At 61.8% G+C, this 57671-nt stretch carries 46 protein-coding genes and 1 tRNA gene (1 of these 47 only partly in view); 24 read left to right on the plus strand and 23 right to left on the minus strand.

Going from position 1 to position 57671, the window contains the following annotated elements; genetic code table 11:
- Positions 1-663: 663 nt before the first annotated feature.
- The 4 genes from U1R88_RS01355 to U1R88_RS01370 all read left to right on the plus strand — a co-directional run bounded on the left by U1R88_RS01355 (position 664) and on the right by U1R88_RS01370 (position 8216).
- Positions 664-1095: a hypothetical protein gene (locus U1R88_RS01355; protein ID WP_322429652.1), complete on the plus strand. Its 432-nt coding sequence runs from the start codon at positions 664-666 to the stop codon at positions 1093-1095.
- A 123-nt stretch (positions 1096-1218) separates the two neighbouring features.
- Positions 1219-5385: a phage tail tape measure protein gene (locus U1R88_RS01360; protein ID WP_322429653.1), complete on the plus strand. Its 4167-nt coding sequence runs from the start codon at positions 1219-1221 to the stop codon at positions 5383-5385.
- A gap of 376 nt (positions 5386-5761) precedes the next feature.
- Positions 5762-6148 (plus strand): addiction module antidote protein, encoded by a 387-nt coding sequence (locus tag U1R88_RS01365; protein ID WP_322429654.1) that lies wholly within the window; start codon positions 5762-5764, stop codon positions 6146-6148.
- Between the two features lie 559 nt (positions 6149-6707).
- Positions 6708-8216 (plus strand): hypothetical protein, encoded by a 1509-nt coding sequence (locus tag U1R88_RS01370; RefSeq protein WP_322429655.1) that lies wholly within the window; start codon positions 6708-6710, stop codon positions 8214-8216.
- Positions 8217-9409: 1193 nt separating this feature from the next.
- Here the strand turns inward: U1R88_RS01370 and U1R88_RS01375 are convergent.
- Together U1R88_RS01375 and U1R88_RS01380 are read right to left on the minus strand one after the other, a co-directional pair.
- Positions 9410-10192: a DUF5677 domain-containing protein gene (locus tag U1R88_RS01375; protein ID WP_322429656.1), complete on the minus strand. Its 783-nt coding sequence runs from the start codon at positions 10190-10192 to the stop codon at positions 9410-9412.
- 91 nt (positions 10193-10283) lie between these two features.
- A complete protein-coding gene (locus tag U1R88_RS01380) occupies positions 10284-10601 on the minus strand; it encodes a hypothetical protein (RefSeq protein WP_322429657.1) in 318 nt (105 codons plus the stop codon).
- A 511-nt stretch (positions 10602-11112) separates the two neighbouring features.
- On the opposite strand from U1R88_RS01380, the gene U1R88_RS01385 reads away from it, so the two are divergent.
- The gene (locus U1R88_RS01385) at positions 11113-11748 is read left to right on the plus strand and encodes a recombinase family protein (RefSeq protein ID WP_322429658.1); all 636 of its coding nucleotides are present in this window, start codon (positions 11113-11115) and stop codon (positions 11746-11748) included.
- Positions 11749-11816: 68 nt separating this feature from the next.
- Entirely contained in the window at positions 11817-11975 is a 159-nt protein-coding gene (locus U1R88_RS01390; RefSeq protein ID WP_322429659.1) for a hypothetical protein, read from the plus strand.
- A gap of 108 nt (positions 11976-12083) precedes the next feature.
- Here U1R88_RS01390 and U1R88_RS01395 read toward each other — a convergent pair whose 3' ends face one another.
- From U1R88_RS01395 to U1R88_RS01430, 8 genes are all read right to left on the minus strand, one after another.
- Positions 12084-15236, minus strand: coding sequence for a type I restriction endonuclease subunit R (locus U1R88_RS01395; RefSeq protein WP_322429660.1), 3153 nt, complete (start codon positions 15234-15236; stop codon positions 12084-12086).
- On the minus strand, positions 15233-15925 hold the full coding sequence (locus U1R88_RS01400) for an abortive infection family protein (protein ID WP_322429661.1): 693 nt from the start codon (positions 15923-15925) through the stop codon (positions 15233-15235). The genes U1R88_RS01395 and U1R88_RS01400 overlap by 4 nt, the downstream gene beginning before the upstream one ends.
- Complete coding sequence (locus U1R88_RS01405; RefSeq protein WP_322429662.1) at positions 15925-17217, minus strand: restriction endonuclease subunit S; 1293 nt, start codon at positions 17215-17217, stop codon at positions 15925-15927. Before U1R88_RS01405 ends, U1R88_RS01400 begins: the two co-directional genes overlap by 1 nt.
- A complete protein-coding gene (locus tag U1R88_RS01410) occupies positions 17207-18811 on the minus strand; it encodes a type I restriction-modification system subunit M (RefSeq protein ID WP_322429663.1) in 1605 nt (534 codons plus the stop codon). The genes U1R88_RS01405 and U1R88_RS01410 overlap by 11 nt, the downstream gene beginning before the upstream one ends.
- 142 nt (positions 18812-18953) lie before the next feature.
- Positions 18954-20675 (minus strand): DUF6538 domain-containing protein, encoded by a 1722-nt coding sequence (locus U1R88_RS01415; protein ID WP_322429664.1) that lies wholly within the window; start codon positions 20673-20675, stop codon positions 18954-18956.
- A gap of 107 nt (positions 20676-20782) precedes the next feature.
- Positions 20783-20868 (minus strand) — tRNA-Leu (locus U1R88_RS01420).
- Positions 20869-20904: 36 nt separating this feature from the next.
- Positions 20905-22077, minus strand: a complete 1173-nt coding sequence (locus U1R88_RS01425) for an FAD-dependent monooxygenase (RefSeq protein ID WP_322429665.1) — start codon at positions 22075-22077, stop codon at positions 20905-20907.
- A gap of 7 nt (positions 22078-22084) precedes the next feature.
- The gene (locus U1R88_RS01430) at positions 22085-22330 is read right to left on the minus strand and encodes a zinc-finger domain-containing protein (RefSeq protein ID WP_068295546.1); all 246 of its coding nucleotides are present in this window, start codon (positions 22328-22330) and stop codon (positions 22085-22087) included.
- 139 nt (positions 22331-22469) lie between these two features.
- Between U1R88_RS01430 and U1R88_RS01435 the strand changes: the two genes are divergently transcribed.
- Positions 22470-23225 carry an alpha/beta fold hydrolase gene (locus tag U1R88_RS01435; protein ID WP_322429666.1) on the plus strand — a complete coding sequence of 252 codons (756 nt, stop codon included), beginning with the start codon at positions 22470-22472 and terminating at the stop codon, positions 23223-23225.
- Positions 23226-23296: 71 nt separating this feature from the next.
- Positions 23297-24151, plus strand: coding sequence for a serine O-acetyltransferase (cysE, locus tag U1R88_RS01440; protein ID WP_322429667.1), 855 nt, complete (start codon positions 23297-23299; stop codon positions 24149-24151).
- A 253-nt stretch (positions 24152-24404) separates the two neighbouring features.
- Here cysE and U1R88_RS01445 read toward each other — a convergent pair whose 3' ends face one another.
- The gene (locus U1R88_RS01445; RefSeq protein WP_322429668.1) at positions 24405-25052 is read right to left on the minus strand and encodes a MarC family protein; all 648 of its coding nucleotides are present in this window, start codon (positions 25050-25052) and stop codon (positions 24405-24407) included.
- Between the two features lie 87 nt (positions 25053-25139).
- Between U1R88_RS01445 and cls the strand changes: the two genes are divergently transcribed.
- From cls to U1R88_RS01460, 3 genes are all read left to right on the plus strand, one after another.
- Positions 25140-26579: a cardiolipin synthase gene (cls, locus tag U1R88_RS01450; RefSeq protein WP_322429669.1), complete on the plus strand. Its 1440-nt coding sequence runs from the start codon at positions 25140-25142 to the stop codon at positions 26577-26579.
- A 342-nt stretch (positions 26580-26921) separates the two neighbouring features.
- Positions 26922-27119 carry a DUF3126 family protein gene (locus tag U1R88_RS01455; protein WP_245196728.1) on the plus strand — a complete coding sequence of 66 codons (198 nt, stop codon included), beginning with the start codon at positions 26922-26924 and terminating at the stop codon, positions 27117-27119.
- 135 nt (positions 27120-27254) lie between these two features.
- On the plus strand, positions 27255-27785 hold the full coding sequence (locus tag U1R88_RS01460; protein ID WP_322429670.1) for a gamma carbonic anhydrase family protein: 531 nt from the start codon (positions 27255-27257) through the stop codon (positions 27783-27785).
- Between the two features lie 107 nt (positions 27786-27892).
- Here U1R88_RS01460 and U1R88_RS01465 read toward each other — a convergent pair whose 3' ends face one another.
- On the minus strand, positions 27893-28516 hold the full coding sequence (locus U1R88_RS01465) for a transglutaminase-like cysteine peptidase (protein ID WP_068295532.1): 624 nt from the start codon (positions 28514-28516) through the stop codon (positions 27893-27895).
- Between the two features lie 321 nt (positions 28517-28837).
- Complete coding sequence (gene panC / locus U1R88_RS01470) at positions 28838-29704, minus strand: pantoate--beta-alanine ligase (protein WP_322429671.1); 867 nt, start codon at positions 29702-29704, stop codon at positions 28838-28840.
- Between the two features lie 219 nt (positions 29705-29923).
- Between panC and U1R88_RS01475 the strand changes: the two genes are divergently transcribed.
- Positions 29924-30622: a DnaJ domain-containing protein gene (locus U1R88_RS01475; protein ID WP_322429672.1), complete on the plus strand. Its 699-nt coding sequence runs from the start codon at positions 29924-29926 to the stop codon at positions 30620-30622.
- 345 nt (positions 30623-30967) lie between these two features.
- Here U1R88_RS01475 and U1R88_RS01480 read toward each other — a convergent pair whose 3' ends face one another.
- The gene (locus U1R88_RS01480; protein WP_322429673.1) at positions 30968-32554 is read right to left on the minus strand and encodes a D-alanyl-D-alanine carboxypeptidase; all 1587 of its coding nucleotides are present in this window, start codon (positions 32552-32554) and stop codon (positions 30968-30970) included.
- A 510-nt stretch (positions 32555-33064) separates the two neighbouring features.
- Between U1R88_RS01480 and clpS the strand changes: the two genes are divergently transcribed.
- Together clpS and clpA are read left to right on the plus strand one after the other, a co-directional pair.
- Positions 33065-33397: an ATP-dependent Clp protease adapter ClpS gene (gene clpS, locus U1R88_RS01485; RefSeq protein WP_082980075.1), complete on the plus strand. Its 333-nt coding sequence runs from the start codon at positions 33065-33067 to the stop codon at positions 33395-33397.
- Between the two features lie 10 nt (positions 33398-33407).
- Positions 33408-35828 carry an ATP-dependent Clp protease ATP-binding subunit ClpA gene (clpA, locus tag U1R88_RS01490; protein ID WP_322429674.1) on the plus strand — a complete coding sequence of 807 codons (2421 nt, stop codon included), beginning with the start codon at positions 33408-33410 and terminating at the stop codon, positions 35826-35828.
- A 91-nt stretch (positions 35829-35919) separates the two neighbouring features.
- On the opposite strand, the gene U1R88_RS01495 is transcribed toward clpA, so the two are convergent.
- From U1R88_RS01495 to U1R88_RS01510, 4 genes are all read right to left on the minus strand, one after another.
- Positions 35920-36372, minus strand: coding sequence for a hypothetical protein (locus U1R88_RS01495; RefSeq protein ID WP_322429675.1), 453 nt, complete (start codon positions 36370-36372; stop codon positions 35920-35922).
- Between the two features lie 83 nt (positions 36373-36455).
- The gene (locus U1R88_RS01500; protein WP_068295521.1) at positions 36456-37049 is read right to left on the minus strand and encodes a hypothetical protein; all 594 of its coding nucleotides are present in this window, start codon (positions 37047-37049) and stop codon (positions 36456-36458) included.
- A gap of 27 nt (positions 37050-37076) precedes the next feature.
- Complete coding sequence (locus U1R88_RS01505; protein WP_322429676.1) at positions 37077-37709, minus strand: hypothetical protein; 633 nt, start codon at positions 37707-37709, stop codon at positions 37077-37079.
- Positions 37706-38455, minus strand: a complete 750-nt coding sequence (locus U1R88_RS01510; protein ID WP_322429677.1) for a MotA/TolQ/ExbB proton channel family protein — start codon at positions 38453-38455, stop codon at positions 37706-37708. Before U1R88_RS01510 ends, U1R88_RS01505 begins: the two co-directional genes overlap by 4 nt.
- Before the next feature lie 238 nt (positions 38456-38693).
- On the opposite strand from U1R88_RS01510, the gene U1R88_RS01515 reads away from it, so the two are divergent.
- Both U1R88_RS01515 and U1R88_RS01520 read left to right on the plus strand, forming a co-directional pair.
- Positions 38694-40103 carry a histidine kinase gene (locus U1R88_RS01515; RefSeq protein ID WP_322429678.1) on the plus strand — a complete coding sequence of 470 codons (1410 nt, stop codon included), beginning with the start codon at positions 38694-38696 and terminating at the stop codon, positions 40101-40103.
- Positions 40100-40732: a response regulator transcription factor gene (locus U1R88_RS01520; RefSeq protein WP_322429679.1), complete on the plus strand. Its 633-nt coding sequence runs from the start codon at positions 40100-40102 to the stop codon at positions 40730-40732. Before U1R88_RS01515 ends, U1R88_RS01520 begins: the two co-directional genes overlap by 4 nt.
- A gap of 174 nt (positions 40733-40906) precedes the next feature.
- Here U1R88_RS01520 and U1R88_RS01525 read toward each other — a convergent pair whose 3' ends face one another.
- Positions 40907-41731, minus strand: coding sequence for a DeoR/GlpR family DNA-binding transcription regulator (locus U1R88_RS01525; RefSeq protein WP_322429680.1), 825 nt, complete (start codon positions 41729-41731; stop codon positions 40907-40909).
- A gap of 458 nt (positions 41732-42189) precedes the next feature.
- Here U1R88_RS01525 and U1R88_RS01530 point away from each other — a divergent pair, with 458 nt between their 5' ends.
- The 7 genes from U1R88_RS01530 to U1R88_RS01560 all read left to right on the plus strand — a co-directional run bounded on the left by U1R88_RS01530 (position 42190) and on the right by U1R88_RS01560 (position 53068).
- A complete protein-coding gene (locus U1R88_RS01530) occupies positions 42190-45684 on the plus strand; it encodes an autotransporter domain-containing protein (RefSeq protein ID WP_322429681.1) in 3495 nt (1164 codons plus the stop codon).
- Positions 45685-45977: 293 nt separating this feature from the next.
- Positions 45978-46676, plus strand: coding sequence for a CerR family C-terminal domain-containing protein (locus U1R88_RS01535; RefSeq protein ID WP_322429682.1), 699 nt, complete (start codon positions 45978-45980; stop codon positions 46674-46676).
- Entirely contained in the window at positions 46673-47698 is a 1026-nt protein-coding gene (gene hlyD / locus U1R88_RS01540; protein WP_322429683.1) for a secretion protein HlyD, read from the plus strand. Before U1R88_RS01535 ends, hlyD begins: the two co-directional genes overlap by 4 nt.
- Before the next feature lie 12 nt (positions 47699-47710).
- A complete protein-coding gene (locus U1R88_RS01545) occupies positions 47711-49438 on the plus strand; it encodes an ATP-binding cassette domain-containing protein (RefSeq protein WP_322429684.1) in 1728 nt (575 codons plus the stop codon).
- Positions 49435-50619: an ABC transporter permease gene (locus U1R88_RS01550; protein ID WP_322429685.1), complete on the plus strand. Its 1185-nt coding sequence runs from the start codon at positions 49435-49437 to the stop codon at positions 50617-50619. Before U1R88_RS01545 ends, U1R88_RS01550 begins: the two co-directional genes overlap by 4 nt.
- Before the next feature lies 1 nt (position 50620).
- Positions 50621-51733 (plus strand): ABC transporter permease, encoded by a 1113-nt coding sequence (locus U1R88_RS01555; RefSeq protein ID WP_322429686.1) that lies wholly within the window; start codon positions 50621-50623, stop codon positions 51731-51733.
- 72 nt (positions 51734-51805) lie between these two features.
- The gene (locus U1R88_RS01560) at positions 51806-53068 is read left to right on the plus strand and encodes a mandelate racemase/muconate lactonizing enzyme family protein (RefSeq protein ID WP_322429687.1); all 1263 of its coding nucleotides are present in this window, start codon (positions 51806-51808) and stop codon (positions 53066-53068) included.
- 12 nt (positions 53069-53080) lie between these two features.
- Here U1R88_RS01560 and U1R88_RS01565 read toward each other — a convergent pair whose 3' ends face one another.
- From U1R88_RS01565 to U1R88_RS01580, 4 genes are read right to left on the minus strand one after another with little or no spacing between them, the layout of a single operon-like run.
- A complete protein-coding gene (locus U1R88_RS01565; RefSeq protein ID WP_322429688.1) occupies positions 53081-54211 on the minus strand; it encodes a DmpA family aminopeptidase in 1131 nt (376 codons plus the stop codon).
- A 5-nt stretch (positions 54212-54216) separates the two neighbouring features.
- Positions 54217-55047 carry an ABC transporter permease gene (locus U1R88_RS01570; protein ID WP_322429689.1) on the minus strand — a complete coding sequence of 277 codons (831 nt, stop codon included), beginning with the start codon at positions 55045-55047 and terminating at the stop codon, positions 54217-54219.
- Complete coding sequence (locus U1R88_RS01575) at positions 55044-55949, minus strand: ABC transporter permease (protein WP_322429690.1); 906 nt, start codon at positions 55947-55949, stop codon at positions 55044-55046. Before U1R88_RS01575 ends, U1R88_RS01570 begins: the two co-directional genes overlap by 4 nt.
- A 1-nt stretch (position 55950) precedes the next feature.
- Positions 55951-57042, minus strand: coding sequence for an ABC transporter ATP-binding protein (locus U1R88_RS01580; RefSeq protein ID WP_322429691.1), 1092 nt, complete (start codon positions 57040-57042; stop codon positions 55951-55953).
- A gap of 168 nt (positions 57043-57210) precedes the next feature.
- Here U1R88_RS01580 and U1R88_RS01585 point away from each other — a divergent pair, with 168 nt between their 5' ends.
- Positions 57211-57671 carry the 5' portion of a polyamine ABC transporter substrate-binding protein gene (locus tag U1R88_RS01585; RefSeq protein WP_322429692.1) on the plus strand. It continues 616 nt past the right edge of the window, so 461 of the gene's 1077 nt are visible here — the first part of the coding sequence; its start codon is at positions 57211-57213; the stop codon falls past the right edge of the window.

Here is a 57671-nt window from a genome sequence, read left to right on the forward strand (position 1 = left end):
TGATTTCAAATGCTTATCCGCCGCCATTCCTTATCGTGCGTAGCGCCATTGTGTAGCACGCGGGACCATCGCGGAATCCCTTCCTAGTGTCAATTCGCTCCCTTCAAGACCTTATCCTGATCTCTGCTCAGCTTCGTCAAAATCGTGAGCAATCTCGTGCCGAGACAAAGCGCCTGGACGTTCTGATTGTTAAGCATATATTTGACAAACACAATGATATCATAAGTAACAAAAATGTTTGTAAAGTAATAATTGAAATTATTTGCCATTTATGTTCGATTTGTATATATTACTTATATACGAAGGTTGGATAAAAACTAAGGAGAGTGGTGGTGACAAGGCGAGTTATCATGATCTCGTTGTCGGAAGATTTTGTGAGGCGTCTCGATAACCACATTGCCATGCTCAACAAGCAAGCTTCACGCCCGGCGCCAATATCGCGTGGCGCGTTTGTGCGAGCCGCAGTGGATGACGCCATGATCCGGGGTGCATTCCTTCGTCGGACCTTGTCTTTGCAACCCGTTGCAACGGCGGCTCCTGGTCACGCCTCCGGCTTCGGCATCAATCGAGATTGACACATCGAAGTCGCGCTCGCGCGTTGTCTGACGCAGCCGGCACACTCTTCATCAACTTCAATATCAGCATCTTACATAGGGGCAGATCATGATCTACGAGACCGAACAGCGCGACGCCAACGAATGCCTCGCCGCTATTGTCAACGCCACAGGCGGTTGCGACGATTTCTCCAGCCTACGCCCACAGGACGTTCTGGCTATTCCTGGCGTCGCGAATTTCTTGGCTCCGATGATTGTCGAGCGCCTCGGCGGTCTGGTCGACATGGACATTTCTCTCGACGATGCGGAGACGGACCTAGAGTTGAGGCTGGACCAAGTTCGGATGAGTTCTGATCACTTGGCTGATCTCATCACCTCTCGGACCCGTGTTGTGGCGCCCGTAGCGGGGCTGCTCGACACAGTTCTTGGCAACGACAAGTCGCTCCTAGAAGCGTTTCAGCAATTCGCATTCGACATCGCGTCGGTCGGCATTGCTGCCATCAATCTCGAACGTGCGCTGGCTCCCCAAGTCCTCCAGTAGGCCTTTATGTGGATGCTCGGTCTTTTCGCCGGCCGAGTATCCAACCAGCTATCGGAAATTTCGGTGCAACCCGTTGCAATTTTTCCGTCAGTACCCGCGTCCCCGATGAAGAGGAATACCACCATGACCCCCACCAATCGCGAAATCCTCTTCATTCTCAACATGCGCAACATGGCTCGCGCCGCCATTGCCCAGTTTGGCCAGGGCATGAAGGCTGCTGCTGTGGCAGCCAATCAAGCTGCTCAGTCTACCGATAAGGTGACCAAGAGCGCGAGCCAGGCCGCCACGGCGATGGGCCAGATGGCTCAGCAGGCCAAGACGGCAGGGCAGGCAGCCCAGCAGGCATTCCGGGGCGGTGGCGGCAGCGCCAACGGCATCAAATCTCAGGCCGACAGTGCGCGCGGTGCGCTGCAGACGCTCGTTGCCGCAGCGATCTCCTTCGCCGGCCTCGATGTCATGGGTCGCTTCCAGCAGCAGATGGCCAACTTCAAAGCCGTCACGAACTCCTCGGCCGAGGATATGGGCAAGGTGGAAGCGGCTGCGCGCCAGATGGGCTCTACCACACAGTACACCGCCAACCAGGTTGCCGAAGCGCTGACGATCTTCGCCAAGGCCGGCTTCGATGCGTCCACCGCGATCGCTGCCTCGCAGGCCACACTGAACCTCGCCACCGTCGGACAGATGGAACTGAGCGACGCCGCCCAGACCACCATGAACGTGATGAACCAGTTCAGCCTGAGTGCGGACAAAGTCACCACCATCGTCGACATCTTGGCCAAAACGGACAACATGGCGGCGCTGTCCGTCGGCGACCTGGCTTCGTCCTTCTCCTATGCCGGCACGATCGCCGCGCAGGCTGGCGTGAGCGTTAATACTCTGTCGGCCGCCTTCGGTGTGCTCGGCGACGCTGGCACGCGCGGTTCGCGCGCTGGTACCGAAATGCAGCAGGTCATCTCGCGCATGCTGGCGCCCACGCCCATGGCGGTGACCCAGCTCAAGGCGCTCGGCCTGACCCTCAACGACCTCGACTCCACCAATTTGGTAGCCACCTTCAAGAAGCTCCACAACGCCGGCATGACCACGGGCCAGGCAATCAAGATCTTCGGCGAAGAAGGTGGTCGCGCCGCCGTGCTGCTGACCAACGCAGGTGCCAAGTTCACCGAGTTCGAGGAGAGCACCAAGAAAGCAGGCGGCACCGCCCAGCGCGCGGCCGATATTACGGGCGATACCTTCGTCGGTTCGATCAAGAAGCTCGGGTCTGCCCTCACCGAAATGGCGATCTCGCTCGGAGAGGCCGGTATCCTGCCTGGTCTGACGGCAGCCGCTGGCTTGGCCCTGGCGGCAACCACCGAATTCAATGGTCTCTTGCACACGATCAGCGCCATTCCCGGTGCCGTGGCCGGGCTGTCGGCCGCTGTCGCTGGACTGGTGACGGGGCTCGGTGCGCTCTTCCTTTCAATCAAGGCGGCCGAGGTCGCCATGGCTGCCCTCAACCTGGTGATGCGGGCCAACCCCTTCGTGCTCATCCTCACTGCTGTCATCGCGCTCGCCGCCGCGATCTACTCGTTGCGCGATGTGACGTTCCAGTGGGGCGACGCCACGGTATCGATCGGCTCGACCGTCCAGGCCGTGTTCGAGGCGATCTGGGGTTACGTCAAAGCCGGCGCTGCTGTCGTGATGTCTTTCCTCTCGTCTTTGACCTCTGGCCTGTCTGCCTACATCTCGGCGCACAGTGAAAGTATTCAGAGCGTTGTCGGCGCGGTCACGACCGCCATCAAATTCATGGTCAACCTCTGGATCGGTTACGGCTTTGCGGTGAAAGACGTGTTTGCCGGCCTTGCTAAATCCGTCATCGCGATCTTCGGCACCATGCTGCGTGGTCTAGGGGGCCAGATCGCTGGGGTGGGTGATGCCCTGAGCAAGGTCATGCGTGGCGATATCAGCGGAGCTAAGGATGCCTTAAACGATGCCTTGAGCAAGGACGTGCTGGGCGACATGGGCGCTGAGGCCGCCATTCAGTTCGGCAAGGTGAAGGATGCTATCCGGCAGGACCTCACCACTGACTATGTGCAGCAATTCGTCGACGGCTCGCTCCAGTTCTTCCGGGAACTCGAGAATGGTTCGATCAAGAGCATCGAGGACATCCGCAAGCGCGCCCAGGAACTGGAGAAGCTGAAAACCCTGATGATCGGTCAACAGGGTGGCGACACGTCGCTGCCTAACGCCAAGCAGCCTGGCGCCAAGATTGACCCCGATGCTGAGCAGTCCTCTCGCCGGCAGGAACAGTCTCTCCAGCGCTTCAACAAGCAGCTTCTCGACAATATCCAGCGTCTGCGGGACGAAGCGAATGTGCTCGGTATGACCACGGATGAGCGTGAGCGCTACACCGCGCAGATGGCTGCCGAGCGTGCCGCGCGCGACGCCGGTATCGCCGACGTGAAGGCGGCGACCACCGCGTATGTGCAGCAGTACGACGCTATCCAGAAAATCAAGGAAGCCTACCAGGCCAACCCGCTGTTCGGCCTCCAGGCCGGCTTCCAGCAGTTCGCGGACGAGGGGGCAAAGCTCGCTGACAATGTCGCCGATGCATGGAAGAGCGCGCTGGGCAGCATCTCCGACAACATCGTCAACCTAGTGACTGGCGCCAAGGCGAGCTGGGGCGACATGCTGAAGAACTTCGGTGCCCAGATGCTGAAAGCCGGCCTCAACAATGCGCTGTCCAACCTCTTCAAATCCGCCGGCCTCGACAAGTTCATGGGTACGGCGACCGGTAAGGGTCTGCCGAGCGTCAGCACGATCACGGCGCCCACCGCAACCGTCAACGCTGGCACCGTCAATGTGAATGGCGCTGGCCTGGCGCCCCTGAATGGCATCGGACCCACGGCCACGATCACCTCTTCGCCTCTTCCCGACGTCGCTTCGATTGCGCCGCAGTCGATCAATGCCGGCTCGGTCGCGTCGACCATGGCGACCTTCTTCAAGGCGGCCGGCATGACCAATCCGCTCGGCCTGGCAGCCATCATGGGCAATGCCATGGCAGAGTCAGGCATGAATCCGTTTGCCAAGGGTGACGGGGGCAATGCGCTTGGCCTGTTCCAGTGGAACGACCGTCGCGAGAAGATGCTGGGCGCGATCGGTGGCAGGGGCAACTTGGGCGACATCATGGGCCAGATGAAGTTCGCCCACAGCGAGATGACCGGTGGCGGTATCAATGGCGTTTGGGACAAGCTCTTGAAAGCTAGGTCCTTGACCGAAGCCAACGACGCAATGCTCCAGTTCGAGCGCCCACAGGGCTGGCAGATGGGCGTGTCTGGTACCGGGCACAATTGGAAGGGCCGCTATGCTTACGCTCAGGACGCCTTGAACACGTATGGGGGTGTCGACGTTGCCCAGGCGAAGAGGGCCAGCCAGCAGGTCACTCAAATTCAGCAGCAGGGCTACCAGGCCCAAATCCAGCAGGCTCAGCAGGCCAGCCAGCAAGTGGCCCAGGCCCAGCAGAGTGGACAATTGCAACAAGTTGCAACGGCGCAGCAGTCCGCGCAGCAGACGTCGTCGGACTACCAGGCCCTCGCCGGCTCGGTCTCCCAGGCGGGCCAGGCCGCGCAGACGGCTGCCCCTGCCATCGCTTCGACCGGCCAGAACGTCCAGACGGTTGGCGCTGCCGCTCCGCAGGCCAGCTCGGGCGTCGGCATGTTCGGACAGGGCATCTCGGCCATCCTCGGCCCGCTGTCCCAGGCCATCCCCGGCCTCGGCCAGTTCTCCGGCATGATCATGCAGGTGCTCAACGCCGTCCTGTCAGGCGGCAGCGGTGGCGGTGGTGGCATCCTGGGCGGCTTGTTCGGTGGTCTCTTTGGCTCGGGCCACACCGGCGCAACTATCGGCTCGTCTTCGGCAGCCATCCGCAATGTTGCGCCTTCGGTCTTCGCCAACGCCCAGCGCTACCATGGCGGTGGCAAGCTCGGACCAGGCGAAGTGCCGTTCATCGGCCTGGAAGGCGAGCGCGTGCTCAATCCTCGTGAGACGAAGGAATACGAGGCCGGCCGCATCGCCAGCCCAGGCAGCCCGTCAGGCGGCGGCATCGCTCGGAACGGTGGCGGCACCACGCACATCCAGATGGGTGACATCAAGGTCAATGTAGAGAGTAAGGGCTCCTCTGGCGACAGGCAGAAGGACCAGCAGAACAACCAGGACATGGGTAAGCAGGTGGCCAAGGCCGTCGACCAGCACATGACCGAGTGGGTGACGAACCAGCATAGGCCCGGCGGCTTCTTCGCCAGTGGCAGCAAGTGAGGACATCATGACCGCTCCGGCGCCGCTGCGTTGATTGTCGCGTAGCGCGTGCCTGAGGAAACCTCGGAAAGCCCAACCGTAGTCAATGAGAGTTGGGGTAAAATCCAAAAAGGTCGTCCGGTGATTCAGGAGAGAAGGGAAGGGGCGTTCAATGACGATGCCTCCCAACGATCTAAATCCCGTGTGCCGACTTAAAAAATTGACTATTCATGCTCGTGACATTGGTTAGCGACCGTGAGGCTAATGACGAGCGGGGGCGGCATACAGCCTTGATACCATACAATCGCATACCAAGAAGCGTGAACGGGCAAGGCGCCCCGCCGGGTAGTCCTGCTCCGCCGCCCCTTGGATGAAACCAGACCTGGATGATCCGATTATGAAGAAGCCCCCAAAAGCCACCGAGGTCCGTCAGGAACATACCCCCTCCGTCGAGGAGCTGCTCGCGCGTTTCCCAGAACTCAAACCCTATGATATCGGCGACTACCTAGAAACCGATGAGGATATAGAGGCAGCCATCGCTGTTGGCCTCGAGGCCGTCGCCGAGGACAGGGACCAGTCGTTCCTCAACAATGTTCTCGGCGCTGTTCTCAAGAGGCAGAACATAGACAAGCTCTCTAAGGAGACTGGTTTAAGCCGAGAGACGCTGTACACACTCTCGACCAAGTCGAGCGACCCCCGCCTGTCTACGCTCTCCACCGTCCTTGGCGCGCTTGGATATACGATCACGATCAAAAAGCGCGATAGCAAACTCGAGCCCGCCTGATTTGCAAAGGGCTTCACTAAAATGCAGGGCGCTGGCTAGCAACAGGCAATGAGATGTCACGTATTAGTCACCACCGTAGGGAGAACTCTTACGGACGGTGCAATGACGCGCCGTAAGCAAGCTACTTAGCTCGGCCACCGACATGGTCGGGCTATTTTTCTTGTTAGCCGTCGACTTGTGCAGGCGGCCTTCCACAAGACGTTGTCGAGTGCGACCTGTCGTCAAAGTGGTGGAGTGAATTTTGCAACCCGTTGCAATATTTCCGGTCAGGCGGTGGGAGCGGTGGGGCTTTATTTCAATCCGGTCGCGCGAGGCCCCTTTCATTGAATGCGCTATATGTGCGTTGAAAAATAAAGTTGAGATGCGTCACTCGCAAAGTGTTTGTCAAGATAAGGCGGCGATATGAGTTCTAAGTAGCGTTTTGTTTGAATATTTGTTCCTGTGTGCTACAGTGTATTTGCGTCGGATTAGCTCACCGGCGTATTGAGAGCGCGGGCCGTCAGGTTCCCCAAGTGCCCAGATCGGCTCGCGCCTCGCCTCTGCACTTGGGATCTTTAAGATGAGTATGAAGTCTGCGAGCGCTGCGCGCTCGACCTCCGCCGACAACGTCGTGTTGCTTTCGGAAGTGCGCAAGCAGCCCGGCCGCGCGGAGGCTAAACGACGAGATAATGCTCAGATTTGGCGCAATTTGATGAAACGAGAGTGGCATGGGCACCTCGATACCGGTGAGCGCGACCTACTGTCATTCCTCTTGGATTGCACCGTCGAGTGGGGCAAGAAGTCATTAGACTTTACCTGGCCTCAACTCAGGGACGGTGAGTCCGGTACAGAGGGGCACGCCTGGAGCAGGTCGCCTATCAATATTTCACGGGCGACCTTCTATCGGCGGCTTCGCCGGTTGGAACAGCTCGGCCTCGTACATCGCGAGGAAAAACGGTCGAGGGCGGGGTGCTACACCGTTGTTTCGCTTAATCTTGATGGAAAGCCATCCAACGATGTGCCCTCGTACAACGAGAAAGTCCTTCATCTGGCGGAAAAGCGCGCCGAGCGAGTGCTTCTGGAGGAGAGGCGGGGGGCTGTTCGGCGCCCTGTAAGGGAGGATTCGCAGTCTCAAATTGAGACTACCCTAGTCTCAAAAAGAGATCCCTTTATAACAACACAGTCTAACAACACTCCCATAAAAAGAACCCCTATCGCCCCTTTGAAGGGTAGTGCTCGGACTGCGTCCGAACCCGGTGGTCAGTCTGAGATAGATTTCACAGAACAGGCAGGGGAAGACCTGGGCCCTGTTCAGACCGTCGAGCCTACTTTCGATCCGGTCGAGGCCGTCAGCCAGGTTGTCGCCAAGGTCCAGTCCCGTCCTGCCCAGCAGGCCAAGCTTCCCCGCCGCGACGACAAGGCAACCTCCTACGCCGCTACCTGGGCCGCTGCGTGGCGCGAAACCTACGAAGGCATCTCCGTCTCGCCGATCGGTATCCGCGAAAGCGGCATGCTATCAGCCTCGCTGCGCCGGTTCATGCCCGGTGACGTCGACGGCCGGCACGAGTTCGTCGACTTCTGCGTTCGCAACTGGCGCCAGATCGTCGCCGAGCGCTTCGGTTGGATGCGCAAGAGCCACCCGCCCCAATATCCCCAGGTCGGCTTCCTGGTGGCGACCAAGATGCAGGACCTGTTTTTCGCCGCCTACGCCGACCGGCAGAAGATGGCCAGGACCTACACCCTGCCCGCCGAGCAGGCGGAACTGGAGCGCCTGGTGCACGCGGGCATGACTCGTGAGAACGCCCTGCTCAAGATCGGCGAGCGCCGCGCTTCGTCCGCCCATGCCGAAGAGCAGCGGCAGGTACGGCGCGACAATGCCCAGTCCACCCGCAATGCCCAGGCGGCCTTTGATGCGGAGCGCCAGCGGCTTCGGGAGGAGCGTCGGCGTCTCCGGGAGGAACAGGAAGCCAAAACCAGCCAGCGGCCTCACCAGGCCAGCGCAGAGCTTGTCGAGAACGAGTTCCCCGAGTTGGGCGAGTTCAAGGAACTAGAGCCTCTGCCCCCTATCGATTATTCTCACTGGAACTAAATCATATTCTTTCGGAGATCAGCGAAAGTCCTTCGCCATGGAATACTTGCTAACTTCCTAGACTCGGAACATACCTGGGATGGGATGAGGGACAGGTAATGCGAAACACTATCGCACTCTTTTTTGTACTCGTGAGCGTTGTGCCTGCTGGAGCGAAGACGCTTATCCAGTGTCGCCATTCAGGCAGTGAGAACGTCGTAATTAGCTTGAACGACAGGAAGCAATTTGGTCGGGTGTTAAGCTGCATTCTCCGGTCAGATTTTGTGGCCGATATGTCGCCATGTGCCCCAAATGGAGGTTATGGGCTATCGCGGCCAACTGGGCTTGCCGATCTGACGGCAGTGGTCGACCGTTGGCAAGATTACAGCAATCATCTGGGGGGAGTTGCTAGCTTTGGAGAGAATGCTGAGGGCATAACGTTCTCTGGCGGGTTCAATGGGCCATCCGGTTATACCAACGAGTGGGTCTTCCAGGTTGACCGCCTCTCTGGTCGGGCCACGCTCAAAAGGCCAAAACAACCCGACGAGGTCTACAGCTGCAAGGCGGCGAAGGCTAAATTCTAGCTTCAATACAATTGTGAGGCTTCCGCATGTCTATGGGTTTGAAGTGTCTATCGACGGCTCTTGCTGTATTGGTCTTCACAAGCGCAGCAGGCGCCGGGCAGATTAAGTCGCCTAAGCTGTCTGGTGTTATGCTGATTAGAGGTAACTGCCGAAATCTCGTGGCTGCTGATATGCAAATTTCTAATCTATGTGATGGAAAGTTAATTAACAGCATATATGGCAAGGGAGCCGCGACGGAGTTCTTGTTCATGTTGACCGATGGCTCTTCAATCGTCTTTCATGGTCAGGGTGGCCAAGCTCACGCGGATGCTGACACGGCAATTCAGACACTGACTGGGGTTGCTCGTGTGGCTAGAGGTAAGCGCGACAACGTGCCGGCAACTGGTCTCTGTCGCTTTACGAACCCTTTCAAAGGGGTCGCGACTGTTGACTGCGAGGCGAATTCCCGCATGGGTAGATTTAGCGGAAGCTTTGTTACGGACGGCGTTGCACCGAAGGTCATTCAGTGAAGAGCGGGAATTGTGCGTCAGTCTGTCATTGCGATGGCGTGAAATTGCAACCCGTTGCAACGAGACGACATTACGTTGCTACCGGAAAGAGGCAGATCACCATTTCACTTCGTCGATATCTTTACAGCCAGCCGTTTTGCTCAAATTCAGTGAAAATCTCAGCGAGACTTTCTGCCTCGGAGGTGCAGCCAACTATTTCATTCACCCCTACGACCACGCTCAAAAGTCCTCGGCAGGCCCCTTGAACGGTGGTGAGGATGTCAGAGGGCCCTACGTTGGGCGTTACGCTCAAACATAGCTCGGTTTTTCCTGACGTACTTTCACTCGATAGATGGTGACCTAGGGCAGTGATGGAGCAATGCACGGCCTCCAAGGAAAGCCTGGAATACTCAACGTAGGCAAGCCGCAGAACGCCAGCCTCAGCGGTCTTCTTGGCTTCTATTTTTTTCTTACCAGGGAAGCGTTTTGTGATTTCATTCACAGAGTTGCGAAGTACTACCGCGTTAGTGTCATTGACGTCACCACCGTGCTTGGCCGTCATATACAATGTCAATTTAGCGAGCGCTTCGCGGTTAAACGCTTCGTCGTTGAGCATGTCTTTAACAAATTCCGCGCCACGTTGCCGTAGAGCGTCGATCCAAATCAGATTCTCGTAGATGAGGCGGACCAAGGCGCGGGCTTCTATGATGCTTTCCTGCTGAGCGAGCAGCAAAGCGCCACGAAAATTGCATATCGTACGGCACAAAATCGAAAGGGCGACAACTTTAGGGTTTCGCGCGTAGCTCTCGTTCAGCTCAATTTTGGAGGAGCCAACTACTCTGATCGCTGCTTCAGAAAGCCTCTGGGCATATTCGATTGCTTGGTTGATTTCATCGTGCGTATTCTCGGGCGCGGACTGCATCATCTGATTGTTCCTTGTCGATCCAACCTTCGCTCGACATCGTTTCACTCCGACAGGCTGGCGCGAATTGCAACCCGTTGCACCGCTCAGCCTCTTACAGGGTTGGCTCGATGCGAACCGTGCTGGCCGTCGTCGTCCTTGCAGGTGTTGGTGGCGAACCGTGAGTTGGTGCCGATGACCCGCGTTGAGCGACGAGCGTTCGGAGATGCTTCTCTATCAGGGAGAGAATAGCGATGGTGCCGCAGGCAAGGGTGGCAGTCACGATGCCCGCCACAAGCCCAATCGCCAGGCCGAGGCCATGTGCATCACCAAAGCTGGGCCAGGTCCAGCCGATCAGCCCGAAGGCAAGCACGAGTAGCAGCGCGATAAGGCCATTCAGCAACGATAGTGCGCTCGCTAGCATTCGGTTCATTTCTGGATCTCCGCTCGCCCCGTTCTGTGTCAGGGCTCGTTCATTCGCTCTTCTCTATGCAGCCAAACGTAATCTTGCCCTTAACTATGGCGTCGAGAACACTCTTACCCATCTCGCACTGAAGCTTGGTTTTGGCTTCTGTCCCCTGACCAACCTGGTCGACTAGCTCCTGTACAGTCCGGTCGTTTGGGCTGGTCCCTAGGTAGGTGCCCGCAGGGACGTTCACGGACAGGACGACTAGCATGTAGGTCGCGGCAGTAGCAGACATAATTCACCCTCAGGGTCGGATGTCAGTCGTTGTACCTTGGTGGCTTCTAATAATAGCGGCTGCACTTCTTGAGAAGGCCTCTTTGCTCGATATTCGGTGATCTGAAAAAGGTATACCGAGAATGAACCGGGTGAATATGGCATTTTTACTGGTCTGTTAAGCCTTATTGACTATTTAAAACAGATCGTGTATAAATAGACTATTCAAAATGAACTTTGGCATTATCTGAGGATGCAGCCGACCATGTTCACCCGTGCCTATCTCCGCGCCTCTACCGATGAACAAGACGCAACCCGCGCCAAAACCCAGCTTGAGGATTTTGCCCAGGCGCACGGCCTGACCATCGCGACCTTCTACATAGAAAACGAGAGCGGAGCCTCGCTTAAGCGCCCCCAGCTGTTCCGCCTCCTGGCCGATGCTAGACCGGGCGACATTCTCCTGATCGAACAGGTCGACCGTTTGTCGCGTCTCAACGCCGACGATTGGCAGCGCTTGAAAGAGGAACTCACGGCGCGCCGCGTACGCGTTGTCGCGTTGGATCTGCCGACATCCTGGATGATGGCAACGACCAAGGCCGACGATTTCACTTCGCGCATGTTCGAGGCGATCAACGGCATGATGTTGGACATGCTTGCTGCTGTTGCCCGCAAGGACTACGAGGACCGCCGCCGCCGTCAAAGCCAGGGTATCGCCAAAGCCGTGGCCGAAGGAAAGTACCGTGGGCGGCCTGAGGACGAAGAACGCAATGCCGCGCTGACCGACATGCTCAGAAAAGGTCAGTCGTGGGCCACGATCATCAAAGCCACCAAGGCGTCTCGCGCGACCCTGGCTAAGCTCTCGAAGCGGCTGCAGATGGAAGTGGCGAACAAGGTTGCATGACCTCCATACAAACCGCATGAAATTGCAACCCGTTGCAACGCCATCGCGGCGACGGGAGGAGAACGACGATGACCAAGGCAATCGAAATCGGCACCCAAGTCCAGATCAACGGTCGCAAGGCCACCATCATCAGTTTCACTGGCGCCAAGCGCTGGGACCTCAAGATGCGCGATGACGTGCGCGGCGGCGAGTTCATCGCTTCGAGCAAGCAACTCGGCATGAAGTAGGAAATTGCGACGGGTAGCAACCGAGCGTGTGGCCGTCGTGCTAGCCTACTACCGAACGCGATTTAGGACAGATATCCAACCTCAGGTGTCGATATACCCCTCGTAGTCTTAGCCCCAGGTGGAAGCTAAAGCCTCCGCTTGACGCACCACGAGGTCAACCGCAGCCTTCTGAAGGTCCGGAGGGTAGCCGTAACGAGCGAGTAATTTACGGACCTCGATCCGCATCTTGGCTCGAACGCTCTCCTTGCGCGTCCAATCGATCGTAGCAGAACTCCGGATCGTTTGAACGAGGACCTGGGCCAGAATACGCAGCTGCTCATGGGCCATCAGCGCTTTGGCTGATCCATTCTCGGCCAAAGCGTCGTAGAACGCCACTTCCTCGACATTGAGACCCAACTCCACACTTCTGGCGTTCGCCGTGCTGATGTCCTTGGCGAGGGCAATCAACTCCTCGATTACCTGTACGCTGTCGACGGCACGGTTATGGTAGCGCCGGAGAGTATCATCCAGGCGCTCACTGAGCTTGGTGGCCTCGACGATGTTTGATTTCGACCGCGTCTTGATTTCATCGGCCAGCAGCCGTCGAAGTGTTTCGACAGCGAGGTGCTTCTCCTTGATCTGTCCGACCTCGACAAGGAAGTCATCGGAGAATATCGAAAGGTCCGGCTGGTCGAGGCCGGCCGATTTAAACACGTCGAAAATGCCGTCCGCCATCACGGCCCGAGAGAGAAGTTGTCGGATGTCACGCTCGATACTCTCACGTCCACGACTTGCCCCTGTCGTATACTTGGCGAGGTTGGCGCGGATTGCCGCGATCAAGGCAATTTCGTCTCGGCGCGCTGTCACACGTTCATCGCCTGCACTCAGAGCGTAGGCAATCTCCAGCTTCATGGCAGCCTCGACGAAATCATCACGACGTCCCTTGGCGAGGACGTGTTCGAGACACTGCTTAAGGACCGTCAGGCGCCCCGACGGGCCAGCAGGGAAGAACTCGCGCCACGGGGCACCGTCGAGAAGTCCCTGCGCGCTTTCAAGACGCATCAGTGTCTGACGAACGGCCTCATCAGGGTCGAGGCGAACCTGATCGCGATCTCGCGCGGTGTATTGTGCCAGAGCCGCTCGCAGCTCTGCACCAATCCCCAGATAGTCAACAATCAACCCGCCGGGCTTGTCACCCCACACGCGGTTCACCCGGGCAATAGCCTGCATGAGCCCGTGCCCACGCATCGGCTTGTCGATGTAGAGCGTGTGCAGGGACGGTGCGTCGAAGCCGGTTAGCCACATGTCGCGCACGATGACCAAGTCGAAGCCCGAGTCTGGCTTCTTGAACCGTTCGGCTAGCGCTTCGCGACGGTTCTTGCTGCGCAGATGGGGTTGCAGCGGCTCAGGATCAGCGTTGCCATTGCCGGTAATTACGACTTTGAGCATGCCGGAGGCGTCATCGCGCGGATCTGCCGAGACCCAGTCCCGCCGCAGCGCTGCGATCTGATCATATAGCTCGACAGCGACCCGCCGGCTAATTGTGACGATCATGCCTTTGCCGCCAGCCATAGCCTCACGACGGCGCTCGAAGTGCTCTACGATATCTGCCGCGATCTGGGCGACACGATCCGGCGCCCCCACCACCTCTTCGAACCGGGTAAGATTGCTCTTGTTGCGCTCGATCGCGGCTTCGTCGCCCTCCGTCAGTTCCTCGGCGAGCGCGTCCAGCTCAGCTCGTTCTTCGTCCGTCAGGTTGAGGCGGAGCTTGGCCAGCCTAGCGGTATAGTGAATTGGCACCGTCGCTTTGTCCGCGACAGCCTGGGTCATATCGTATGTGTCAATCACCTCACCAAAAACGCCTACCGTCGACCGGTCCTTGTTGTCGATCGGCGTACCGGTGAAGCCTACGAAAGTTGCGTTAGGTAACGCCTGTCGTAGATACTCGGCGAAGCCGACTTGTTCGCGCACACCGCCGTCTGCGATGACGAAGCGCTTCTTGAACCCGTACTGCGTCCGGTGCGCCTCATCGGCGATTACCACGACGTTGCTGCGGGGCGTTAGCAGCGGATGCTCCCCCTCGTCGCCTCGAAACTTCTGGATGGAGGTGAACACGAGACCGCCGATGTCGACTTTAAGCAAGCGACGCATCTCGTCGGCGCTGTCGGCCTGAGCAGGCGTAGTGCGAAGCGCGGAGCCGTGCGCCTTGAAGGTACCCGCGAGCTGATCGTCGAGGTCGTTGCGATCTGTGACGACCACTATCGTTGGGTTCTTGAGCATTTTGGCAAGCTGGAGCTGGCGCACGAAGAACAACATGGTGAGCGACTTGCCCGAGCCCTGTGTGTGCCAAACCACGCCGCCCCGATGTTGACCGCCGACGTCAGCCGCCTCGACGGTGGAGGCAAGCGCTTTGCGAACGGCGTGGAACTGGTGGTAGCCGGCGAGCTTCTTCGATTTCACCACGCCGTCAACCACCTCGAAGGCAACATAGTCGACGATGAGGTCGAGGAAGCGCTCGGGCGCAAACACACCACGAATTAGCACCTCCAGTTCCGATCGACCGTTATCGTCGAGCGCGGAGCCATCGATTGTGCGCCAAGGGGCGAACCGGTCAAGACCGGCTGTCAACGAACCGATGCGCGCCTGGATGCCGTCGCTGAGAACCAGCACTTGGTTGAAGCGCAACAGTTCTGGCACCTTGTACCGATAGTTCCGGAGTTGCGTGTGCGCACTTTCCAAAGTCGCCTGTGCGTCCGATGGGCTCTTGAGCTCCAGAAGAGCTAGGGGAAGTCCATTGACAAACACTACCACGTCAGCGCGGATCACATCGCGCTCGTTTGCTCCCTGGACGATGAACTGGTTTGCAACAAGTAGACGGTTAGCGCTGGGATCGGTGCGGTCGAGCAGTCGCAGCCCGATAGTGCGCGCCTCGCCATCTTGGTTGATCTCAATCGGGACGCCGGAAGCGAGAAATGGATGAAAGGCTCGGTTGTTCTCGATCACGTCTTGGCTGGGCGTCGCCAGAACGGTACGCACTGCCGCGTCGATCATGCTTGGCGTGGCATCCGGATTCAGCGTTGCGAGGCCACTGCGCAGTTCGGGCTCCAGCACCGCCTGCTTGTAGCTCGTTCGCGCGCCCATTGGCCCATCTGGGGCAAGATAGTCGCCCGAAACAGTCTTCCAGCCGATCAGCTCGAACCAGGACAACGCGGCGAGCTCAACGGCTTCTTCGCGCAAGCCGGACGCATTTGGCGATGACGAAATAGAATAGAGATCGGTCATGCAGCAGCCCCTTGGTCTGCTTCGATCACAGGCTGATCGGCCTCCCATTCAAGCCTCGCTGCCTCATATTGCGTATTGTCGAGGAGATAGAGGACCTTACTTGGTTGGAACATGGAGCCGGCGATCTCGATGTCCCCGTAGTCGTCGTCGAGGGAAGCATTGAACGCCGGGAAGTCCTCGTATCGCGGGAGTGCTGGCGTGGTCGCCTGCGCCATCGGCCGTCGCCACGCGACGTCGAACAGGAAGCTTACCAAAGTGTCGCAGAGGCCACCAAGCATCAGGGCGTGCTGGCGTTCCAACGTCCCCCAATCGAGCGAGCCGCCGTGCCGCAGGTTCGGGATGTTGCTCAACTTGGCGAGAGCAACAGCCATGTCCTCTATCGCTTGCGTTAGCTCCTTGACGTGTGTGTTGATCTTCTCCGCTTCGGGATGGTTAGCCACGGAGAAGTCAAGCACCGCGATGACGCCTTTCATGCGCCCAGGAAAGCCGTCGTTCTTGGCAAAATTCACTCCGAGCTGGGGTGCGATCGTCGCATGCGCGGCCTCGAAGAGGGTCCGCACGTTCTGGAGGCAGAACGCAGGCTGGCTTTCAATGCTCAGCTCCAACGCCTCGACATGCCGTCTGAGCGGCTCCGCCCGATCGGGATGGGCGTCCATCAAGGCGCGCAGGGATTGGAGCCGGTAAGGCATCACGCAGCCGATACCTGTGCTTCGGCGTCCGCGATGCGCAGTTCGCCGGAGATAAGTTTTGGCAGGAGGGTATCACGGAGAACAACGAGCGTTCTCGACTGCTGAAGCTGAGCCTTGATCCGACCCATCAGAGGAGTCACCGCTCTGTCAAAGGCTACGATAGCTTTTTTATCCGGAATAGTTGAGTGTACACTAGCAAAGGTCTGCCGAGTGATCGTACTAAAAACCGAACCGTGTGATCTCGCCTTCAATTCTTCAAGGGTATGTCTCAGCAGATAATATACGAAGTAATTTGAATATCCCTCCTTTGCGATTGCAGCGTAGCAGGACTGGTTCATCGCCATTGGCACCCCGACAATTGCCAACCTGCCAACGGTGCCTCTGGCACTGACGATTGTCGCCCCAGTCGGAAGAAGTGCTGAGGCGCAGTTATCCAGGCCCAGTTGAGTGATATTTCGCTCAGTTGCAAGGACGAATGGAGCGCTCTCAGCGGGCGCATCTACCACAGAGAACCAGGGCACCGAGCCATGCCAGTACTCCGGCACAGAAGTCTTTGGAGTACCTCCTCCCACTAAGTCGAACGCATCGGAAATTGGGATGCGCTGCCACCCGGAGGGCAGATGACTGCCGTCAAAGCGGTCCGGAAACAGAGCCGCGAGTTCGTCAGGTAAGCTTGTCGCGCGGTTCTCGGCTTTGGCATAGACCGGATCGAAGTCGACGAACCAGCTCCTAAACAGTGCGTGTGCCATCGCCTCCAGCGTTGATGCCATACGCTGATTCAATTCAATTTTATCTCGAACAGCATCCAGAAGACCAATTATGCGATCCTGTTCAATCAGTGGCGGAAGCATGAAGCGTAAGGTTCTTGCTGAGCCCACATTGAAGTGTTGCTGGACCGCACCAACGGTATGCGAATCGATATGATGGCGAGCTGTCGAATTGACCACGTAAGAGAGGAACGACGGCCTGACTTGCTCGCCTAGCCTAACGATCACGAGGTCCGAGCAGTTTGCTTCAGTTAGCCAATCAGGCACTACCGAGCATGCCCCCGGCTTTCCGGTACGGACAATGACAACATCGCCCGGCTTAAGAGCTGACTTGCCAAGCCTGGAGTGGAAGTTACGAGTGATGTACTTGAGATCATCGGTCTTGATCGAGAAGGGCTCAACGTTCAACGATCGCAGGAACGGGACCCCATCAGTAACGTATTGATCGGCCATCAGCCCGACATGTCCAACCGTGATGTCAGCACTGACGTCTGCGAGCGTCACCTCTCGCCACTCACCAACCATGACCGACACCGGCTAGCGCTTTGCGGATGCGATCATCAAGGCGCGTCGTTTCGGCCATCTGATCCCGCAACGTCGCCCTCAGCCGCTTCATGCGTTCCTCGAATGGCTCATCCTCTTTGTCGGCTGCTGCCGCGCCAACAAAGCGACCGGGTGTGAGGACATAGCCCTGCTCTGCAATCTGGGTCGTGGTGGCTGACTTGGCGAAGCCCGGCTCGTCCGAATAACGGCCGCCGGTCTCTCGCCAGGCGTGGTACGTGTCCGCCACCTTGGAGATGTCTGCTTCCGTCAGCACCTTGAGGGTGCGAGTCTGCATTGTGCCGAGACCGCGCGCATCAATGAATAGGGTCTGGCGTCGCCGGTCACGTAGCTTCATGTCGCGCACGAGCCCGTTGGACTTGTCGCGGGTAATGAACCACAGGGAGACAGGTATCTGTGTCGTGAAGAAAAGTTGCCCTGGCAGGCTGACGATGCAGTCGACAAGGTCGGCGTCGATGATGGCGCGCCTAATCTCGCCCTCGCCGGACTGCTGGCTCGACAAGGAGCCGTTCGCCAGCACGAAGCCGGCATAGCCGTGCGGGGCAAGGTGGTGGATGAAATGCTGCACCCAGGCAAAGTTGGCGTTGCCGACCGGTGGAACGCCGTATTGCCAACGATCGCCAGAGCGCAGCCGATCCCCGCCCCAATCGCTATCGTTGAAGGGCGGGTTGGCAAGGACAAAGTCGGCCTTGAGACCGGGGTGCAGGTCCTCATGGAAGCTGTCGGCCCACTTCGATCCCAGGTTCGCGTCGATCCCCCGGATGGCAAGATTCATCTTGGCGAGTCGCCAGGTGGTTGGGTTCGACTCCTGGCCGTAAATTGAAATCTCGTGCCGCCGCCGGGCGAGGTCGACGTGCTGGGTCGCATGCGCCTCGACGAACCGCTCCGATTGCACGAACATCCCACCCGAACCACAGCAAGGGTCATAGACTTGCCCCTTGAATGGCTGGATCATCTCCACAAGCAACTGGACCACGCAGCCTGCCGTGTAAAACTGGCCGCCGCGCTTGCCCTCGGCGATGGCGAATTGACCCAGGAAGTACTCGTAGACACGGCCGAGCATGTCTTGGCCGTGGTGCTCGTCCTGAAAGGTCAGATCGGAAAAGAGCTTGATAACCTCGCCGAGCTTGGTCTGGTCCAGCTCCGGGCGGGCGTAGTTCTTGGTCAGCACGCCCTTGAGGCTTGGATTCTCGGCTTCAAGGTCGAGCATGGCTTGATCGATCAGCGCGCCGATAGTTGGGGCGGTGCTTGTGGCATTTGCCTTCAAATAATCCCAACGGGCGTTCTCGGGGACCCAGAAGACAGTATCGCCGACATAGAGGTCGCGTTCATCAACGAGATCAACCTCTTCAGGGTCAGCGAGCGCCTTCGCCCTGCGTTCCTCAAAGCGGTCGGAGATGTATTTCAGAAAGATTAAGCCGAGCGCGACATGCTTGTATTCCGCAGCGTCCATGTTGCCGCGCAGCTTATCCGCCGCTGCCCAAAGAGTGGTCTCGAAGCCGTTCGCAGCTTTGGACGGCTGAGCGTCTCCCTTATTTGATGGCCGTCCCCGTGGCACCCGACTCTCCCTTGCAAGCTGGTGACACTTTAGCGGAGAGGTGGGCAGGTTCAATCGCTTTTGCTTAACAGCAGTTGAGCGTTGATACAGCGCTGGGAAGGCAGACGGTAAACAGCCGAGTGGCAACGGTTTGCATCATTTTTCACCCATAGTGGGGGAACACCAGACCGTCGTAGCTGATATTGGCCATCCACTTGGCTAATGTAGACGCCCGTGTACCTTGCCCATAGCGCTCCTCTAGCCCACCTGAACGTGCCCAACCACCTAGAGCGCGTGTGACGTCAATGGGTGAGCCAGCCTCGCGGAGCGCATCTCGGAAATTGTGCCGGAATGAGTGGAACGACACGCCGCCGAACCCGTCCAGCTTCGAGAGGAAGTAGGAAAAGCTCTTTTGGAACACGTCTACGGTCTGGCGCTGATTGTCGCGCGCGAGGTCCGCGAAGAGCCTGTTGCCACCGGCTTTCCTGACTCCCTCGACATGCTTAAGCAAACCCAGGCGAACAAGTTCTGGATGGATTGGTACAGTTCTGGTTGCGCCCGGTGTCTTGAGGCGACGCTCGTCCGTTTCAACCAGGACAAAGCAGGTTGCCCCGTCCACCGTTTTGACGTCTTCCGTCGCCAGCGTGGCGATCTCGCCTAACCGCATGCCGGAGAACAAGGCGATGAGCGGGAGCCAGTGCCGGCCTGGCCGCCCCTCTGTCCACTGTGGGAGCGCTGCGAACATTGAACTGAGCTGCGTGAGGGAGAACGGCTTGCGCGTTGACGCGGCTTTCCTGGAGCCGTCTGTCATGCGCGTCGCAGGGTTGGCTGAGATCAAGCCCTTCCTGATGGCCCAGTTGAAGAAGCTGGAGATGTGGTGCGCGTGGTTGCGCACGGTCGTAGTGGAGATGCGCTCGTCCTTGGTCTCTTTCGCTAACGCCACGATCTCCTTCAGCGTGAGCTTGTCATATCTGGCCTTCTTCTTGATGTTCGCAGGGATGGCGGCGAGCAGTTCAAACGCTTCGACACAGTCGGGCCGCTCGATGCCAACAAGGGGCCGGTCGTCGCCCACGACCTCACGCAGGGCGCGGAAGGGCAGCACATACTTCATTGCGGCTGCCTCGGATAAATCGGCGCGCGTCGGGTCGGTCTCAAACCGAGTGATGGCTTCACCGAGCGTGGCGCTGGCGCGCGCCTTCGAAGGGGGAGGGGTCAGTGTCGAGACATCCGCGAACAGAGGGTCGTGAGGTTTGTCGCCGCCGTCGCCCTCCAGGCGATCGAGGCGTCGCTTCACGTGCTCGATCTCTGCCCGACGCACCAACTCGACCAGCCGGACGAGTTCGGTTGCCACAGGACGCGTCGGACCGACGACGTCTGCGGCGCTGTCGTTGCAACGCGTTGCAATTTCTGCCTGAGGGGGGAAGACGGGCTCAGGCGGCAGCGGCACGGGCAAACCATGTTCGGAAACCAGGCGCGTGGCAGTGCCTAGCAACTGAGGCGCCATTTCGCCGCCCGTCAGGAGGTCGCCCAGTTCTACATCGAGTTCGTCCCGCTCTTCGACCTCGGCGTGCCCGATCGTCGCGACCTCAAGCCGGTGGAGATGAGCTTTCGCGACCCGTTGGAGCGATGCGTCGGATACCGTCATTTCGGGGCCAGCAGTCCCGACCGTAGCTCTGGCGGCCAGCCGCGTCCGCGCTGCCCTGAATTGCTTGTCCACGTCAACGGCTGCTGCTCGCGCCGCCTCGCTAGCTTGCCGCATGCTTTCGGCTTTGAGGGTGATCCATACTTCTTGCTTGTCCTGGAACAGAGGCCGAAGGTGGAGGGGCACAGCGCGGCGGTAATAGTAGGCCCCACCCTTGACCACCAGCCCTTGAGTCCTGGCCATCAGCGCCCCCACTTTGCCAAAATCTGGGAAGAATTATGGGAAGATTTTCCCTCGTATGCCCCTGTGTTGCCTACTTTTTTAGGAAAATCAATGCCCTAGAGATGGGGTGGTGCGGACGGCGGGACTCGAACCCGCACCCGGTTTCCCGAAGCAGATTTTAAGTCTGCTGCGTCTACCATTTCGCCACGTCCGCAGCGCCGGCCTTGCTTAGGGCCGGAATCGTGTGGGCTCAAGCCGTTTCTGTCGGCTTCCAGCCATAGAGCCAGTCATAGCGCTCTAGGAGACGCTGGCCGCCGAGGGCCGACAGCCCGAGGTCGCGGGCGCTCGCGAGAGGCCAGCGCCAGTGATAGCGCTCGCCATTGCTGTGCGCCTCGGCCTGGATCCGGCGAACGCGCGGCAGGCGCAGGCGGGACCATTCCTGCATGCGGGCGGGAACATCATGGTCGTCGGCGCCACTGAGTTGGGCAGCCAGTTCGGCCGCATCCTCGATGGCCGCCGCGCCGCCCTGGGCGATGAAGGGCAGCATGGGATGGGCAGCGTCGCCGATCAGGGCGATGCGGCCGGTCGCGATCCGGTTGTCGGCGCGGCCCTCGAACAGGGGCCAGGTTCGCCATTGCGGCACCGTGGCGAGCAAGGCCCGCAAGCGTCCGTCCCAGCCGGCATAATGCGGCAGCAGCGCCGCCAAAGGCTGGGGCGCGGACCAGCCGGGGCCTGCATCCTCGTCATGCGTCACCGCCACGAGATTGAGCGCCTGCCCCGATCGCACGGGGTAATGCACGAAATGGGCGTTGCCGCCGAGCCAGAGCCCGGTCTTCAGGCCCTGGAACAGGGCCGGGGCATCCTGCATCGGGATCACCGCCCGCCAGGCCCGCCGCCCGGCGAAACGGGGCGGCGCGAGCCCGAGCTGGAGCCGCAGCTTCGACCAGAGGCCGTCGGCGCCGATCAACATGCGAGCGGAAACATCGGGATCTGTGCCCGCAAAGGACAGGGTCACCTGCTGCCCATCCTGCCGGGCTGCACGGATCTCTCGCCCCAGCTTCAGCGGGATGCCGTGCCGGTGCACCGCTTCCACCAGCACGGCCTGCAGGTCGGCGCGATGGATCACGCCATAGGGGGCGCCCCAGCGCGCCGGGCAGGCATCAAGCGGCAATTCCTGGATCAGGCCGCCAGTGGCGCCCTTGCGGATACGCACCGCATCCATCACCACCATATGCGCCTCGAGCGCGGGAGCGAGGCCGAGGCCGAACAGGACGTTGAGCGCATTGGGCGTGAGCTGGATGCCGGCCCCAGCTTCCTCGAGCGTCGCGGCGCGCTCGTAGATCTCGACGGCAAAGCCGCGCCGGGCCAGGCCCAAGGCAGCCGTCAGCCCGCCGATGCCGGCGCCGGCGATCGCGATATCCATGGTCGGTTCAGGCGGCCTGGGCGTTCACCGTGCAGGCCGCCGGCTCCGACATGCCCTCAGGCAGCTTGGGATCATATTTGAAGAGCGTGGAGCAGTAGGAGCACACCGCCTCGTCATCCGAACCGAGGTCGATGAAGATGTGGGGATGGTCGAAAGGCACGCTCGCGCCCTGGCACATGAATTCCTTCGAGCCGACGCGAATGACCTTCAAGCCGAGGTCATTTTGGAAATGGGGAATGGAATGGCCTGCCATTGATCTTCAGTCCGCGATGGGGACTTGCGGTCCACGATGTGGACTTAGGGTCCGTAATTTTCTCTCGCGCGGACCATAGCGGTGCCGCACGGGATGCGATAGGGGCTATTGGAAGCAAGAGCAAAGGAAAACCGCGCCGATGCAGCGTTTTGATCATGACGGCGTCGAAATCGCCTATATCGACGAAGGAGAGGGCGAGCCCATCCTTCTCATCCACGGCTTCGGTTCGAATCATCAGGTCAACTGGGTCGGCACCGGCTGGGTCGACCTGCTCACCAGGCAGGGAAGGCGTGTGATCGCCTTCGACAATCGCGGCCATGGCGAGTCCGCCAAGCTCTACGATCCCGCCGCCTATCACCCCGCCGTGATGGCAGGCGACGCCGTCGCGCTGCTCGATCATCTGCGCATCGGCTCGGCGACGGTGATGGGCTATTCCATGGGCGCCCGCATCACGGCCTTCCTGGCGCTTGAGCATTCCCAGCGCGTGGATGCAGTTGTATTCGGCGGCCTGGGCGTGCGCCTCGTGCAGGGCGAGGCCTTGCCGCCCACCATCGCGGCAGCCATGGAGGCGCCTTCGCTCGACGACGTGCCGGATCCGATCGGGCGGATGTTCCGCTCCTTTGCCGACAAGAGCGGCGCGGACCGGCGGGCCCTGGCCGCTTGCATCCGCGGCTCGCGGGTCCAGCTCAATCCGGCCGAGGTCGCCAGGATCCTGCAGCCGACCCTGATCGCCGTAGGTACGCGCGACTCGATTGCGGGCTCGGCGCAGGAACTGGCCGTGATGATGCCCAATGCCGCCGTGCTCGACATTCCCAATCGCGATCACAACCCGGCCGTCGGCGACAAGGTCTACAAGCAAGGCGTTTTGGCATTCCTCGCAGAGCAGGGCGTCTAAATGAACATTGGCACTGCCGGCATCACTGCGCTAAAAAGGAAGGAGATACCTTCCATTCAGCGGATAGGCAGATGAATCAGTCGAAGCGCCTGGTTTCCCATGGGCTTGAAATCGTCGACCCGGTCTGGAGCCGCGTGCGGTCCGAGGCTGAAGCGGTCACCCATGCCGAGCCGCAGCTTTCCAGCTTCATCTTCGCCAATATCCTGCAACTCAATTCGCTGGAAAGCGCCGTGGTGCAGCGCATCGCTTCGCGCCTGGATCATTCGGATATGCCGGCGACCCTGATCGCCCAGGCCTATGGCAAGGCGCTCGAGGCCGACCCGAGCATTGCTTCGGCCATCCGCGCCGACATTGCGGCAGTGATCGATCGCGACCCGGCGGCCAATCGCTATATCGAGCCGATCCTCTATTTCAAGGGATTCCACGCGCTGCAGACCCATCGCCTGGCCCATTGGCTCTGGAAGTCGGGGCGCAGGGATTTCGCGCTCTATCTGCAGAGCCGTTCCTCGGCCGTATTCCAGTGCGACATCAATCCGAACGTACCGATCGGGCGCGGCGTCTTCCTCGACCATGCCACCGGCCTGGTGGTCGGCGAGACGGCGGTGATCGGCGATGACGTCTCCATCCTGCAGGACGTGACGCTGGGCGGCACCGGCAAGGAGACCGGCGACCGCCATCCCAAGATCGCCCGCGGCGTGATGATAGGGGCGGGTGCCAAGATCCTCGGCAATATCGAGATCGGCCAATGCGCCCGCGTCGCGGCTGGCTCCGTGGTGCTCAAGGCGGTGCCGCGCAACACCACGGTGGCAGGCGTGCCGGCCCGCGTGGTCGGGGAGGCGGGCTGTGCCGAACCGTCGCGAAGCATGGACCAGATCCTGCACGGTCCGCTGCCGGACGACATCTTCTGGCACGACGTCGGGCTCTAGAGCAAAGCGCGTTTAGACGGAAACGCTGTTTTGCCCTAACTCTTTGGTTCGACGCGTCTTTGCGATTCTTGGCGATTCCGCCAAATCGCAAAACGCTATAGCGCGCGTCATCTACGACAACAGGTAAGGACAGGCGATCCCGCTCCATTCTCGATGGAGGTGGGGATGACGGTCCTCTCTGCTTCGCGCCCTTCGGTTCGTAAAACCGACCCCTCACTTCGTCGTCGCCGAGATCCGCAGGATTCCGCGCCTCTCAAGCCAGGCCCGGCAACATCACCTTGGCTCCCTCGATGACCATTTCGACCGCGATCGCAGCAAGTATCATGCCCATGATCCGCGTCATGATGACCCTCACCTTGGCGGAGAGGAGTTCGCCGATGTCGGCGGCGAAGAACAGGACGATGAATAGTGCGAGCAGGACGCTCGCAAGCACGAGGGCAAACGATACATATTGCGCGGCACTATGGGTTTGCGCCGCATAGACGATCAGCGTGGCCATGGTGCCCGGCCCCACGACCATCGGAAATGTCATCGGATAGAACGCCAGATCACCGTCCGTATCGCTTCCCGCCGTCCTGTCGGCCTGTTTTTCCTGCTCGTCCCTTTCGTGTGAGGTGACAGGCTTGCCGTTCAGCATGGACAAGGCGATGCCAAGGAGCACCAGGCCGCCGGCGACGCGGAAGGAGGCAATGGTGACTCCAAAAAAAGCGATGATGTACCCGCCAAACAATGAAATGACGATGCACATCGCTGCCGTATAAAGCAGTATCGTCACCGCCATGCCGCGTTGTTGAGCGACAGGTTTGGTGCTCACCATGCTGAGAAAGATCGGCAGGTTGATAAAGGGATTCATGATGGCGAACAGCGCGCCCAGGAACTTCGCAGCGAAAGTGACGTCCATCTGACCGCAATCCTTTTCAGGGCTTCAGGCGCACCTCATTGAGTCCATATCGCCTTCACGCGGGTGCTTTCCGGGACAGGATATATCATGTGGCATCACCTCATAGTCCTGGCGCTCGTCCTTGTCGTACATGTGGCGGTACTCTGCCGGGTACTGCTCAACGACGACATGAATTCGGAGGCACGCGCGGCGTGGTTCTTCGTGCTCATCGGCTTCCCGATCATCGGAATTGCGGTTTATCTTTTTCTGGGTGAGCCCTGGATGGCCCGCAGGTTCCGCCAACGGGCCTCCGCCGTGTGGGAGCGGCCTGTATCGAACGCGTCCACCATGTCGGGCGGTATTTCCTCCGGCGTCATTCCCGATCGCTACAGGCCGGTGTTCGAGACCTGCGCCTCCTTGAACGGATGCGGGGCCGCGATCGGAAACGTGGCGAGCCTGGCGGCCGATTCCAACGCCGCGATCCGCGACATGGCCCGCGATTTCGATCTTGCGCGGGAGACGATCCACGTTTCGTTCTATATTTGGCTGACGGACAATAATGGCAGGCTCGTCGTCGAGGCCTTGCAACGGGCGGCGGCGCGTGGCGTCACCTGCCGCGTGGTGGTGGATGCGTTCGGATCGCGCGATCTCATCCGCTCCGCCCATTGGGCTGCAATGGAGCAATCGGGCGTCAAGCTCTGCGTTTCGCTGGTATCCTCGCTCGGTGTTTCGCTGGCGTCGATCAGCCGTCCGGATCTGCGCAACCATCGAAAGATCGTCGTCGTCGACAACAGCATCACCTATTGCGGCAGCCAGAACTGCGCGGACCCGGAGTTCCGCATCAAGCCGAGGTTCGCTCCCTGGGTCGACATCATGCTTCGATTTGAAGGTCCGGTGGCTCGCCAGAACCAGCTCGTCTTCGCGAATGATTGGGCGATCGAATATGGCGAAGACCTGTCGAATCTGCTCAGCGAGCCCTTCCGGGGGGAATTGAAGGGGAGCTGCGCGGCGGCAGCTTTCGGGACGGGGCCGATGTCTCCGAAGGGATCGATGTCCGACGTGTTCGTCTCCTTGCTCCAGAGCGCCCAGCAGGAGGTGGTGATCTCGACGCCCTATTTTGTCCCTGATTCACAGCTTCTCGCCAGCCTGATGGCGTCGGCGCGCCGTAAGGTGACAACCATCCTTGTTCTTCCGGCCAGGAATGACTCACATGTCGTGAGTGCAATCAGCAGGGCTTACTATGCACAGCTTCTCGCAGCGGGCGTGAGGATCTACGAATATCATGGCGGCCTCCTCCACGCGAAAACCGTGGTGGTGGATGGTCAACTCACGTTGGTGGGCTCGGCCAACATGGACTTTCGCAGCCTCTATCTCAATTTCGAAAACAACATCCTTTTCTATTCGGACAGGGACTCTTCCGATGTTCGTGCCCGACAGGACACCTATATTTCATCATCGACGCCGGTCGATGAACGAGACGTCAGGAAACGCCCGAGGCTTCGTCGAATATACGACAATCTGCTCACCATCGTCGGGCCGGTATTCTAGTGGGGGGGTAACCACGGCAGGGGAAGCCGTTCCGGAAACGGATCCGATGCAGCAGGATTTCATTGCCGCATCGTTTCAGCCGAAAATGGGTACACTTTCTTCTGCACGATGATCGCGTCCCATCCCATCATCTTTCGCCGTTGCAGCAGCTTTCGATCGATCCGACGATCCCGGCAGATTCGGCCATTCCCGTCCTCGCCGGGCCTTAACTTGCTCGATTGCACAGACCCTCGGCCCGCATTCTCTTGCGAAGCAGGCCTCGGCATGGCAAAGCCCGGGGATGGCGGGGCGGCAAGGTCGCCCGGCGCATTCAACCGAGGAAGTCTAGTGGACAAGAAAGACATGCAGCGCGTCGAAGCCTATCTTCGTCGCACCTTCGGCAATGCCACCATTCGCGTCGTGCCTCGTGCCCGCAAGACCGACAGCGCGGAAGTCTATATCGGCGAGGAGTCGATCGGCGTGGTCTCCGAGGACAAGGAAGACGGAGAAACCTCCTACGATTTCCACATGGCGATCCTCGACATCGACCTCGAGGACTGATCGGCTATTTCCGGGATTGCAGGCGTCCTCGCCTGCATCTTCCCATCCAGCCGCCGCAGCATGTCCAAGGGCAGGCAATCGCGACACGGGAACATGTCGCTGAAACGCCTGCGATCCCAGGAACGGAGCTCTGCCATGCCCCTTTACGCGCTCGATGATATCGCGCCGTCGGTGCCGGCTGACGGTCGCTATTGGCTCGCACCCGATGCGCAGGTGGTCGGCCGCGTGATTTTGGCAGAGGACGCCAATATCTGGTTCGGCGCAGTGTTGCGCGGCGACAACGAGCCGATGACCATCGGCGCGCGCTCCAATATCCAGGACGGCGCCGTGCTGCATTCCGATCCGGGCTTCCCCCTCACCGTCGGGGAGGATTGCACGATCGGCCATTCTGCCATCCTGCATGGCTGCACCATCGGTGCCGGCAGCCTGATCGGCATGGGGGCCACCATCCTGAACGGCGCGCGCATCGGCAAGGGCTGCCTGGTCGGCGCCAATGCGCTGATCACCGAAGGCAAGGAATTTCCGGATCATTCGCTGATCGTCGGCTCGCCGGCACGAGTGCTCCGTCCCCTCGACGAGGAAACCGTCGCCAAGCTCAGGCAATCGTCGGCGCACTATGTCGCCAACGCCAAGCGCTTCGCCAAGGGATTGAAGAGGGTGGATTAGGTCGCGGGGAGCGTATTTCCGGGTGCACGGACGTCTCGTCCGTTCTTGGAAACATGACACGCGTCGTGGGGAAGAGGCGGACGAGACGTCCGCGCACCCGGAAAAACTCAGTTGCCCTTCGCCGACACGATGGCCGTGGTCTGCGTGTCGCCGAGCGAGACCCAGGCATTCTGGTCGGACTGCGACTGGCGCTTGACGTAGCGATAGCCGGTGGCGCGCCAGGACAGGATCTTGGCCTCCTGGTTGTCGAGCACGAACTCGCCGCGATCGGTCTTCACCATCAGGACGGCGTGCCCTTCGTTCTTCTTGTCACGCACCACGGTGATCAGCAGGGCCGAGCGCGGCCACCCTGCGTCGATCAGCAATTTACGCTTGAGCAGGACATAGTCCTCGCAGTCGCCCTTGCCATTGGTAGGGTAGGCCCACCATTCGACCTTGCCGTAATTGTCGAGGTCGGTAACCGGCTTGACCGATTTGTTGACCTGGTCGTTCAGGGCGATGAGATCCTTCCAGGCCTGGCGCGAGAGCACGATATCGCGTGCTTCCTGCGAGCCCGATTTGCAATCCGCCGGATTGTCCTTGCAGAACTGCAGGTAGCCGGAGGGCGGGGTGGTGACATCACCAACGGGAGCATAGATCGGCATGGCGCTGTGGCCAGCGGCGGCAGCCTGCGAATGCGGCAGCAAAACCGTTGCGAGCGCTACGGCGGCCAAGGCGGCTTTAGGGGCCATTCGGCTCAAATTCGACCTGATCCTGATCCCGAAGCGCATCACAATCTTCAGACCCGTTTTGCCCGCCACCGGATGTTTACCCAGAGAGCAGGGCCAATTACCCGTTCCCGAAGCCAACTTCGCACAAGGGCAGGGGGCGCACAACGCTCTTGCCGCAGAAAAAACAAGATCCGCACGGGGTATGAAGTATCGTAACTCTTTGAAAAGATTCATGTTAACGGTGGATTAACCACGATTTCCCGTTTTCCCTCGACCGTGGGCAACAAGGGGAGGCGTGGCACGATTGCCACGCTTTCGTCACCTTTTCCGGCGGCGATTTGGTTAATTTCGAGCGGCTTCAACGCCGATATTGTCGATGAGGCGGGTTGCACCCAGCCGGGCTGCCACCAGCAATCGCACCGGCCCCTCCGCAAGCCCGGTGATCGGGGCGAGGCTCGCCGCCTGCCGTGCTTCCAGATAGTCGAGCTCGAAGCCTCCGGCCGTGATGGCGCTGCGGCCGGATGCCAGGGCGGCCTCGATGTCGGCGCCCTTGATCAGGGCGTCGGCGACCTGCCGGAGGGTGCGATGCAGGAGAGGGGCCTTGGCCCGCTGTTCCGGCGCGAGATAGCGGTTGCGCGACGACATCGCCAATCCGTCGGCTTCGCGCACGGTCGGGATGCCGACGACCGTGATCGGCAAATCGAGGTCGCGCGCCATCTGGGTCACGACGCAAAGCTGCTGATAGTCCTTCTCGCCGAACAGGGCGAAGTCCGCGCCGCTTTGGCAGAACAGCTTGGCCACCACTGTCGCCACACCGGCGAAATGGCCGGGACGGAAGCGATCCTCCAGGCCGGCCTGCGCCGGCCCGGCAACCGAGACCGTGGTGGCGAAGCCATGCGGATAGATCTGGCTGGCGTCAGGAGCGAACAGGAGGTCGCAGCCGACATCCCTGAGACGGGCAAGATCCGCCGCTTCCGTTCGCGGATATTTGGCGAGATCTTCGGTTGGCGCAAACTGGGTCGGATTGACGAAGATCGTGGCCACCACCCGGCTTGCCCGTTGGCGGGCCTGGCGTACCAAGGTGATATGGCCGTCATGCAGGGCGCCCATGGTTGGCACCAGGGCGACAGTCTCCTGCACCTCGCGAAAACGCTTCACGGCCTGGCGCAACTCCGCCACGGTTCGAACGACCAGGGTTTGGCGCGCCATTCCTTACTCCGCAGGTGCATAGTGTCGCATTTGCCTGACCAGCGTTCCAAAGCGTTTTGCGATTTGGCGGTCACACCGAGAATTGCAAAGACGCGCCGAACCAAAGAGTTTGAGCAAAGCCGCGTTTGCGTTTAAACGCGCTTTGCCCGGGGAACGCTGAACTGGCAAGACTCGGATTCCAAGATTTGAATCAATGGCTGTTTCGCAGATCGGATAGAAGTGGGCCAGCTTATTTTCGCATGCGTGGTGCTGTTCTGCCTGTGGCCGTTCCTCAAGCCGGGCATGCTGTCGAAGACGCCGGTCCTGGACAGCCTGCTGCGGCGCGGCGGCAGTTTCCTCGCCTTTGCTTTCGGCCTCTATCTGCTGACGCGCGGCGCCTGGGGCATGGGGTTGCCATTGCTGCTTCTGGCGGCAGGCATGCGCGGCTGGCTGCCGCAATTGCCGGATGGCGTCATTCCGGGCTCGACGACGAGGCCGAGTTCGGTGCGCACCGCGGATCTGGTGATCATGCTCGATGCCAACAGGCAACCGATGGACGGGCAGGTCATTCGCGGGCGGTTTTCGGGCCGGCGCCTTTCAGCCATGCCGGCGGCGGAGCTGATGCAACTGCGTGCGGAGATCGCCGCCGACTTCGTCGGCCGTTCAATCCTTGAAGCTTATCTGGACCGCAGGCTTGCCGGATGGCGTGAACACTTCAAGGACGATGCGCACGCGCGGGGCTTCGGAGCGGCGGCGTCCGACGCGATGACGAAGCAGGAAGCTTACCAGATCCTTGGGGTGCAACCGGGGGCGAGCGCCGAGGAAATTCGTCGAGCGCACCGGGCGCTCATGAAGAAAATCCATCCCGACAAGGGGGGCACGACGCAGATGGCTGCTCGTGTCAACCGGGCCAGGGACATGCTTCTTGAAGGCCATTGACGCAACTCCACCGAACTTGCTCGGTTCCGACGATGCTTGAGCGTCGCAGAACATGGTTACGCAACGATTAAGCTTGCGACGTTTTCCCGGAGCAAAGTGCGTTCGGGTCAAAGCCGCCTCTATCCTGGGGCAAGCGGCGTCCATGACTGAATGCTTGCTTGCTCCCACGCATTGGCTCGACATGCCTTTGCGTTTGCCCGCGATGCCGTGAAACCGCGGGGCGCCTTGTTTATCGCTCCCTTGCTTTGCGCCTTCTGTGTGAAAGCGCAATTCCCGCAAAACAAAGGCGCGGCCTATCCGAGGAAGGCCGCGCCCGAATGGGGAGAAAGTGTTCTTGCCGAGGGATCAGAGCTTCACGGCGACGCAGGCGAAGGAAGCCGCCTTGAGGGCGCTGCAGGCCGACTGGGCCTGGTTCTGATCGCTGAAGCCGGCGAAGCGTGCCCGCCACAGTGTCGAACCGTTGCGGCTGACCGTCTCGGTGAAGGGGCGGGCGGAGGAGAGCGCCTTGTTGCCGGCTGCCTTGGCGCTGGACAGCAGTTGCCGGGCGGCTCCTTCGCTGTCGGTCGCGCCGATCTGGATGATCCAGCCGCTGCGCTGCGGTGCGGCGAGGGCGACCGAATCCCGGGTGACGGCAACGGTGCGGACGTTCTGCACCGTGGCGGTGGTGTCGGGGCTGGCCTCGTTGCTCTGGCCGGCGCGAACGGGCGGCGTGGCCGGCGCGGTCGTGACCGGCTGGAGGCCCTGTACCCAACGCATGCTCGGGGTGCTGGGTGCCGCAAAGGCCATGACCGGCTTGGCGGGAACGGGCTGGGGCCGGGCCTGCGGCGCAGAGACGGGCACCGCGTCCCCGACGATTTCGGGCGGCATCGGCGCCGCCACCGGCGCGGCCTGGCGGGCCTTCGCCGCTTCAGCGACGACGGCCGGCCGGACAACCGGCGGACGGGGCGGCGCTGCCATGGGCTCGGCATCGTTTGGGAGTTCGGCCCGGGCAACCTGCGTGGCGGAACGGTCGACGGCGTTGCCGGCATAGGCGACGGGCAGATAGGCATCGATCAGGCGGCGCATCACGACGTCGCGCGAAGCGGCGCTGCGGCCGCCCATCACCACGGCGACCAATTGCCTGTCGTTGCGCTTGACCGAGGTCAGGAGGTTGAAGCCGCTGGCATTGGTGTAGCCGGTCTTGATGCCGTCGACGCCTTCCACCGAACCCAGCAGGCGGTTGTGGCCCGGGATCGGGCGTCCGCGATAGACGAAGCTGCGGGTCGAGAACAGGCGATAATAGTTCGGGAAGCGCTTCTGGATGGCCATGCCGAGGATGGCGAGATCGTGTGCGCTGGTGATCTGCCGGTTGTCGGGCAGGCCGGAGGCATTGACGAAGGTGGTGCGCGACATGCCGAGGGCACGGGCCTTGCGCGTCATGTAGTTGGCGAAATTGCCTTCCGAGCCGCCGAGGGCTTCGGCCACCACCACAGCGGCGTCATTGGCCGAGCGCGTCACCATGCCTTTGATAGCATCGTCGACGCGAATGGTCTGGCCGGCGCGCAGGCCGAGCTTGGTGGGGGATTGGGAGGCGGCATGGGCGGAGACGGGAAGTTCGGTCGCCATCGAAAGGCGGCCGGCCTGCAACTGTTCGAACAGGAGATAGAGCGTCATCACCTTGGTGATGGAGGCCGGATGCCTCAAGGCTTCGGGGGAGGCTTCGTAAAGCGTGCGGCCAGTCTTCACGTCGACCACGATGGCGGCATAGCGCGGATTGTTGCGCATGTCGGCGGGAATGGCCGAGGCGGCCGATTCCGTGCGGACGCGCTTGCTGCGCGCATGCTTCATCGTTTTCTGCGCCGGGGCGGCATGATGGCCGCGACGGCGCGCATCCGCTTCGTCCGGATGGAAGGCCAGGGTTGTCGTGAACACTACCAAGCCGGCTGCAACCATTGTGGTGGTCCGGGCCAGTCCGCCCCCGATCCAACGCGATAGCATGCAAAGTCCCCAATACTCACCGGCGCGACAGCACCGTCCATTACATGTCCCTGCGAGACCGGTGGTCTCATTCGCCCTTCGTCCGGGGCTCACCTCGCCCCTTTGCCGGAGGGAGGCTGTCTCACCGTGCCGCTGCAGGGACGACACAGTCAATGAACCTAGGCGGACGCGGTTACGGATCGGTTAAGTGCCCAGCCAGCGCGGCATTTTGGTCGCATGATTGTCTGATTGGTTGAGAATGAATGAAAAAGAGGCACTTCACCCGCTGTTCAGAACGTGGAACCCATTATTGCGCGTTGTCGCACTAGCGGAAAGTCGGGGGCGATCATAAATTCAGTTCGTGGAAGCCTTTTTCCTCGTCGAGATCATGTTAGGCTGCAGGCGATTGCAGTTGTCGAAATGGAAGATTCAACGATTCTGGATATTGCATTGAGCGCCGCGCACAAGCCGTTTCCCCTGATCGGCATGGCCCGCGAGCCCCGCGCTCCAGGTGGCGGTGAGGGCACTAACGCGGCCGTGATTACCAAGACGCGGCCGGCGACCAAACGCCCCAAACTCTACCGGGTCCTGTTGCTGAATGACGATTATACCCCGATGGAATTCGTCATCGAGGTGCTGGAGCGCTTCTTCAACAAGGACCGCGACGGTGCCACCCACATCATGCTGCATGTTCACCACAATGGCGTGGGAGAATGCGGCATCTACACCTACGAGGTCGCGGAGACCAAGGTGACTCAAGTCATGGATTTTGCCCGTAAGCATCAGCATCCGCTGCAATGCGTCATGGAAGAAAAGTGAGGAACTGATCGTGCCATCCTTTTCAAGACACCTCGAACAGTCCCTCCATCGCGCTCTGGCCGCCGCCAATCAGCGCCATCACGAATATGCGACTCTCGAACATCTGCTGCTCTCCCTGATCGAGGACCAGGACGCGGCGGCTGTGATGCGGGCCTGCAATGTCGATCTCGACATCCTCAGGCGCAACCTGGTCGAATATATCGACACCGAACTGGAGAACCTGGTCTCCGACGGCCGCGACGACGCCAAGCCGACGGCAGGGTTCCAGCGCGTCATCCAGCGCGCCGTCATCCACGTGCAGTCATCGGGCCGCGAGGAAGTCACCGGCGCCAATGTACTGGTGGCGATCTTCGCCGAACGCGAGAGCCACGCCGCCTATTTCCTGCAGGAGCAGGACATGACGCGCTATGACGCCGTGAACTACATCTCGCACGGCATCGCCAAGCGCCCCGGCCTGTCGGAAGCCAAGGCTCCGCGCGGCGTCGACGAGACCGATGGCGACAGCCCGAAGACCACGGCCAATGGCGAGGATGCGTCCAAGAAGAAGCAGGACGCCATCGATGCCTATTGCGTCAACCTCAACAAGAAGGCGAGGGACGGCAAGATCGACCCGCTGATCGGGCGCGACAGCGAGATCACGCGCACCATCCAGGTGCTCTGCCGCCGCCAGAAGAACAATCCGCTTTTCGTCGGCGATCCCGGCGTCGGCAAGACCGCGATCGCCGAGGGCCTTGCGCGCCGCATCATCGAGGGCGACGTGCCGGAAGTGCTGCGCGGCGCCACCGTGTTTGCGCTCGACATGGGCACGCTGCTCGCCGGCACGCGCTATCGCGGTGATTTCGAGGAGCGCCTGAAGCAGGTGGTGAAGGAGATCGAGGCCTATCCGGGCGCGATCCTGTTCATCGACGAGATCCATACGGTGATCGGCGCCGGCGCCACCTCGGGCGGCGCCATGGATGCCTCCAACCTGCTGAAGCCGGCCCTGGCCGCCGGCCTGCTGCGCTGCATCGGCTCGACCACCTACAAGGAATACCGCCAGTATTTCGAGAAGGACCGCGCCTTGGTGCGCCGGTTCCAGAAGATCGACGTGGCGGAACCCTCCATCCCCGACACGATCGAGATCCTCAAGGGCCTCAAGCCCTATTACGAGGAATATCACAAGCTGCGCTACACCAACGACGCCATCAAGGCGGCGGTGGAGCTGTCGGCCAAATACATCAATGACCGCAAGCTGCCGGACAAGGCGATCGACGTCATCGATGAAACCGGCGCTTCGCAGATGCTGGTGACCGAAAGCCGGCGCAAGAAGACGATCGGCGTCAAGGAGATCGAGGCGACCATCGCCACCATGGCCCGCATCCCGCCCAAGACCGTGTCGAAGGACGATACGGAGACGCTGCGGAATCTGGAGACGAACCTCAAGAGGGTGGTCTACGGGCAGGACAAGGCGATCAAGCAGCTCTCGGCCGCCATCAAGCTGGCCCGTGCCGGCCTGCGCGACCCGGAGAAGCCGATCGGCAACTATCTGTTCTCGGGGCCGACCGGTGTCGGCAAGACCGAAGTCGCCCGCCAGCTCGCCTCCGTGCTCGGCATCAACCTCCTGCGCTTCGACATGTCGGAATATATGGAGCGCCATACGGTGTCGCGCCTGATCGGTGCGCCTCCCGGCTATGTCGGCTTCGACCAAGGCGGCCTGCTCACCGACGGCATCGACCAGAACCCGCATTGCGTACTGCTGCTGGACGAGATCGAGAAGGCCCATCCGGACCTGTTCAACATCCTGTTGCAGGTGATGGATCACGGCAAGCTCACCGATCACAACGGCAAGAGCGTCGACTTCCGCAACGTGATCCTGATCATGACCACCAATGCCGGTGCGGCTGACCTGGCCAAGGCGGCCTTCGGCTTCACCAAGAACAAGCGCGAGGGCGACGATACCGAGGCGATCAACCGCCTGTTCACGCCGGAGTTCCGCAACCGCCTGGATGCGACCATCGGCTTCGACCACCTGTCTCAGGAGATCGTCAGCCAGGTTGTCGACAAGTTCATCGCGCAACTCGAAGTGCAGCTTGCCGATCGTCATGTCGCGGTGGAACTTTCCAACGACGCGCGTACCTGGCTGGTGGCGAATGGCTATGACGAGTTCATGGGCGCCCGGCCGATGGCTCGCCTGATCCAGCAGGCCATAAAGACGCCGCTGGCCGACGAGGTGCTGTTCGGTCGGCTGAAATCGGGCGGCGCCGTGCGGGTGACGGTCGTCACCAACGAAGAGGGCAAGCAGGAACTGGGCTTCGAATATCCTGCAGGCCCGGCCAAGCCCAAGCCCGAACAGGTGGTGGCCGACAACAGCCAGGCGTCGGCCAAGAAGCCCAAGGCCAAGCCGAAGGGCCCGCCGCAGCGCGAGCCCGACGCACCGGCCGGCGCGGAATAGGGCTGCCTCGCAAGGACGGCTACCGAACATCCGAGGGGGTGGAACGCACCGGCGTTTCACCCCCTCGTCGTTTAGCCGGTTGAAAGAGCGATCAGCGTATGAAGGTCGATCGCAAGGCCAGGACGGCTCCACGCCCGAAGCCATAGCTGGTGATCAAGAAGCTCAACAGATTGAGGCCGATGAAAATCGTGCGGGCAAATCCCGTGACGGGCGACGGGCCGGTCGGGTCCAGGGCAGGAAAGATGGCCATCAGCAGGAAGAGCATCGAATTTGTGAACGCACCGATGACCATGGCCCAGCGGACATGCCATGGCAGCGCAATCCTGGTGCCGTAGAAGCCCAAAAGCAGAGCGCTCATCAAGAGAAAGTCGATATGCGCCTGCAGGACACGTTGATATTTTCCGGGGAAGACCGCACCGAATCCCGGGAGTTGCAAGGCCAGTCCCACCAGGCACCAGGCAAGGACAAGGGCAACGATGAGCCAAAGGGCTCCGCCCCTTAGAAGAAGTTTGCCCTGGACATTGTCTTCCTTCGTGTCCGGCATGTCTTGTTTCCAATTCTATTGAAGACCGCATGGTTCAGAACATGGAAGGCAGCGTCGCTGCCGCGATGAACGGCAAGGCAGGGTCAGGGCATGTCCTTCGGCGGCAACGCCGGTTTCGGTAGCGGCACGAGATCGACGTTGCGCGATTGCCCGCCGAGAAAAGCCGGGTCGAACAGGCCGCCGCCGGAGGGATCCCCTCCGGGTGGTGCTCCGGTTTGCAGCGGGCCGGTGGGGACGCTTTGCGATGCTCCCGTTCCGAAAAATTCCGCGCGTCCCCCCTGCAGATTGCCCTTCTCGATCTCCTTTTGCGCCTTGGCCACCCGGCCGGCGAGGTTCGTCGTATAAGGCAGGCGATAGGCCCGCGGCTCGCCGGTCGGCAGGTTGGCCGCATCCAGCTCCTCGAGCCAGAGATGGATGGCACCGGTTTCGCCTTGGACGACATTGGGTTCGACGATCCTCGTCCACAGCACCTGAAAGCGGGCCGGCACGCCGACCGGGGCCGACCAGCCCAGCAAGCCTTGCATCGAGAAGAACACGACGACATAGAACAGGCTCGCCACGACGATCGCGCCGATCTTGACCAGACGCGGCAATGCCAGCCCGATCAGCACGGTGAGCATCAGGAGGCTGAGGAAGACATAGGCGAGCACCAGGCAGAGCAGGTTGGTCTCAAGCATGATCGCCGCCCACCGTCATTGCCGCGGTCATAGGTTCTTGCTCCAGGCATTGTGCATGCCGCGCAAGATCGACTTGGCCTCCCGGCTGGTGCCGGTGACCTCGCCCTGCGCGTCCATGGTGAAGCGTATGGCGGTCTGCTCGCTTCCCCCGTCAGCCGTTTCAATCGTCTCCCGGGCGACGATCTTGGCGACCGGATTGAGCTTTTGCACCGTTACCGTCACCGGCACCGGCTGCTTGGTCAGGGCGGTGAAGTGATAGACGTTCACGGTATATTCGCCGGCGACGAAACCGCGAATGCTGACGAGCTCCTCGCGCACCTTGGTCTGTTGCTTGCGCCCGTTGACCATGACGAAATCGTTGAGGCCGCCGCGATCGTCGCGGTCGAGCACCAGGAAACCCGCTTCGCGCCGGCGGTACCAGGCGATGTTGCCGAGCGGATCCTGGACGAAGATGTCCATGTCGTCGGGATGATTGTCGGGCCAATCCATGGTGATGATGAACTCGGCCTTGCTGTCGATCTTGCCCTCATTGGCCTTGGGGGAAATGATGATGAACACCACGAAGAACAGGAAGGCGATGACCTGCAGGGCCTTGAACAGCACCACGCTGAACGGGTCGAAGGCTTCTTCCCGTCCGTGGAGATCGAAGTCATCGATCATCCCGGCGCCCTTTGCGCTTCCAGCGCCGAAATCACATGGACTTCGGTGAGGTCGACCGCGAAGGAGAAGATGCGCGAGGTGGCGCCGTCGAGGAAATGATATTGCACCTTGATCATGATCGAACCGATGAGGCCTACCAGAGTGGTGTACATGGCAACCGCCATGCCCCCGCTCATCAGCGACATCGAACTGCGCACGGCTTCCTTGCTGTCGGTGTCGAGCCCGGCGATCGGAGCCAGCATCATGATGAAGCCGACGATGGTGCCGAGCAGCCCGAGCTTCATCAACGTATCGCTGGCAAAGGCACCATAGCGGTTGGAACCCCGCAGCCGGTCGGCGAGGACGCGCAACAGCAAGGTTTGGTCGAGGCGGGCCGCGCCTTGCAGGTCGGCCTTGGTGACGAGGTCGCGTATATGGCCGGCGACCAGGCCTTGCCCAAGCTTTCCGTCGGGCACCGAACCCATGGTCGCCAGGGCGGACTTGCCGCCTCGAATGACCCATTGGGCCGTGCGGCGGGCAGCCTCCCCCTCGCGCCCGATGAAAAGGATGCGCCACAGGCAATGTAGACTGCTTGCGACATAGAGGAGGACGATGACAACGGAGATATAGGTCCTGTCCTCGTCGATCATCTTGGCGATGAAGCCAAAATACCAGAGTACGAGGAAGGCGAAGATGCTGACGCCGGTAAAGATGAGCCAGGGCAGCAGGGGATCTGCACCGGAAAGGCGCGGTTGACGCTCGCTCATGGGACGGTCGGACTCATTGGACGTTTGGACTCAGGGGACTTGCTGACAGTTGCTATGGATCGATGGATCATGTTCCAGGCTAGCAACGGCGAAAGCCGGCAGCCTGGGTAGAGGTCCCGATCTCATTTGGGCATTTTGCCCGACATTGGCTTCCGGGCGTCGTCTCGCAGCCTTTGTGCTTGCCAGCCCTGTAGGCCATGCTCACTATTCGAGGGGGTCGATCCAGCAAGAGTGGGCCATGAACCTCTTCGGTCATCTGGTTTTGCGGCTCGCAGCCGCCATCGTTCTCTGCCTCGCCTGCGCCATCGGCTGGGTCTTGCACGATACGCGCCATGCCACCGAAACGGAGACACGCGCCTCGGCCGAGCGGGTCTCCAAAGCGCTGGAAGCTCTCTATTGGCGCGAGCTGCTCTGGCGCGGCGGACTTTCGCGCAACCTCATCCTGCCCTTGCCCGATTGGAACACCATCGTGACGATGAAGGTGATTTCGCCGGGCATATGCATAACCGTCACGCTCGGCCAGGAAGCGCCCCGGCGCCTGTGCAGCCAGCTCGAGACGATCGGCCGTCCCGCGCCGGCTTGGTTCGAAACGTCCTATGACTGGCTGTTCGGGCCCAACCAGGCCGTCGAGCATCCCCTCAGCGATCGCCAGCGTCAGGCCGGTACGATCGTGGCCGTGCCCGACCACGGTGCCGCCGTGCGGCTGGCCTGGGACCGGATCACCATCGTGCTCAGCGTGGCGGGCCTGCTGGCGGTTGCCATCGGCGTGCTCGCCGGGCTTTTTATCGGCCAGTCCCTTCTGCCGGCGCGTGCCATCGTCGCCGGCCTGCGCCGCCTTGAACGCGGGGATTACGGCTATCGTCTGCCGGGCTACCGGACGGCGGAATTCGATCGCATCGCCGGCGCCTTGAACGATCTCACTTGCCGTTTGGCCGAGACCACGGCCCAGCGCGTCGCCCTCACCAACCGCCTGTTCCAGGTGCAGGAAGAGGAACGACGTACGCTGGCGCGCGATCTCCATGACGAATTCGGCCAGTGTCTGGCGGCCGTCAATGCCCTTGCCGGCGCCATCGAATTGGAGGCCGAGGACCGGCCGGAGATTGCCAAGGACGCTCGATCCATCGCCGAAGTGACCCGGCGGATGAATGCGACCTTGCGCGGCACCCTGCAACGGTTGCGTTCGCAGGAACTCGAGGAACTGGGCCTGGAGGCCAGCCTGGCCCAACTCGTGGCCGGCTGGAATGTCGGCAACACCACGCGCGCCCGATTCCACCTCGATATCGCCGGCAATCTCACCGGCCTTCCGCACGCCATCGCCCTCAGCATCTATCGCATTGCACAGGAATGCCTGACCAATGCCGCGCGCCACGGCAAGCCGCGCGATATCCGCCTGTTCGTCAAGCGAACCGGACTGCAGGAGGGGGGCGCTGTCGAGCTCAGCGTCGAGGATGACGGTGGCGGCAATCCGCTACGGCTGACCATGGAGGCCGGGCATGGAATTCTCGGCATGCGGGAACGGGTAACGGCACTGGGCGGAAGCCTTTCCATTGGCCAGGCGCGACACGGCGTTCGCATCGCTGCAATCATTCCGTTGCTTGCGGATCGCGCCAATCGGATGCGCGGCCCGGCCCAGCCTGTCCCGGCATGAGCGATCTCAGCATCCTGCTGGTGGATGACCATCCCGTCGTCAGGGAGGGGTATCGGCGGCTGCTCGAAAAGGTGCCCGGCTATCGCGTGGTGGCCGAAGCCAGCGATGCCGTTTCGGCCTACGAGGCCTACCGGAAAGCCAAGCCTGACGTGGTGGTGATGGATCTTTCCCTGCCGGGCCTCAGCGGCATCGAAGCCTTGCGCCATATCCGCCAATGGGATCATGCTGCCCGGATTCTCATCTTTACCATGCACAGCGGGGCCGCTTTCGCCCTCAAGGCGTTCGAGGCGGGGGCCGCCGGCTATGTTACCAAGGGCAGCGATGCCGCCGAGCTCGTCAATTCCGTTGCCCTGGTGGCCAAGGGGGAACGGGCGATGAGCAATGACGTGGCGCGCGAGATCGCGGCCGAACGTCTTACCCATGCCTCATCGCCGCTGGCCGAGCTCAGCCCGCGCGAGACCGAGATTCTGCGCCTGGTCGCATCGGGCTGGTCGGCCGAGGCGATCAGCACGTCCATGCATCTCAGCCTCAAGACGGTTCGCAATTACCATTACCAGATCAAGGCCAAGCTCGGTGCCCGCAACGATGCCCATCTCGTGTGGCTGGCCATCGATGCCAAGCTGGTCTGATTGAAGTCCCGGACCAAAACAGCCAGGATTGGCGGTGCTCATGCGCTCGGCACGGCAGCTTGGCATCGCCGAGACGGGTGATGCCTCTTCCGGCGCCACCGTGTCGATGTTCAAAGCCACGGCATCAACGCCGCCGTCACGTCGCGGTCATGGGCTGCGAGGCGACGCTGACCGCTACAATTCGAGAGGGGCTTCCTGCGCGTCCGCGACGGCGACACGGGTTTCCACACCGCTTCGGTGCACCCTGTCGCGAAAGGCGGCGGGAATGTCGTCGCTGACCAGGATGTCGATATCCTCGAGAGAGCCAAGCCTGACCAGCGCACGCTTGCCGAATTTCGTGCTGTCCACGGCCAGGATGGTGCGCTCGGTCTGTGCCAGGGCGGCGGTGACGGCCGAGACCTCCGCAAGGTCGTCGTCGCAGATGTCTCCAGCCTGGTCGATGCCACTGACCGAAATCACGGCAAAGTCGAACTTGAATCGGCGGATGTAGTCGGCTGTATCCTCGCGGAAGACACCACCATCCACTGGTCGCACGAAGCCGCCGGGGATCGCCAGGGCGAAATTTGAATTCTCGCTGAAGATGGTGGCCACCCGCAGGCTGTAGGTGACGATCCGCAGGTCTCGCCGCTGCAGCAGCGCGTAGGCGATCGCTTCACAGGTCGTTCCGGTGTCCATGAAGACAGCCGCCCCGTCCGGAATGACCTGGGCAACGAGAGCGGCCACCCGGGCCTTCTGCGAGGCGTTTTCGATGCGACGCTGGCGGCGGGTGATGGCATCCACCGGTGTGGCGATCGTGGCGCCGCCGTGCAGGCGACGCACTTGGCCAGTGGCTTCCAGTGCGACGATATCCCGGCGGGCGGTCTGCGTCGTCACGGCAAAACGTTCGGCAATTTCCTCGATCGAGAGGTAGTGGCTGCGCTCGAGCAGCCGCAGCAATTCGGCCTGCCGATTCGATTTCTTGGTGCCGTCGCCGAGCCCATAGTCGTCGAGTTGCGTCATCTCGCCTGCTTCGTTTCGCCCCGGGTGGCCAATGTCCATCCCCGCGGAAATGTTTCAAGGAAAATGTCGCCCGGTATGCCGTGGCCTCCAACTCGTGCAATGCGATGTCGTGGAGCCGCGTTACCATCATCGCCGACGATCGGTCGGATCAGAATGTAATTAAAACAACATTTTGTTGCCCTCGTATTTTAGACCTGCATTCAGCGAAAGCCCAGCCGAACATAGAATTTTCGTGCCTATTTTCCAATTTTCAACCATTCATGGGGCTCTTGCTCCGGGGCGATGGCTGCCAAGAGGGCACCGGCGTGCCGTGTGTCTGATAAATTGTAATAAAGGTGACATTTGCCTGTGCGACCACGGACAATGTGGGTGGCAAAATGTTACTTTGATCGGGCTGGATGCTCTCGGCGGATCCTGGTCATGGCCACCCCCTGATCGATTTAATTGGGGGTAGTCCAATGGCTATTGGGGATGGTCGTCGCGAATGGCGGTTCAGGCTTTTCGGCATCGGTGCGCATTTGTTGTCCGGGGTGGCGCTGTGCGCCTTGGCGTCGACGCCGAGCCTAGCGCAGGATGACGGCACATTGCGGATCATGACTTTGAACATCTGGAATCAGTTCAAGCAAAATCCTGAAATCGTAGCCGACTTCATGACAAGGATGAATTTCGACATCCTTGGCATGCAGGAAGTCAACGGCAGCAAATATGTTTCCGATATTCCGAGTTTTCTCGAAAAGGCGGGATTGGGCACCTATGGGAAGGTCCAGATCGGGGATGTCGGCATTATATCCCGGCTGCCGGGAAGCTTTGGCACCTACGTCTTGCCTGGCATTTCCACGCAGGGGCGCAATATCAGCTACACCATAGCGGACCAGCAGGGCGGGCGGCCGGAGACGGTGGTCGGTACCGTCCATCTCGACTATGCCGACGGCTCGCAGGGACGCGTCAAGGAGGCCCAGGCTCTCAACGAGTGGGCGAAGACGTCTTCGCGTCCTGTCATCCTCCTGGGCGATTTCAATGCAGGCGACGTCGCCGAACGCGGCCTGATGAGCGCTGCGCAGCAGTCCTATTTCTATGCAGGCTATGTCGTCGGTTCCTACGGCGACAATGCACTCTATAAGAAGCTGAGGGATGAATATCTGGGCGCGGACCAACTCGCCGAGGCTCAGGCTTATTTCGACGACATGCGCTCCGGCGGCAAAGGCAAGGAAAAATATCGCAGCGTCATCCAGGCCTATTTCGACGCCAACCGGAGCAAATATCCCGGCATCACCAACATCGGCCAGATGAGCTGGCGGCAATGGGAAGAGATCATCGCGCTCGATGCCCAGGCCAAGGGCATCACCTTCAAGGATGAAACCAATCCGGTCGCCGACAACCAGCCGGTGACGATGAACGTCCTCAAGAAGCAATATATGCTGCTGCAGACGGAAGCCGAGCGGGAGCCTTTCAAGCCGCATGACCTCAACGACGGTAGCTCGACTTGGCCCTCGGCTGGGGAGGACGACACCAACACATGGCCGAGCTGGGATCGCACCAAGATCGATCACTTCCTGGCCTCACGCCCATTCGGCAAATGGTATGTGCTCGCCGATGACCCGAATGATCCCCATTCCGGTGTCATCAAGGATGTGTATGTGACCAAGCCCGACGGCACGAAAGCGCCGATATCGGATCACGAACCGGTCGCGCATGAGATCAAGTGGATCGGCCCGGCGCTTCAGACCTATACTGAGACCGCCGGTGGCGCACAGTCCGACAGGACTCGCCTGGTCTGGGGCGAGGAGGCGAATACCTTCGACAAGGATGGCAAGGCGTTCTTCCTCACCCGTAACAACATGCGCAGGGACGTCTATCTCGGCCAGATCTCCGATGCGAACGGCAATCCGATTCTCGCCGGCCTGACGGAGGAGGAGAAGAAGACCCTGCTCGATTGCGCGAGCAAGGATCCGCGCTTCCAGCAGGAGATCCGCGATTATTGCATCGACGACCACTCCTTCATCGGGGAGACCCTGGTCAAGGACAAGGGCGTGCTGATCGTCGAGGAGGATGCGGCGCTCGGCACTTCGCAGGCCAAGTTGCGCCTGGCCGACGGTACGCTGCGCATTATCGGCAACGACATGCACGGCCTCGATCGCGCCCTGGTGCTGGAGGGTGCCGGCGGCTCGCTCGACGTTGCCAGCGCCGGTAATGCCGTGACGCTCGGCCAGACGATCACCGGCGAGGGCGGGCTCACCAAGCTCGGGGCAGGGGGGCTGCGCCTCACCGGAACGGGCACCTATGCAGGGGGCTCCCTGGTGAAGCAGGGCACGCTGCTGGTCGATGGTTCGCTGACCTCGGCCGTGACGGTCGACCAGGGCGCGGCGCTCGGCGGCAGCGGCGTGATCGGCGGCCTGAATGCCAAGTCGGGCAGTCTGGTTACCCCGACCGGTGCCGGCGTACTGACGGTGAAGGGTGATGCCCGTTTCAGCAAGGGCAGCTACTATCAGGTGGATGTCGGCGCGGGCGACCGGGCCGACAAGATTGCGGTGACCGGCAAGGCGGCGCTGGATGGCGGTACCGTGCTGATCGGCGCCCAGGGCGGCAATGGCCTTCTTAGCAAGGAGCAGTTGCTGGGGCTCTATGGCAAGCAATACACCATCCTGACCGCCGAAGGCGGCATCAGCGGGCGCTTCGAGGGCGCTCTGCCCGACTATACCTTCCTCGGGGCGCAGTTCGGCTACGATCCCACTGAGGTGACGATGACCATCGGCCGCAACGGCCGCAGTTTCGCGAGTGTCGGGCAGACGGCCAATCAGCGGGCCGCGGCGACGGGTCTGGAATCGCTCGGACGAGGAAATGCCCTTTTCGATGATTTCCTGGTGGCCACTGCCGGCGCCGATCTCGCCGGACACCTGGCTTCACTGTCGGGCGAGGTCAATGTTTCGGCACGGACGGCCCTGATCGAGGGGGGCAGCCAGCTGAGCGCCATGGCGAGCGATCGCCTGCGTTCGGCTTTCGAGACGACGGCGGCTGCCGGCCTACCGACGACGGGGAGCGGAGCGGCTTCCGCCATGCCCATGCAGTTCGCCTCGCTCGGTGGCTCGAATGGGTCTGCGGTTTCGGCTTCGACGGCAACGCTTCCTGAGGCGGATGGACTTTCCGTCTGGGGGCAGGGTTTCGGTTCCTGGGGGCGTTCGGGCAGCACCGGCAATGCCGCCGGCATGACGCGTAACAGCGGCGGTTTCCTGGTAGGCGCCGATGCGCCCGTGGCGCTCGGCGAGACCGATGTGCGGCTCGGTGCGCTTGCCGGCTATAGCCGAACCAGCTTCAGCACTCGGGGACTGGGCAGCGGCGACAGCGACAATTACCATCTCGGCCTCTATGCCGGCACGATGGTGGGTCAGTTCGCCCTGCGGGCCGGCGCCTTCTACACCTGGCACGACATTTCCACCAGCCGCGTCGCGGGAGGGCAGGGCATCAGCGCCGACTACCAGGCCGGTACGGCCCAGGTCTTCGGCGAGGCCGGCTACAATCTGCGCTTCGGCGCCTTCGGTTTCGAGCCCTTCGCCAACCTCGCTTTCCTCGACCTGCGGAATGATGGATTCCATGAGCGCGGCGGCAACGCGGCGCTTGCGGCTTCGTCCTCCACCACGGACGTGACCTTCGGCACGGTGGGGCTACGGGCTTCCACCGACTTCGAACTCGCCAGCCTGACGGCGCGCCTCAACGCCACGCTCGGCTGGCGCCACGCCTTCGGCGATACCACGCCGGTCGGAAAATTCGCTTTCGATGGTGGAACGCCGTTCGGCGTCGAAGGCGTTCCGATCGCCGAGGACGCTCTGGTTGCAAAGGCAGGACTCGATCTCGCCCTCACCCAGTCCGCGACACTGAGCGTGGCCTATGGCGGCCAGTTCGCCCGCAGGGGTAGCTTCGACCAGAACGTATCGGGCAAGTTCAACTGGCGGTTCTGATCGGCAAGACTCATGCGGCGTCATTGCCACAAGCGGCATTTTTGGTGGACGGGTCCGCAAACCGGTCTGAAAGCGCATTGCTTGCAGGCGGGTCTGAGGACTCGTCCCACCGCAGATAGCGTCGAAGTCGATAGGTCAATCTTTTCACGACTGGTTATGAGACATTCGCCGCCGGATATCGTGCATCGATATCCGGCGGTTTCATTGTGTCATTTCGGAAGGTTGGTGCCCGTATTTGGATCATATAATTCAATCGATTGACTGAAGTGGAGATTTCGTCTATGGGTTGCATCATGGCCAAGAAACAATCCTCCCCTCCGGCCTCGAACGGCCGCGGCGATGCCACCCACAAGAAGCTGCTCGATGCCTCGATCGGCGTTTTCGGCCGCTATGGCTTCGACGGTGCTTCTACCCGCATGCTGGCGGATGCCGCCGGCGTCAATCTGCAGGCGATCACCTATTATTTCGGCTCCAAGGAGGGGCTGTATCTCGCTACCGCCGACCATATCGCCGGCCTGATTTCGTCCCATGTCGGCGGGCTGCGCGGACGTGTCCGGGCCCGCCTTGCCGAAGCAGCGAGCGGAGGCGGGGCAATCGACCGGCAAGAGGCCCAGGCCTTCCTGACCGAGCTGACGCAGACCATGGCGACCCTGTTCATCGGGCCGATATCCGAGCCGCTGGCACGCTTCCTCATCCGCGAGCAGATGGAACCGACGGAAGCTTTCGAGCGTATCTTTTCTCAGGTGATGAAGCCCATGCTCGCGGCGGCAACCATGCTGGTGGGCATCATGCTCGGCGAGGATGGGGCTTCCCGCCATGTCAGGCTGCGTACCCTTTCTCTGCTCGGCAGCCTGATGGTCTTCCGCGTCGCGCATGCGGCCGTGAAGCGCCATCTCGCCTGGGACACTATCGGTGCCGACGAGGTGGAAACCGTGCGGCGCCATGCGGGCGAACTCGTCGCCGCGCTGGCCGCGGAAGGAGGCCGCTCATGAAGAAGGCCGCCATTCCCATTGTCTTGTTGGCGATCGCCGGCGGTGGGCTTGCCGCCTGGTGGTTCGATCTACCCCAGCGCATGGGCTGGGTCGAGCGTGCCGGGAAGGAATTGGTGCTCTATGGCAATGTCGACATCCGGCAGGTGCAGCTCGGTTTTCGCGTCAGCGGCAGGCTTGCCGAGACGCTGGTGGACGAGGGGGACAGCGTGAAGGCCGGCGATACGCTCGCCCGCCTGGATGCCAGGCCGTATCAGGACCTGGTCGAGGTGGCGCAGGCCCAGGCAGCAAGCCAGCGCGCCACACTCGCCAAGCTGGAAGCCGGGCCGCGCGCCGCCGAGATCGCGCAGGCCAAGGCCGTCCTCGCCGAACGCCAGGCCGATCTCATCAATGCCGAACAGAGCTACACCCGTTCCTTCCAGCTTCGGCCGAGCGGCACCGTCTCCCAGGGCGGGCTCGACCAGGCGGTCGCTGCCCGCGACGCGGCGCGGGCCCGGGTCAACGCGGCCAGGGAAGCCCTGACCTTGCTGGAGCAGGGCACGCGCTCGGAGGACATCGCCGCCGCCAAGGCCAGCCTGGAGGCGGCCGAGGCCACTCTCGCTTCGGCCCGGACGACCGTTGGCGATGCCACCCTTGTCGCTCCGGCCGATGGTGTCATCCTTTCGCGCGTCCACGAGAAGGGCGCGATCCTTGCCCCCAACGACATCGCTTTTGTGCTGTCGCTCACCAAGCCAGTCTGGGTCCGGGCCTTCATCGCTGAAACCGATCTTGGACGCGTCCATACCGGCACGATGGTGGAGGTGCGCTCGGATACCGATCCGGCCAAGCGCTACAAGGGCCGCGTCGGCTTCATCTCGCCGGTGGCCGAGTTCACGCCGAAGACGGTGGAGACGCCGGAACTGCGCACCGATCTGGTCTATCGCCTGCGCATCGTGGTCGACGAGCCCGACAGCGCGCTCCTGCAGGGCATGCCGGTGACGGTGCGCCTGTCCGATGGAGCAGCGGTGGATGGCGGCAAGCCCTGAAAGGCAACGCGCATGACCGATGCGGTCGTCCAGATTTCCGGTGTCAGCAAGCATTTCGGCGAGGCGATCCAGGCTCTCGACGGCATCGAGGCCTCGATCCGGCCGGGTGAGATCACCGGGCTGGTCGGCCCCGACGGCGCGGGCAAGACCACGCTGATCCGCCTGATGACCGGCCTGATGTTACCCGATGAAGGCAGCCTGACGGTGCTCGGCTTCGACACCGCCCGCGACGCGGCTTCGATCCAGGCGGCGATCGGCTACATGCCCCAGCGCTTCGGCCTCTACGAGGATCTGTCGGTTCAGGAAAACCTCGATCTCTACGCCGATCTGCGCGGGCTGCCGAAAAGCGAACGCGCCGCCATCTTCGACGAACTCCTCACCTTCACCGATCTGGCCGCCTTCACCACCCGCCTGGCGGGGCGGCTATCCGGCGGCATGAAGCAGAAGCTGGGCCTGGCCTGTGCGCTTCTCAAGAAGCCGCGCCTGCTGCTGCTGGACGAGCCGGGCGTCGGCGTCGATCCGATCTCGCGACGCGATCTGTGGAAGATGGTGGAGGACCTCACCCGCGAGGGCATCGGCGTGGTCTGGTCCACCGCCTATCTCGACGAGGCCCAGGCCTGCGACCGCGTCTTGTTGCTGAACCGGGGCAAGCTGCTGTTTGCTGGCGTGCCTTCCGAACTCACCGGCAAGGTCGAAGGCCGGGTATTCCGGCTCGGCGATATCGAGGGCCGCCGCCGTCCGGCCCTGTCGCGGGCGCTTGCCGTGCCGGGGATCGTCGACGGTGTCATTCAGGGCCAGGCCATCCGGCTGGTGACCGGGGAGGGGGCAGGGCTTGCCGAGGAGGCGGCGCGCGCCGCGGGCGCCCGTGCAAAGCCCCAACCGATCCAGCCGCGCTTCGAGGATGCCTTCGTCGATCTGCTCGGCGGCGGCCCCGGCGGGCGCTCGCGGCTGGCCGAGGCGACGCAAGCACTTCCTATCGAGGAGGGCAGGCCCGTGATCGAGGCGCGCGGCCTGACCAAGCATTTCGGCGATTTCGCCGCGGCGCAGGATATTTCCTTCGAGATCCCGCGCGGGCAGATCTTCGGGCTCTTGGGGCCGAACGGCGCCGGCAAGTCCACCACCTTCAAGATGCTGTGCGGCTTGCTCAAGCCCACGGGCGGCGAGGGGCGGGTCGCCGGATTCGACCTCAGGCGCGATTCGGCAGGGGCGCGCAACCGCCTGGGCTACATGGCCCAGAAATTCTCGCTCTATGGCGATCTCAGCGTGGCGCAGAACCTCGCCTTCTTTGCCGGCGTCTACGGCCTGACCGGCGCGCGCAAGCGCCAGCGCATCGAGCTGATGACCGAGATCTTCGATTTCGGCCCGCGAAGGGGCCTGTCCGCCAAGGATCTGCCGCTCGGCCTCAAGCAGCGCCTGGCGCTGGCCTGCGCCGTCATGCATGAACCCGAAGCGCTCTTTCTTGACGAACCGACCTCGGGGGTCGATCCGATCACGCGGCGCGAATTCTGGACCCATATCAACGCGCTGGTCGAAAAGGGCGTGACCGTGCTGGTCACCACCCATTTCATGGACGAGGCCGAATATTGCGACCGCATCTCGCTTATCTATCGCGGGCGCTCCATCGCGCTGGGCTCGCCTGACGAACTCAAGGCGCGGGTGGCCGATGCCGCCAATCCCGATCCGACCATGGAAGATGCCTTCGTCGCGCTGGTTCAGGGTTCGGAGGCCAAGGCGGCATGAGCGACCACGAACCGGTATCCGCCGTTGCCAGGCAAACCGCGTCGCCGCCCGTCGCAGCGGACCGCTTCGCCAGGCTGCGGCGCTTTTCAGCCCTGGTCCGCAAGGAAAGCTATCAGATCGTCCGCGATCCCAGCTCCATCCTGATCGCCTTCGTGCTGCCGCTGATCCTGCTTTTCATCTTCGGCTATGGCGTGTCGCTCGACGCCACCCGTACTCGAGTGGGACTGGTCGTCGAGGATCCTTCGCCGTTCACCCGCGACATTGCCGCGAGTTTCCAGGCCTCCGGCTATTTCGAGGTCGAGCAGGGGCATGACCGGCGCGACTTCGAGGAAGCGCTGATCCTCGGTCGGATCAAGGGCATCGTTGTCATCCCCTCGACCTTTGCCGCTGATTTCGCCTCCGCCGCCGGGCCGGCGATCCAGGTCCTGGTCGATGGCTCGGACCCGAACAATGCGAATTTCGTGCAGAATTATGCCCGCGGGGTCGTCGCCAGCTGGGCGGCGATCCGGGGTGGCGAGCGCGGTCTCGGCCAGCCGGCGATCGCGGTGGAGCAACGCTTCTGGTTCAACCCGGAGCTGACCAGCCGCTACTTCCTGGTTCCGGGCTCCATCGCCATCGTCATGGCGCTGATCGGCACGCTGCTGACCTCGCTGGTGGTGGCCCGCGAATGGGAACGCGGCACCATGGAGGCGATGATGGCGACGCCGGTCAGCGCCGCCGAATTGCTGGCCGGCAAGCTCATACCCTATTTCCTGCTCGGCCTGGCTTCGATGACCCTGTGCGTGCTGGTGGCGGTCCTGCTTTTCGGCGTGCCGTTCCGGGGCTCTGTGCTGGCGCTCTATGCCCTGTCGGCGAGCTTCCTGATCCCGGCGCTGGGACAGGGGCTCCTGATTTCGGCCGCCACCAAGAACCAGTTCCTGGCCTCGCAGCTTGCCCTGATTTCGGCCTTCCTGCCCGCCTTCCTGCTCTCCGGCTTCCTGTTCGAGATCAATTCGATGCCCCAGGTGATCCAGTGGCTCACCTTGATCCTGCCCGTGCGCTATTTGATCCCCAGCCTGCAGTCGGTGTTCCTGGCCGGCGACATCTGGCCGATGTTCCTCCAGGCCATCGCGGTGATGCTGTTCATCGGCTTCGTCTTCTTCCTAGCGGCGGCCCGCAGCACCCGCAAGAGGATCGGCTGAGATGGGACTGGTGCGCCTCAGGGCCCTGATCATCAAGGAACTGTTTGGCATCCTGCGCGATCCCAAGAGTCGCATCATCCTGGTGGTGCCACCCATCCTCCAGCTCCTGGTGTTTTCCTTCGCCGCCACGCTGGAGGTGAAGAATGTCGACATTCTCGTGCTCAACCGCGACAACGGCGCCTGGAGCCAGGAGCTGATCCGGCGCGTCGAGGGCTCGCCCACCTTCCGCTCCGTCCGACGTACGCAGGACCCGGCCGAACTGCGCACCGCCATCGACGGGCAGGAGGTGATTGCCGCCATCGAGATCGGCCCGACCTTCTCGCGCGACATCGAGGCGCGCCGGCCGGCCGATCTTGGGCTCGTGCTCGACGGCCGCAAGTCCAATGCCTCCCAGATCGTGGCGGGCTATCTCAACCAGATCGCCGCCGGCCTCGCTGCCGATACCGCCCTTGGCAAGGCAGCCGGCGGGCGGGCCATCGACGTGGTCGCGCGCAACTGGTTCAATTCGAACCTGATCTTCCAATGGTTCATGGTGCCGAACCTGGTGGCCGCTATCGCGCTGCTGATCGGGCTGATCGTCACGGCCTTGTCGATCGCGCGCGAGCGGGAGCTCGGCACCTTCGACCAGCTCATGGTCTCGCCCCTGCGCACGCATGAAATCCTGTTGGGCAAGGTGCTGCCGCCCATGCTGATCGGCACCTTCCATCTTACCGTTTATATCGTGGCTGCCGTGCTGATCTTCGGGGTGCCGCTACGGGGCTCGCTGCTGCTGCTCTATGGCAGCGCCGTCTTCTATCTCCTGGCGGTGGCGGGCATCGGCCTGTTCATCTCGGCCCTGTCGACCACCCAGCAGCAGGCCATTCTCGGGGCGTTTCTCTTCCTGGTGCCGGCCATGCTGCTCTCCGGCTTCGCCACGCCGATCGAGAACATGCCGGCCTGGCTGCAGCCGGTGACGGTGATCAACCCGCTGCGCTATTTCCTGGTGATCGTGAAGGGCGTGTTCCTGCGCGACCTGCCTTTTAACGCCGTGCTTGCCAATACCTGGCCAATGGCGGTCATCGCGGCCGTTTCGCTGGGCGCAGCGAGCTGGCTGTTCCGTCGCCGGCTGGAGTGAGGCTTTAAGGAGCGCGGATATCCTGTGCGCCCTTTTCCTCTCATCCGCCTGGGGTCTTCAAGAGCGGACAGGATGTCCGCGCTCCAAGATCTTGCCAATCACTCCCATCCGAGCCACAGCTTCTTCTCCGCTGCCGCCAGGATCCCCCAGCCCATGAAGATCACCGCCATCCGCGCCACGCCGATCAACCTGCCAATCGAGGCGCCATACTGGTGGTCGTTCGGCTGGCTGCCGGGCTCCTCGCGCTGCGTGGTCGAGGTGGAGACGGACGAGGGCATCACCGGGCTGGGGGAGGCGGCATCATGGCACGCCTGCGCCATCGTCGACCGCCTGGCGCTTGGCCTGATCGGGCGCGATGCCCATGACATCGCCGGCGCCGAGCTCGTCTGTCTGCCGAGCTGGCGCGGTGTGACCTCCAATGTCGACTTTGCCACTATCCGGGCCTTCGCCGCCATCGAGACGGCGCTGTGGGACATCAAGGGCAAGGCGACGGGACGCCCGCTCTACGATCTGCTCGGTGGGGCCGTGCGCAAGAAGATCGCCTTCGCCGATTATTTCGGCTTTCGCCAGGCCAGGAAAGGCAAGGGCGGGGAACTCACCCCGGAAGCCGTGGCGGAATATTGCGTCGGCCTGAAGGAACGGTTCGGCACCACCATCTTCGAGGGCAAGCTCTGCACCAGGGATCCCGAGCCGAGCATCGAGGCGCTCAGGCTGATGCGCCGGCAATTGGGGCCCGATGCGATCATCCGCATCGATTCCAACATGGCCTATTCGGTGACCGAGGCCAAGCGCATTGCGAGCCGTATCGAGGAGCTCGACATCCGCAACTGGGAAGAGCCCTGCGCCACTTTCGAGGAGATGGCGGCGCTGCGCCGGCATACCGCCATTCCGTTCTCCGGGCACAATGTCGATATCCAGAAGGCTGTGGCGCTCGGCGTGCCCGATGCCATCGTCACCGACGTCAACGTGCATGGCGGCATCGGCCGCACGGTGCGCTTCATCGGCGCCTGCGAGGCGATGGGCATCGATTTCTGGTGTTACAGCGCCAATACCGGCATCGGCAGCGCCGTCTATCTGCATCTCAGCGCCGCCTTCTCGCATCTGCGCGAGCCCAGCCAATCGCTGTTCCGCATGCAGCCCTACGACGTGGTGGAAGAGGGCGTCTTCGCACCGATCGACAATCTCGTCGCCGTGCCGGAGGGGCCTGGACTGGGTGTCACCCTGTCGAAAGACAAGCTCGCCTTCTGCCACAAGCTGTTCCTGGAGGAGGGCCCCTACAGCCAGCATCATGACCCGGAGGAGCCGGGCCGCTACAAGAGATTGCCCTTGCGCTGAGAGCGCAAGCCCTCAGGCCAGCCGGCCATAGCGCCGCATCAACTCCATCAAGGGCGCGTGCGGCAGGGCCTTGATCAGGAAACGATCATGCGGCGTGCCGCCGGCATCCTCGGCGGCGAGCATGGCGTTGACCACGGCCTCCTCGACGCTGTCGACCACGGCGAGATAGGCTGGATCGAGCCGTTCGTCGTTGAGGATCTCGATGCCGAAACGCGGCGGGGCACGGTGCAGCATCGGCCTGGCATTGGCGGTGGAGAAGGCCAGGAAGATGTCGCCGGAATTGTTGCCGCCGGGCGTGCCGTTGCGGCCGATGCCGATGGCGGCACGGCGCGCCAGGCGCTGCAGCTGGTGGGGGGCAAGCGGCAGGTCGGTAGCGATGACGACGATGATCGAGCCGCGCTCCTGCATCTGGCTCTGCGGGGTACCGTCCCTGAGATGCTCACCCACCGGCACGCCGCGGATGGTCAGCCAGTCGCGCTGGCCATGGTTGGCCTGCACCAGCGTACCGACGGTGTAGGATGCACCGTCGAGCTCGACGATGCGTGAGGCCGTGCCAGTGCCGCCCTTGAAGCCATAGGTGATCATGCCGGTGCCGCCGCCGCAATTGCCCTCGCGCACGGGGCCGCCGGTGGCGGTATCGAGGGCAGCGCGCACATCGGCTTCCGAGAGGGCCAGGGCGTTGATGTCGTTGAGCACGCCGTCATAGGTCTCGGCGATGACGGGCATGATCCAGAGGAAGTCATCGCTGTCATAGGTCGAGGCATAGCGCTCCAGCATCCATTTCACCGTGGCGTGGTGCGCCATGCCGATGCCGTGGGTGTTGGTGATGACCACCGGCCCGATGAAGCTGCCGCCGTCCTCGATCCAGTGGGTGCCGGTCATCTCGCCATTGCCGTTGAAGCGGTGCACGCCGGCATAGACGGGCACCGGCGTGGGCGAGGCGGCATGCGGTAGAACGGCGGTGACGCCGGTGCGCAGCGGGCGCTTGCGGCCGGGGCGGGGTTCGTTCTCGAGAATGGTGGTGAAGCCGACGGCAATGCCTTCGACGTCGGTGATGGCATTGTGCGGCCCTGTCTTGCCTGAAAAAGGCAGGCCAAGGTTGCGGGCGCGGGGCTTGCGCCCGGGAGGATTGGCTTGTGTCATGCTGGTCAATTCTGGCGGGAGCGAAGGTAGAGGCCGAGCGAGGCGACCACGAAGGAGAAGGCGAGCATCATCACGGCGATCGCGTTGATCTCCGGTTTGATGCCGCGGCGAAGCATGGAGAAGATGAACATCGGCAGGGTCGTCACATCCACGCCGGCGATGAAATAGGTGATGACGAGATCGTCCATCGAGATGATGAAGGCGAGCAGCGCTCCCCCGACGATGCCCGGCAGGAGCTGGGGAAACACCACCTTGCGGAAGGTCGTCCATTCATTGGCCCCCAGATCGGCCGAGGCATGTTCGAGCGTGCGATCCATGCCGGCAAGGCGGGCCGAGACCACGATGAACACGTAGGAGATCAGGAAGGTGCACTGGCCGATGATGATCGTCTTCAAGCCGAGTTCGATGCCGGCGTTGACGAAGAAGATCAGCAAGGCGATGCCGAGCACGATGTCGGGCATCAGCATGGGCATGAACAGCGAGGCCCGGTAGAAACGGGCGCCGAAGAAGGCGTAGCGATGCAGGGCGACGGCGAGCGCCGTGCCGAAGATGGTGGCGATCGCCGTGGTCGCCCCGGCGATGACGAGGCTGTTCCGGACGGCGCGCAGCAACTGGTCGGTCGATTCGATATAGAGTGCGCTCTCGGAGATCGCCGTCTTGAAACCGAGGACCTGGGCGTACCATTCGGTGGTGAAGCCGCTCCAGGTCATCATGTTCACCGGATTGGCATTGAACGAATAGACCGCGATCACCGCGAGCGGCACATAGATGAAGGCGAAGAACAGCGCGGTATAGGCGACGAGGCCGCCGCGGGCGAGGAAGCGGACGGCCTTCATGCCTTGCCTCCCTGAACCGCTGCGGCGCCGCGCCGGCTGGAGGCGAAGACATAGACCATCAGCAGCACGAGCATCACGCTCATCACCATCATGGCCAGCGCCGAGCCGAAGGGCCAGTTGCGGGCTGACAGGAACTGCTGCTCGATCAGATTGCCGAGCATCATCACCTTGGCGCCGCCGAGAATGGCCGGCACCACGAAATTGCCGAGCGCGGGGATGAAGACGATGACGGCGCCGCCAGCGATGCCGGGCGCGGTCAGGGGCAGGATGATGCGCAAGAAGGTACGGACCGGCCCGGCGCCGAGATCGAGCGAGGCGCGCACCAGCGTCCAGTCGAGCTTCTCGACGCTGGCATAGACCGGCATGAACATGAAGGGGATGTAGACATAGACCATGCCCAGGATGATGGCGCCGTCGGTGTAGATGAGATCGAGCGGCCGGGCGATCAGGCCGCTCGACAGCAGTGCCTCATTGACCAGGCCCGTCTGGCGCAGGATCAGTACCCAGACGAACAGGCGCACGATCAGGCTGGTGAAGAAGGGCAGGGTGATCAGGAAGAGGCAGAAATTCTTCCAGCGTGCCGGCAGGCCGGCGATGCAGAAGGCGGCCGGGTAGCACACCACCAGCGAGGTCAGCACCGTGAAGGCGGCGATCTTCAGGGAACGCAGGAAGATCGCGATGTAGATCGGGTCGAATTCCTCGAAGGCCGGATCGGCAAAGCCGAGGATGCGCCCGAAATTATGCGGATAGAACGTCCATTCCACCCCGCCATAGAGGCCCGGCGCCAGGAAGCTGGTGACCATCATGATGGCAAGCGGTACCAGGAAGAAGAGCGCGAGAAAGGCACTGACGGGGCCGAGGAGCAGGGAAAGTTCGATACGGCGGCGGCTGGCGATGGTCATCTCAGGCGCTCGCGCTCGGTTCGATGAGATGGACGGCGCCGGGATCGTAGGAGATCCGCGCCCGGCGGCTTTGCTCGATGGCTCCGACGGCCTCGCGGCGCGTGGCGGGGACCTCGACCGTGATCGGCCGGCCCTGGCCCGTCTGCCCGAACAATTCGAAGGACGAGCCGACGAAGACGATCTGCCTGAGCTCGATGTCGAGGCCGGGCAGGCTCGTATCGCCCTCCGCCAGGAAGAACTGCTCGGGACGGATCAGCGCGGTGGCGCTGGCCGATCCTGCTGGGCGCGCCGAGCGATGGTGGATCGTGGTGCCGTCCGACGTCACCAGGTCCTGGCCCCGGACCTCACCCTCGAACAGGTTGCTGGCGCCCACGAATGTGGCCACGAAGGTGCTGGCGGGATGGTCATAGACGTTTCGCGGCGTGTCGAGCTGCTGGATGCGCCCGCCCGAAAGCACGGCCACCCGGTCCGACATGGTCAGGGCTTCCTGCTGGTCGTGGGTCACGAAGATGAAGGAGATGCCGAGCTCGTGCTGCAGCGTCTTGAGCTCGATCTGCATGGCCTGGCGCAGGTTCTTGTCGAGCGCCGACAAGGGTTCGTCCAGGAGGACGAGCTTGGGCCGGGCGATGATGGCGCGGGCGAGGGCAACCCGCTGCTGCTGCCCGCCGGATAGCTGGCGCGGCCGCCGGCTTTCGGTGCCTTCCAGGCCGACCATGCGCAATGCGGCGGTGACGCGCTGCAGGCGCTCGGCCTTGCCGATGCCTGCGATTTCGAGGGCATAGCCGGTGTTCTCGCCCACCGTCATATGCGGGAAGAGGGCGTAGTTCTGGAACACGGTATTGACGGGGCGCCGATAGGGTGGGCGCTCGGTCATGTCCTCCCCGTCGATGAGAATCCGCCCCGAATCAAGCTCGACGAAACCGCTGATGGCATGGAGCAGCGTGGTCTTGCCACAACCGGAGGGCCCGAGCAGCGTCAGGAATTCGTTGCGGCGCACATCGAGATCGATCGCGTCCAGTGCCGTCACGCTACGCCCTTCCGGGGTGGGAAAGGCCTTGGCCGCTCCCACCAGCCGGACGATCTGGTCCTGCATCTGTCTTCCCTCGGAATGTTATAAAAATAACTCTTGTTATGTTAAGATATTTGGATACCATTTATGGGGCGAAGTCAACGGCCGGCAGAAGCCGTGGCCCGCAAAGCGCGAAGGAAAATCGGACCCTGGAGGTCCGTGCCCGGCGCAAGCCACCAGAGGAGAATTTCGATGACCAAGACCATTGACGCGGCCGGTCGCGGCCGGGCGAAGCGTCGCGCCTGGTGCGCGGGCCTGGCCCTGTCGCTCGCTGCGCTGCTGGCGGCGGGCAGCGCCCGGGCGGAGGAGCTCAATGTCTATAATTGGGGTGAGTACATCAATCCGGCGGTCCTGAAGAAGTTCGAGGAGGAGACCAAGATCAAGGTCAATCTCTCGACCTATTCTTCGAACGAGGAGATGCTCGCCAAGATCCAGGGCGGCGCGACGGGCTACGATATCGTGTTCCCGTCTGTGCACATGCAGGACATCATGGCCAAGCTCGGCCTGCTCGAGAAGACCGATATCGATGCCTATGAGGGCTTCAAGAACATCGACCCCAGCTTCCTCAGGGCCAAGAGCGATCCGAAGGGCGAATATTGCCTGCCCTATGCCTTCGGCTCCGTCGGCATCCTCTATAACCGCAAGGTGCTGGG

It is taken from the genome of Labrys sedimenti (assembly GCF_034424805.1).
GTDB lineage: Bacteria > Pseudomonadota > Alphaproteobacteria > Rhizobiales > Labraceae > Labrys > Labrys sedimenti.

Bases quoted from the DNA above. Each gene is read 5' to 3' on its own strand.
- U1R88_RS01445 (WP_322429668.1), bottom strand. From the start codon at position 25,052: ATGGACGTCACTTTCGCTGCGAAGTTCCTGGGCGCGCTGTTCGCCATC.
- U1R88_RS01375 (WP_322429656.1), bottom strand. From the start codon at position 10,192: ATGATGCAGTCCGCGCCCGAGAATACGCACGATGAAATCAACCAAGCA.
- U1R88_RS01525 (WP_322429680.1), bottom strand. From the start codon at position 41,731: ATGACGCAACTCGACGACTATGGGCTCGGCGACGGCACCAAGAAATCG.
- U1R88_RS01395 (WP_322429660.1), bottom strand. From the start codon at position 15,236: ATGACCGATCTCTATTCTATTTCGTCATCGCCAAATGCGTCCGGCTTG.
- U1R88_RS01550 (WP_322429685.1), top strand. From the start codon at position 49,435: ATGAGCGACCACGAACCGGTATCCGCCGTTGCCAGGCAAACCGCGTCG.
- U1R88_RS01505 (WP_322429676.1), bottom strand. From the start codon at position 37,709: ATGATCGATGACTTCGATCTCCACGGACGGGAAGAAGCCTTCGACCCG.
- U1R88_RS01435 (WP_322429666.1), top strand. From the start codon at position 22,470: ATGCAGCGTTTTGATCATGACGGCGTCGAAATCGCCTATATCGACGAA.
- U1R88_RS01535 (WP_322429682.1), top strand. From the start codon at position 45,978: ATGGCCAAGAAACAATCCTCCCCTCCGGCCTCGAACGGCCGCGGCGAT.
- U1R88_RS01430 (WP_068295546.1), bottom strand. From the start codon at position 22,330: ATGGCAGGCCATTCCATTCCCCATTTCCAAAATGACCTCGGCTTGAAG.
- cls (WP_322429669.1), top strand. From the start codon at position 25,140: ATGTGGCATCACCTCATAGTCCTGGCGCTCGTCCTTGTCGTACATGTG.
- U1R88_RS01580 (WP_322429691.1), bottom strand. From the start codon at position 57,042: ATGCAGGACCAGATCGTCCGGCTGGTGGGAGCGGCCAAGGCCTTTCCC.
- U1R88_RS01370 (WP_322429655.1), top strand. From the start codon at position 6,708: ATGAGTATGAAGTCTGCGAGCGCTGCGCGCTCGACCTCCGCCGACAAC.
- clpS (WP_082980075.1), top strand. From the start codon at position 33,065: ATGGCCCGCGAGCCCCGCGCTCCAGGTGGCGGTGAGGGCACTAACGCG.
- cysE (WP_322429667.1), top strand. From the start codon at position 23,297: ATGAATCAGTCGAAGCGCCTGGTTTCCCATGGGCTTGAAATCGTCGAC.
- U1R88_RS01360 (WP_322429653.1), top strand. From the start codon at position 1,219: ATGACCCCCACCAATCGCGAAATCCTCTTCATTCTCAACATGCGCAAC.
- U1R88_RS01465 (WP_068295532.1), bottom strand. From the start codon at position 28,516: ATGGCCCCTAAAGCCGCCTTGGCCGCCGTAGCGCTCGCAACGGTTTTG.
- U1R88_RS01495 (WP_322429675.1), bottom strand. From the start codon at position 36,372: ATGCCGGACACGAAGGAAGACAATGTCCAGGGCAAACTTCTTCTAAGG.
- U1R88_RS01455 (WP_245196728.1), top strand. From the start codon at position 26,922: ATGCAGCGCGTCGAAGCCTATCTTCGTCGCACCTTCGGCAATGCCACC.
- U1R88_RS01400 (WP_322429661.1), bottom strand. From the start codon at position 15,925: ATGCCTTACCGGCTCCAATCCCTGCGCGCCTTGATGGACGCCCATCCC.
- U1R88_RS01570 (WP_322429689.1), bottom strand. From the start codon at position 55,047: ATGAAGGCCGTCCGCTTCCTCGCCCGCGGCGGCCTCGTCGCCTATACC.
- U1R88_RS01575 (WP_322429690.1), bottom strand. From the start codon at position 55,949: ATGACCATCGCCAGCCGCCGCCGTATCGAACTTTCCCTGCTCCTCGGC.
- U1R88_RS01380 (WP_322429657.1), bottom strand. From the start codon at position 10,601: ATGAACCGAATGCTAGCGAGCGCACTATCGTTGCTGAATGGCCTTATC.
- U1R88_RS01390 (WP_322429659.1), top strand. From the start codon at position 11,817: ATGACCAAGGCAATCGAAATCGGCACCCAAGTCCAGATCAACGGTCGC.
- U1R88_RS01355 (WP_322429652.1), top strand. From the start codon at position 664: ATGATCTACGAGACCGAACAGCGCGACGCCAACGAATGCCTCGCCGCT.
- hlyD (WP_322429683.1), top strand. From the start codon at position 46,673: ATGAAGAAGGCCGCCATTCCCATTGTCTTGTTGGCGATCGCCGGCGGT.
- U1R88_RS01530 (WP_322429681.1), top strand. From the start codon at position 42,190: ATGGCTATTGGGGATGGTCGTCGCGAATGGCGGTTCAGGCTTTTCGGC.
- U1R88_RS01565 (WP_322429688.1), bottom strand. From the start codon at position 54,211: ATGACACAAGCCAATCCTCCCGGGCGCAAGCCCCGCGCCCGCAACCTT.
- U1R88_RS01545 (WP_322429684.1), top strand. From the start codon at position 47,711: ATGACCGATGCGGTCGTCCAGATTTCCGGTGTCAGCAAGCATTTCGGC.
- U1R88_RS01460 (WP_322429670.1), top strand. From the start codon at position 27,255: ATGCCCCTTTACGCGCTCGATGATATCGCGCCGTCGGTGCCGGCTGAC.
- U1R88_RS01385 (WP_322429658.1), top strand. From the start codon at position 11,113: ATGTTCACCCGTGCCTATCTCCGCGCCTCTACCGATGAACAAGACGCA.
- U1R88_RS01500 (WP_068295521.1), bottom strand. From the start codon at position 37,049: ATGCTTGAGACCAACCTGCTCTGCCTGGTGCTCGCCTATGTCTTCCTC.
- panC (WP_322429671.1), bottom strand. From the start codon at position 29,704: ATGGCGCGCCAAACCCTGGTCGTTCGAACCGTGGCGGAGTTGCGCCAG.
- U1R88_RS01520 (WP_322429679.1), top strand. From the start codon at position 40,100: ATGAGCGATCTCAGCATCCTGCTGGTGGATGACCATCCCGTCGTCAGG.
- U1R88_RS01510 (WP_322429677.1), bottom strand. From the start codon at position 38,455: ATGAGCGAGCGTCAACCGCGCCTTTCCGGTGCAGATCCCCTGCTGCCC.
- U1R88_RS01560 (WP_322429687.1), top strand. From the start codon at position 51,806: ATGTCCGCGCTCCAAGATCTTGCCAATCACTCCCATCCGAGCCACAGC.
- U1R88_RS01515 (WP_322429678.1), top strand. From the start codon at position 38,694: ATGAACCTCTTCGGTCATCTGGTTTTGCGGCTCGCAGCCGCCATCGTT.
- U1R88_RS01555 (WP_322429686.1), top strand. From the start codon at position 50,621: ATGGGACTGGTGCGCCTCAGGGCCCTGATCATCAAGGAACTGTTTGGC.
- U1R88_RS01425 (WP_322429665.1), bottom strand. From the start codon at position 22,077: ATGGATATCGCGATCGCCGGCGCCGGCATCGGCGGGCTGACGGCTGCC.
- U1R88_RS01405 (WP_322429662.1), bottom strand. From the start codon at position 17,217: ATGGTTGGTGAGTGGCGAGAGGTGACGCTCGCAGACGTCAGTGCTGAC.
- U1R88_RS01365 (WP_322429654.1), top strand. From the start codon at position 5,762: ATGAAGAAGCCCCCAAAAGCCACCGAGGTCCGTCAGGAACATACCCCC.
- U1R88_RS01415 (WP_322429664.1), bottom strand. From the start codon at position 20,675: ATGGCCAGGACTCAAGGGCTGGTGGTCAAGGGTGGGGCCTACTATTAC.
- U1R88_RS01480 (WP_322429673.1), bottom strand. From the start codon at position 32,554: ATGGTTGCAGCCGGCTTGGTAGTGTTCACGACAACCCTGGCCTTCCAT.